We start from the raw sequence: 55,338 nt of genomic DNA, 5'->3' as shown, positions 1-55,338 counted from the left end.
AGGTCGGCGAGGTGGCCGAGGCCGTCATCGGCGCGACGGGTCAGAACCCCCGCAAGGGCGCCTCGCACACCTGGCAGGACGTCGAGTCCGAGCTGTGCGACGTGATCATCACGGCGATGGTGGCGCTGCGGACGCTGACACCGGACGCGCCCGACGTCTTCGCGGGTCATCTGCGGCGGGTGGCGGAACGGTCGCTGGAGGACCGGATGTGACGGAGCCGAGGAAGCCGGAAGGGGAACGGCCCCGCACCGTGGGGGTGCGAGGCCGTTCACAAGCCCTTGGGGGCAGACGAGTCGGGCTGTACGCCGGGTTCTGTACCCCGGGACCTCGCGGTCGTCGGGGCGACGGCCATCCATCTAGGGCCGGCGTTGCCACCGGCCTCGTGCGGTCTACCCGCGAACTCGGGCGGGCAGCCCTCGAGCGTTCGCGCAGAGCCGCCTGTCGCCAAGCGGCCCCTCTTGACCTTGCTCCGGGTGGGGTTTACCTAGCCGCCTGAGTCACCTCAGGCGCTGGTGGTCTCTTACACCACCGTTTCACCCTTACCGAGGACCGAGGTCCCCGGCGGTCTGTTTTCTGTGGCACTGTCCCGCGGGTCACCCCGGGTGGCCGTTAGCCACCACCCTGCCCTGTGGAGCCCGGACGTTCCTCGGGAGGATCCGAGGATCCCCACGCGGCCGCCCGCCCGGCTCGTCTGCCGTGCCGACCATGCTACCCGCCGTGCCGGGCGGGCTTGACCTTGTCGCAGCGTCAGGGTTTCTACTGGGCCCATGCGAATCGGCGAGCTCGCCGCCCTCGTCGGGGTCACCCCGCGGGCCGTGCGGCACTACCACCACCTCGGACTGCTTCCCGAGCCCGTACGGCGGGCCAACGGCTACCGCGAGTACGGCATCCGGGACGCCGTCCTGCTCGCCCGGATCCGGCGGCTGACCGAGCTCGGGCTGGGGCTCGACGAGGTACGGGACGTGCTCGCCGACGACGAGGGGCGGGAGCTCGTGGAGGTGCTGGAGGAACTGGACGCCGATCTCGGGCGGCAGGAGGCGCTGATCCGCGAGCGGCGGGCGCGTCTCGCCGAGCTGCTCGGGGAGGCGCGGGCCGGGCGGCTGACCGCCGAGGGGCCCGTGTCGGCGGAGCTGTCCGGGCTGTTCGCGGGTCTGGGCGAGGTCCCCGAGTCACCGATGGCCGCCGCCGACCGGGAGGTGCTCGTGCTGCTCGACACCGTGGCCCCGGACGAGGAGCGGGCGAAGCTCATGAGCGCGATGCGCACCATGACCGAGGATCCGCGGGCCGTCGCGCGCGCTCGCGACGTGTACGCCCGGCTCGACGCCCTCGCCGAGGCCGACCCGGACGACCCGCGGGTGGCGGAGGCGGCGCAGGCGCTCGCCGACTGTCTGCCGGACGCGGTCGTGGCGCAGCTCGGCGGGCAGGGCCTGCCGCAGGGGCGGCTCACCGAGGCGTTCTTCGGCGACTTCTCCCCCGCCCAGACCGCCGCCGTCCACCGCGCCCTGCTGCTGGTCCAGGAGCGTTCCCGGTGACCGCCGCGATCCGGCTTCTGCGCGGGCTCGCCTACGCCTTCCTCCCCGCCGAGGTCGTCCTCCTGATCTGTCTCGTCGCCGGCGTACGGATACCTCCGTACGCTCTCGCCGCCGCCGAGGCCGCCGGTCTGGTGCTGCTCTCCGTGAGCGGTGCCGTGTTCCTCGGGCTGCGGCGGCGCGGCCTCTCCGCGCGGCAGGCCGTCGGCGTACTCGTGCCCGGGCCCGTGCTGCGGCTCATGGGGCACGAGCTGCGGCTGATGGCGAGCCTGGCCCTCTGGGTCGCCCGGCGCCGCACCGGCGTGCGCCCCGGCGACCAGGCGTTCCCGCACGCCCGCGACCAGGCCGCGCTCATGTACGGCTTCGCCTTCGTCTGCCTCGTCGAGACCGTCGGGATGTCGTACCTGCTCGCCGACCTGCCCGTGGCGCACGCGGTGGTACTGGTCCTGGACGTGTACACGGTGCTGTTCGTGCTCGGGCTGCACGCCGCCTCCGTGACCCGGCCGCACGTCCTCGCGTCCGACGCGCTGCGTCTGCGGCAGGCCGCGCACGTCGACCTCCGCATCCCGCTCGACCGGATCGCCGCCGTCCGGCACGAGCTGCTCTTCACGCACGAGAAGCGGGAGGGGGAGCTCGACCTGGCGGTCGGTTCCCAGACCTCCCTGACCATCGAGCTGACCGAACCGGTCGACGCGCCCCGTCTGCTCGGCGCCCCGCGTCCCGTACGGACCGTGCGCTGTCACGCGGACGACGCCCGGGCCTTCGTACGCGCCCTCGACCAGGCCCTCACGCGGGCGCGAACAGCACCTTCGCCGTCCCCGGGTCCGCCTGGGTGAGCCGTACCCGCAGCCGCTCCCCGAGCGGCAGCGGCGCCCCGTCGGCCTCGACCCGGCCGATCACGGCAGGGTCCCGCAGGTGCACGGTCCCGACGTCCGGTTCCTGCTCCTTCACGTCGACCACGACCGAGTCGAAGGTCTCGCCGATCCGGTTGCTCAGCAAGGCAGCCTCGACGATGTCGACGCATGCGCGTTCGGCCTTGTTGGCGAGCCTCGACCCCCTCGCCATGTCCTCGGGCAGGCCCTCCAGCGCGCCCAGCACCCACTCGGGGGGCGCCTCGCCCGCGGCGGCCGCCAGGCACAGCTCGCCCGTGTACCGGTCGACGAGCCGGCGCAGCGGGGCCGTGCAGTGGGTGTACTCGTCGGCTACGGCGGCGTGGACCGAGGGCGTGGGGAGGACTCCGCCGGTGAAGGGCGTGTAGTCGGAGCCGCGCAGCAGCGTGGTGCAGTCCTGGAGGAAGGCGGCGTGCCGGCCGTCGCGCGGGTCGAGCGTGCGGATCAGCTCCGCGTACGAGACGTGGTGCGGCCACTCGATGCCGAGCGCCGTCGCCGAGCGGCGCAGACGGGCGACCGCGCCGTCCGGAGCGGTCGGCAGGGTCCGCAGGATGCCGGTCCCGGCGGCGAGCATGAGATCCGCCGCGGCCATGCCGGTGAGCAGGGAGATCTGGGCGTTCCAGCCGTCGGCGGGGAGCGGAGCCCGGTAGTGGAGGGAGTACGAGCCGTCGGTCTCTACGATCTCCTGCTCGGGAACGCTGAGGGAGACGCCGTCGCGTTCGATCTCCCGTGCCTCCAGGAGACGGCCGATGGGCTGGAGCAGGGCGAGCGGCTCCTCGGCGGTTCCGGCGTCGATCTGGGCCTGGACGCCCGCGTAGTCGAGCTTGGCGCGGCTGCGGACGAGGGCGCGCCGCACATCGGTGGCGACGCGTCGGCCCTCGGCGTCGAGGTCGATCCGCCACAGCAGGGCGGGGCGGGGATCGCCGGGCAGGAGGCTCGCGGCGCCCTCGGAGAGGACGGCGGGGTGCAGGGGCACCTTGCCGTCGGGGAAGTACAGGGTGAGGACGCGCCGGTGGGCCTCGGCGTCCAGGGCGGATCCGGGGGTGACGAAGGCGGCGACGTCGGCGATGGCGTAGTGCACGCGGTAGCCGCCGTCGGCGCGGCGGGCCAGGTGCATGGCCTGGTCGAGGTCCGTGGACGTCGGCGGGTCGATGGTGAAGAAGGGGATGTCGGTGGCGTCGTGGTCGGGGAGGCGGGGCGCCTTGGCCGCCGCCTCCGCCTCGGCGAGGACGGCGGGTGGGAAGGCGTCGGGGATCGCGAGCTCGGTACGGAGTGCGCGCAGGGCGGCCCTCAGTGGAGCCTGGGCTGCGCCGGTCACGTGGATGTGGCGGCGGGGCATGGACCGAGCGTAGGGCGAGGGGCGTCGCGCGGCACTTTGTAGGCTGAACGTTCTGGGGCCGCACCCCCAGCCCCGTACGTACGAAGGAGAACGACCGTGCTCGTGCTGTTGCCGCCGTCGGAGGGTAAGGCCGCATCGGGGCGTGGGACGCCGCTGAAGCCGGAGTCCCTGTCGCTGCCGGGCCTGGCCGAGGCGCGGGCGGCGGTCCTGGACGAGTTGGTGGAGCTGTGCGCCGCCGACGAGGAGAAGGCACGCGAGGTGCTCGGGCTGAGCGAGGGGCTGCGCGGCGAGATCGCCAAGAACGTGGAGCTGCGGACGGCGGGGGCGCGACCGGCCGGCGAGATCTACACGGGGGTGCTGTACGACGCGCTGGGTCTGGCCACGCTGGACGCGGCGGCGCGGAAGCGGGCGCGGGCCTCGCTCCTGGTGTTCTCGGGGCTGTGGGGCGCGGTGCGGGTGGACGACCGGATTCCGTCGTACCGCTGCTCGATGGGGGTGAAGCTGCCGGGACTCGGGGCGCTGGGTGCGCACTGGCGGAGCGCGATGGCGACTGTCATGCCGGAGGCCGCCGGGAACGGGCTCGTCCTGGATCTGCGGTCCTCGGCGTACGCCTCGGCGTGGAAGCCGAAGGGCGAGGTGGCGGCGCGGACGGCGACGGTACGGGTGCTGCACGCGCCGACCCGGAAGGTGGTCAGCCACTTCAACAAGGCGACGAAGGGGCGGATCGTACGGAGCCTGCTGGAGGCGGGCGCGGCGCCGAAGGATCCGGTGGAGCTGGTGGAGGCGCTGCGGGATCTGGGGTACGTGGTGGAGGAGGGCAAGGCCGGGGTGCTCGACGTCCTGGTGGACGAGATCCACTAGGCAGACGTCGCGCGTTGCACGCTGCGCAACGGTCGTTGCGTGGGGTGTCGCAGGCGGGCAGGATGTGGCCATGACCTCCGCGCTGCCCTCCGTCCTCGACCTCGCTCCCGTCGTCCCGGTCGTCGTCATCGAGGACGCCGCCGACGCCGTACCGCTCGCCCGCGCCCTGGTCGCGGGCGGACTGCCCGCGATCGAGGTGACCCTGCGGACCCCGGCGGCGCTCGACGCCATCCGCGCGATCGCCGCCGAGGTCCCCGACGCGGTCGTCGGCGCGGGCACCGTCATCTCGGCGGGCGGGGTCGCGGACGCGGTCGGGGCGGGAGCGCGCTTCCTGGTGAGCCCTGGGTGGACGGAGAGCCTGCTGGACGCCCTGCGCTCCTCGGGCCTGCCGTTCCTGCCGGGCGTCTCGACCACCTCGGAGGTCGTGGCGCTGCTCGAACGCGGGGTGAGCGAGATGAAGTTCTTCCCGGCGGAGGCGGCGGGTGGCGTCCCGTATCTGACGTCCCTCTCCGGGCCGCTCCCGCAGGCGCGGTTCTGCCCGACCGGTGGGATCTCCCTCGGCTCGGCCCCCTCGTACCTCTCCCTGCCGAACGTCGGCTGTGTCGGCGGTACGTGGATGCTGCCCGCCGACGCCCTCGCGGCCCGCGACTGGGCGCGGGTCGAGTCGCTGGCGCGCGAGGCGGCGCAGCTGCGGACCCGCTGACAGCCCCGGCCGGCCGTCAGGAGATCGTCAGGCCGACGTGGTCGGTCACCGGGCGGTACCCGAGCCGCTGGTACAGCGCGTTGCTGGTGGGGTTGGAGAGGTCCGTGAAGAGCAGGACCTGCTCCGCGCCCGCGTCCAGGGCGGCCCGGCTGACCGCGCCGGTGACGGCGCCCGCGTACCCGCGACCCCGGAGTTCGGGCGGCGTGTACACGGGCGAGACCCGGGCCTGGCCGGCCACGATCGGCGAGACGCTCGCCATCGACACCGGGCCGTCGTCGGTCTCCCAGAGGTGCAAGCGGCCGTCGGCGACGCGCGGCTCGATGTTCGGGGTGTAGTCGATGTCGCCGTCCTCCCCGATGTCACGGGCGAAGTCCCGCATCCACGCCACGGCGAGGGGGATGTCCTCGGCGGACGCCGTCCGCGCCCGGCCCGGTGGGGCGGGGTCCGGCGGGGTGAGCGCGCCGAGCCGGTACAGCCGCATCCGACGCGTCGTCGTCCACGCGCGACCGCCCGACCCCCCGCACAACTCCGCGGCGAACGCCTCCGCCGTCTCCCGCTCACCGCGCACGCCGGTCACCTCGGCCGCGTCCGGCAGTGCGCGGACGAGGGCGCGTGCCGCCTCCACGGGCATCGGCCCGAGCGCCGGCTCGTGGGGCAGCGTGAACAGGAAGGCACCGGTGACCTTGCCGCCCGGCTCGGTCCACCAGCCGTACCGCGCGGACTCGATCGGCCGTCGGCGGGCGCCCTCGCTGAGGGTGAGCAGCACGGTGTTGCGCGCGGGGTCGGCGGCGAAGTGGTCGTGGGCGGCGGCCCGGAAGGCACCGGCGTCCTCGGTGATGTGCCAGGTCATGGCACCGATCCTGCTACGGGAACGAGGGGCGGGGCCACGGATTTCCGTGACCCCGCCCCGTCGTGCCGTCTTCGGTCACCTCAGGTGCGAGGTGTCGTTCAGGAGCCGTACGGAGGCGTTGCCGTCCGCGTAGTACGCAACCGCCGACAGCGACGCCGCCGACAGCTCCATCCGGAACAGCGACTCCGGCGGGGCACCGAGGGCCAGCCGCACCAGGGTCTTGATGGGCGTGACGTGGGTGACGAGGAGGACGGTACGGCCGGCGTACGCGGCGGTCAGCCGGTCGCGGGTCGCGGAGACGCGGCGCGCGACGGTCGCGAAGCTCTCGCCGCCACCGCTCGGGGCCGCCTTGGGCGAGGCGAGCCAGGCGTCCAGGTCCTCGGCGTACCGCTCCCGTACCTCGGCGAAGGTCAGCCCTTCCCAGGCGCCGAAGTCCGCCTCGCGCAGCCCGTCCTCGACGCGCACGTCGAGGCCGAGGCCGGCGGCGACGGTCTCGGCGGTCTGGCGGCAGCGCTTGAGCGGCGAGCTGACGATCTCCTGGATCGTCCCGCGCGCGGCGAGCGCGGCGGCGACGGCCTCGGCCTGACGCATCCCGGCGGCGGACAGCTCGGGGTCGGTGCCCCCGCTTCCCGAGAACCGCTTCTCGGGCGTGAGCGCGGTCTCCCCATGCCGCAGCAGCACGAAGGTGGCGGGAACCCCCATGTCGGGTGCCCCCCAGCCGGGGGCGGTGGTACCGCTGGTGCGGGTCGCCCCTTCGGCACCGGGTGCGGCAGGGGCCGGAACCAGCACGTCCTGCGCGGCCTGTCCGGGTTCCGCGACCGGCGCACCGGCCGACGGCGCCTGCGGGGCGGCGAGGCCGGCCTCGGCCGGGTGGCCGTGCGCGGCACGGCCGGGGTCGCCGGAGCGCCCGGGGTGGCCGAGGACGCCCGCCTCGGCCTCGAAGTCACCGCTCGCCGCGGACTCGCGCTCGGCCGTGGAGGCCGCGGCCAGCGAGGCGCGGGCCTGGGCCGCGATCGCCTCGTCGGCGCCGAACAGACCGTCGTCGGGTCGTGAGCCCCCGGCGGCGGCCGAGCGCCCTGCGGCGACACCCCCACCCGTACCGGCTCCGGCGCTCGCACCGCCACCGGCACGCGCGCCGCCGGCGCCCGAGAGGGCCGCCCTCGCGCGGGCCGCGCCCGCCGTCGCGTCGCCGGGGGGACCTGACGGTCCCGTCGCCGCGTTGCGCGCGGCCGAGGCGTCCAGGGCCGCCGAGGAGGCCGAGGGCTCCCACTGCTTGCCCCGCTTGCCCGCGTCCATCGCCTCGTTCGCGAGGCGGTCCGCGTGCTTGTTCTTCTCGCGCGGGATCCACTCGTAGCGGACCTGGCTCGCCGGGAAGACCCGGGCCGCCTCCGCCGCCAGCGGCTTCATGTCCGGGTGCTTGATCTTCCAGCGGCCGGACATCTGCTCGACGACCAGCTTGGAGTCCATCCGAACGTGCACCCTGGCGTCCGGGAACAGCTCGCGCGCCGCCTTGAGACCGGCCACCAGGCCCTTGTACTCGGCGACGTTGTTCGTCGCCACGCCGATGTACTCGGCCCGCTCCGCGAGCGTCTCGCCGGTCACCGGGTCCAGGACGACCGCCCCGTACCCGGCGGGCCCCGGGTTGCCCCGGGAGCCTCCGTCAGCCTCGACGACGACTTCCCTCATGGCCGTCATTACAGGCCGGACTCCGACGTGCGGATGAGGATCCGGCGGCAGTTCTCGCACCGCAGCACCGCGTCCGCCGCGGCCGCCCGGACCTCGTTCACCTCGGTGATGTTGAGCTCGATGTGGCAGCCCTCGCACTTGCGCTGGTACAGCCGCGCCGCGCCGACCCCGCCCTGCTGCTCGCGCAGCTTCTCGTAGAGCTTCAGCAGGTCGGCCGGTACGGAGGCGGCCACCAGCTCGCGCTCCTTGCCGACCGAGGCGGCCTCCCGGTCGATCTCGGCCTCCGCTGCGTCGCGGCGCGCGGTGGCGTCGTCGGTCTTGGCCTGGACGGCGGAGGCCCGCTCGGTCAGCTCGGCCACCCGCTCCTGGGCGGACTCACGGCGCTCCATGACCTCCAGGACGATGTCCTCCAGGTCGCCCTGGCGCTTGGCGAGCGAGGTGATCTCCCGCTGGAGGCTCTCCAGGTCCTTCGGGGAGGAGACGGCACCGGAGTCCAGGCGCTGCTGGTCCCGTACGGCGCGCTGGCGCACCTGGTCGACGTCCTGCTCCGCCTTGGTCTGCTCGCGGGCGCAGTCGCTCTCCTCGGTCTGCGCGGCGACGAGCAGGTCGCGCAGCTGGGTGAGGTCCTTGGTCAGCGACTCGATCTCGCCGTGCTCGGGCAGGGACCTGCGCTTGTGGGCAAGCTGCTGGAGACGGACGTCCAGTGCCTGGACGTCGAGAAGTCGGATCTGGTCGGCGGGCGCGGCGTTCAGTTGGGGGCTCCAGGGGAGGTGTGATGGGAGGACCAAGGGTCGGTGACCGTCTTCGAGACGTGGACGCGCAGGCCCCAGCCGTGACGGTCGGAAATCTGGTCGAGCTGGGCGGCGGCCTGCTCGCACCAGGGCCATTCGGTGGCCCAGTGGGCGGCGTCGATCAGGCCGATCGGCGCGCGCTGGGTGGCTTCGGAGACCGGGTGGTGGCGCAGGTCGGCGGTGAGGAAGGCGTCCACGCCCGCGGCCCGCACGGCGTCGAAGAGGCTGTCGCCGGAGCCGCCGCTGACCGCGACCCGACGGACCGTCATCTCCGGGTCTCCGGCGACCCGGACGCCCTGCGCGGTGGCGGGCAGCCGCTTGGCGGCGCGGGCGGCGAACTCGGCCAGCGTCTCGGGACGGTCCAGCTCGCAGATCCGGCCGAGGTTGTTCTCGGGGACCAGAGGGCCGGTGACCCGGAGGTCGAGGGCGCCGGCGAGGGCGTCGGAGACACCGGGGTCGGCGGTGTCGGCGTTGGTGTGCGCCACGTGCAGGGCGATGTCGTGCTTGATCAGCGTGTGCACGACCCGGCCCTTGAAGTGGGAGGCCGCGACCGTCGTCGTACCGCGCAGATAGAGCGGGTGGTGGGCGACGATCAGGTCGGCGCCGAGCGCGATCGCCTCGTCGGCGATCTCCTGGACGGGGTCGACGGCGAACAGGACGCGGGTGACCTCGGCGTCGGGGTCGCCGCAGACCGTGCCGACGGCGTCCCACTGCTCGGCCCGCTCGGGCGGCCAGAGGGCGTCGAGTGAGGCGATGACTTCAGACAGACGGGGCACGGAGGAAAGGCTACCTGGCCTCCGTGCCCCGCAGTCCTGCCTGTGGGCAGGGAAGATTCCGCTTACCGGGTGTGACCGCGTGCTACTTCTTCACGAGGTCGGCGCGCAGGTCGTCGAGGACGCTGTCGGCCGCGGTCACACCGAGGCCGAGGTACCAGGTCTCGTCCGGGACGTCCTTGGCCTGGCCGGACGTGACCGCCTTGAGGTTCTTCCAGAGCGGATTGGCCTGGGCGGTGTCGCGCTTGGTGGCCTTCGGGTCGCCGTAGACGCCGGTGAAGATCCAGTCGGCGTCGGCCTGGTCGATCTTCTCGGGGCTGATCTCGGCGGCGAGCTCGTCGATCTGCTGGTTCTTCGGCCGGGGCAGGCCCGCGTCCTCGAGGATGGTGCCGATGAAGGACGCCTTGGCGTAGAGGCGGATCTTGCCCGGGAGGTAGCGGACCATGGAGATGGTCGGCTTGTTCGGTCCGATGTCCGCGCCGAGCTGCTTCGCCTTGGTCTCGTAGGCGGCGAGCTTCGACTTCGCGTCGGCGGTCTTGTCCAGGGCCGCGGCGTTGAGGAGGTAGTTCTCCTTCCAGGTGAAGCCGGGGCGGATGGAGAAGACGGTCGGGGCGATCTTCGAGAGCTCGTCGTACTTGTCCGCGGCGCGCAGCTGGCTGCCGAGGATCAGATCGGGCTCCAGGTTGGCGATCGCCTCGAGGTTGAGGTTGTTGATGGTGCCGACGGACTTGGGGCTGCCGGCGTCCTTCTTCAGGTACGTGGGGATGCCGTCGTCGCCCTCGGCGGGGGCGTAACCGACCGGCTCGATGCCGAGCGAGACCACGTTGTCGAGCTCGCCGACGTCGAGGACGACGACCCGCTTGGGCGCGGACGGGATCTCGGTCGTGCCGAGCGCGTGGGTGAGGGTGCGCGGGAACTGGCCTGCCTTGGCGTCCGTCCCCATGGCCGCGGTCTTGGCCGCCGCGTCGCCGAAGTCCTTGCCGCCGGCGGCGACGTCCTTCTTGGCGCCGCCCTCCTTCTTGTCCGGGCCGGCCGTTGCGCCGTCGCCGCTTCCGCAGGCCGCGAGGGAGACCGCGGCGGCGAGGGCGAGGGCTGCGGCGGTGGCGCGGCGACGGAGGGACATGAGGGGTCTCCTGTACAGGTATGGGGATGGCGGCTGGGCGACCGGCGGGAACGGGTCCCGTACCCGGAGTCACAACCTCCACTTAGGCTCGCCTTACCTTATGCCCCACCCTTCCCTCCAGCACAACCACCCTCCTCTCCTCAGCAGAATCGATTCATGGCCACCCTTATGTGTGAAGTGACCGGGCTCGTGTTGTTCGGCAGGAAGTGCGAAAACTAGCTTCGGTGGCCGGAGGTGACGAGTCGATGACAGCCTGTGCCATCGAGACAGCGGCGGATGACGGCGGCGTGGCGTGGCCGGCGCGGTTCACGATCACGGCGAACGGGGCGTACGCGGCGCGGCTCGCCGGCGTGGGGGACGCCCTGTACGCGGAGCGGTGGACCCTGGACGGGCCGGAGCCGTACGCCGTACCCCTTCCGCTCGGCCAGCCCGAGGAGCCCCACACGCAGTTGCTGCCGCTCGCGGACGGACGGGTGCTGACCGGGCGCCGGGTGGACGGCGACCGGCACACGTTCTCGCTGCTCTACCCGACGGGACCCGGCACGGGGGAACTGTCCCTGGGGTCCGTCGAGTCCGAGAACCTCACCCTGCTGCCCCCCTCGCCGGACGGCATCTGCGGCTACGCGATGTGCGTCGGCGCGGACACGACCACGATCTGGCTGGTGGCGGGCGGGGCGTTCGGCCCCGAGCAGGTCGCCGAGGTCAGGGGCCGCTGCACGGGCGGCGTCTGGCTGGACCGTACGGGACGGATGCTCGCCCTCGACCGGCAGTTGGACGGCGGCCCGGTCAAGGCGGTGGCGGTCGACCTGGAGCGCGGCGGGGAGGTGACACCGCTGCTGCAGATCACCGAGGCGAGCGACGACCGGCTGCTGATGGCCGACCCGGACAGTGGGCTGCTGCTGATCCGGTCGGACGCTCCGTCACCGGGGCACGAGCGGCTCGGCTGGGGGGTCCTCGGCAGTCTGCTGCCGATCCGGTTCCCCGACTGCCTGCGGTTGGACGACGCGGCGGTGACCCCGTTCGCCGTGCAGCCGGGGCAGGTGCTGCTGCCGGAGAACTGCGCAGTCGCGCTGCGGATCGACGCGGCGGCGGGGAGCTGGGTCGGGATGTGGCGCCCGGCCGGCCGCCGGATGCACCAACTCGCCGCGCCCGCAGGGTGGGTGGCCGGTTCCGGGGTCTGGACCGCGGAGGGCGTGCTGCGCCTCCCGTACACGACGGAGGAGACGCCCTGCGGCCTCGTCGGCCTGGAGGTCCCACCCGATCCGGAGCCGGTGGCGGTCACCGTCGCACCGCGCGTCTGCCGCCCGGTCCCGCTGCAGCAGGCACCCCTCGCCGACCGCAAAGTCGCTGGCTAGAATCTCGGCCGCACGACAACAGCGATCACTACGGGGTGAGTTCTACATGTCGGAAGCGCGTACGGACGGGACGGAGCCGCACGGCTCCGGAAGGCATCGCGGCGAGGCGGCGCCGTCGGAGGACTCCACGTCCTCTCCCCACGGCCGCCACCGCCGCGAAGCGGAGCAGTAGACCGCGACAGCAACCGAACGGTGATCGGGGGATGACCTCCCCGGACCACCGGTCGACCGCAGCCGCGGCGAGCAGGGAACGGCCCCGGCGGGAACCCCGCCGGGGCCGATGCGCGCCCTGGGCGGATGCGTACGGTGAGCCGATCCGCGCCGTGAGCCGAATCCGCGCCCTCGGCCGATGCGTCCCTCGGGTCGCCCCGCGCCGTGGGCCGATCCGCGCCCTCGGCCGATGCGGCCCGCCCTCCTCAGCCCTTCTTCAGGCCCAGGACCTCCGCCGCCGCGAACGTCTCCCCCGCCGGGCGCGACGCGTAGTGCGGGGACAGCAGCCCGTCCAGCTCCTCGTACGTGAACGCGTCCTTCGCCGTGTCGAACTTGGCGGACACCCTCGGGCGGTCCACGACCGCGACCATCCCCCCGTGGACGACCAGCAGCTGGCCGTTCACCGCCGCGGCGGCCGGTGAGGCCAGATAGCCCACCAGCGGCGCCACGTGCTCCGGCGACAGCGGGTCGAGGTCAGCGTCGGTCGCCGGTTCCTGGAAGCCGGCGAAGACGTCCTCCGTCATCCGGGTCCGCGCTCGCGGGCAGATCGCGTTCACCGTGACGCCGTACTTCGCCAGTGCCAGCGCCGTCGACGTCGTCAGGCCCACGATCCCGCCCTTCGCCGCCGCGTAGTTCGGCTGTCCGGCCGAGCCCGCGAGGAACGCCTCGGACGAGGTGTTGACGATCCGGCCGTACACACCGGACTCCCCCGCCTTCGCCCGGCCCCGCCAGTGCACCGCCGCGAAGTGGGTGGTGTTGAAGTGGCCCTTGAGGTGGACCCGGATCACCGAGTCCCACTCCTCCTCGCTCATCGAGAAGACCATCCGGTCCCGCAGGATGCCCGCGTTGTTGACCAGGACGTCCAGTTTCCCGAACTCGCGGACCGCCAGGTCGACCAGACCCCGCGCGGTATCGAAGTCGGCGACGTCGCCCAGGTGTGCCACCGCCCGGCCGCCCGCCGCGCGGATCTCGGCGGCGACCTCCTCGGCGGGGGCGGCCGACGCCTCGCCGGAGCCGTCCCGCCCGGGCTGCCCGTAGTCGTTGACGACGACGGACGCGCCCAGGCGGGCGAGTTCCCGCGCCTCGGCCCGGCCGAGGCCCCGACCGGCGCCGGTGACGATCGCGGACAGACCTTCAAGGGGGAGTGACATGGGTCGTGGTCCTCTCAGATCTCGATGCAGGTACGCAGCGCGACACCCGTACGCATCTGCTCGATGGCCTCGTTGATCCCGGAGAGCGGTACCCGGTGGGTGATCAGCGACTCCAGGTCGATCCGGCCCGCCCGCCAGAGCGCGATGGCCCGCTCGTACGAACGGAGCACGTCACCGCCCCCGTACATCGACGGCAGGATCCTCTTCTCGTCGAAGAACAGCTCGAACATGTTGAGCTGCAGGAAGTCGTCGAGCGCGCCGGCCCCGACCACGCAGAGCGTGCCGCCGCGCCGGGTCGTCTCGTACGCCACGCGCGCGGTGGCGGACTTGCCGACGACCTCGAAGACGTAGTCGAAGCCCTCGCCCGCGGTGATCCGCTGTTTGGCGTCGGCGAGCCCGTCGGGGGCGACGGCCTCCGTCGCGCCGAAGCGGAGGGCCGCCTCGCGCCGGGACTCGACGGGGTCGACGGCGACGATCTGGGCGGCGCCCTGGAGCTTGGCGCCCTGGATCGCGGAGATGCCGACTCCGCCGCAGCCGATGACGGCGACCGAGGAACCGGCCTCCACGCGCGCGGTGTTGATGGCCGCGCCGAGTCCGGTGGTGACGCCGCAGCCGATGAGGGCGGCGATGTCGAAGGGCACGTCGTCGGGGATCGGCACGGCGCAGCCGGCGTCGACGACGACCTCCTCGGTGAACGTGCCGGTCCCCGCGAAGCCGAAGACCTCCCCTCCGGGCCTGCGGAAGTTGGGGGTGCCGGCGTTCATGAGTCCGGCCAGGCACAGCTGGGTCTGGCCGCGCTTGCAGGCGGCGCAGGTCCCGCAGGCGGGCAGCCAGCAGATCAGGACCCGCTGTCCTTCGCTCAGCCCGGTGACGCCGTCGGCGACGTCGAGGATCTCGCCCGCGCCTTCGTGGCCGGGGATGAACGGAGCGGGCTGCGGGAGCACGCCGCTCATGGCGGAGACGTCGGAGTGGCAGAGTCCGGTCGCCCTGACCCGGATCCTCACCTTGCCGGGGCCGAAGCCCACCGCCTCGACGTCGTCGAGGACCTCCAGTTTGTCCTGGCCGATCTCGTGCAGTACGGCTGCGCGCATGGTGTGGCTCCCATCACGAATACTCGACGAGGGTGTCGGCGAGCACGGGAGCGTCCTCGCGCTCCACCGCCGTGACCGACACCTGGACGCGGCCGTCACCGGTCCACATCCGGATACGCAGGGTCTCGCCGGGGAAGACGATCCCGGCGAAACGGGTGCGGTAGGAGCGGACGCGGGTGACGTCTCCGCCGAGCACCGTGTCCACCACCGCCTTGAGGGTCATGCCGTACGTGCAGAGTCCGTGGAGGATCGGCCGGTCGAAGCCGGCGAGCTCGGCGAACTCCGGGTCGGCGTGGAGCGGGTTCCAGTCGCCGGAGAGCCGGTAGAGCAGCGCCTGGTCCGGGCGGACGGCCCGCTCGACGGTCTTGTCGGGCTCGCGGCCGGGGAGTTGCAGGCGCTCGGAGGGCCCGCGGTCGCCGCCCCAGCCGCCTTCGCCCCGTACGAAGATCTGGGCGTCGCTGGTCCACAGCGGGCCGTCGTCGTCGGCGACCTCGGAGCGCAGGACGAGGACGGCGGCCTTGCCCTTGTCGTGGACGGCGGCGACGCGGGAGGTGGCGACGGCCCTGCCCGTGACGGGGAGGGGGCGGTGAAGGGTGATCGACTGGCCGCCGTGCAGGACGGCGGCGAGGTTCACCTCGATGCCGGGCGCGGAGAGCCCGCCGACGACTCCCATGCCGGCGCCGGCGACGGTGGCGAAGCTGGGCAGCACGTGCAATCGGGATTCGAGGGTGTAGCGGAGCTCGTCGGGGTCGGTGGCGGGGGTGCCGGCGCCGAGGCCGAGGTGGTAGAGCTGAACGTCCTTGTGGTCCCAGGCGATCTCGGCGCTGCGGGGCTCGGCGGCCACGGCCTTGGCGGCGTCAATGGGCATCGGGAGGCTGCTCCTTGGAGATCCCGGAGGATCCTCGACGAGGGAAGACCTCGGTGCGACCGTCCGCACCGTCGGCCGCACCGAGGCCGTGCGGGACCGTCCCGTACGCGGCCGTTCTAGAACGCGTTCTAGGTCGGTGATCCTCATGTATAGCCGAGCAGCGATGAGTTGAGAACCCCTACGGAAGGCGTGTCCTGACGATACGTCAGTTGTGGGCGGTCGCGGTCAGGAGCTGCGCTCCGGCCTCGGCAGCCACACCAGCATCAGCGTCGCCCCGGCGACCAGCACCCCGGTCGCCGTACGGAAGGCGAGGGCATAGCCCTCGGTGAGCGCCTCGGGGCTCGTGACGCCGCCCGTCCGCGCCGCCGCGACGGTCGAGAGGACGGCCAGGCCCAGCGCGCCGCCCATCGTGCGGGAGGTGTTGAGGAGGCCCGAGACGAGGCCCGCGTCGGCGGGGGCGGCGCCCGAGGTGGCGAGGGTGGCCAGCGGGGTGGTGAGAAGGCCCATGCCGGCCATCATCAGGATGCCGGGGCCCAGGATGATGGTGAGGAACCTTCCGTCGGCGGTCATCGTGGACTGCCAGCCGAAGCCGGTCGCGGCGACGAGGGCGCCGATGACCGCGAGGTTGCGGGCGCCGGCCACCGGCATCAGACGGGGGGCCAGCTTGGAGCCGACGATGACGCTGACGGAGCTGGGCACCAGGGCGAGACCGGCCTGCAGCGGGGTGTAGCCGAGGACGTTCTGCGCGTACACCGTCATGAAGAACCACATGCCGAACGAGGTCGAGGCGCACACCAGGATCGCCACGTTGGCAGCCGAGACGGCCCGCGAGCGGAACACCTTCAGGGGCATCAGCGGGGCCGCCGTGCGCGCCTCGACGGCGACGAAGACCGCGAGGAGCACCAGGCCGCCGACCAGCGGAACCAGCGTCGCCGGGTCGCCCCAGCCCGCTTCCTCCGTCTGCACGATGCCGTACGCGACGGAGGCGAGGCCACCGGTGACGAGGACGGCGCCCGGCAGGTCGAGCCGGCGGCCGCCGTCGGTACGGCTCTCGCTCAGCCACAGCACGGCGCCCGTCAGGACCAGCACGCCGACGGGCACATTGATCAGGAGCACCCAGCGCCAGGAGAGCAGCTCCACGAGCACTCCTCCGACGAACCCGCCCCGCCGCGCCCCCGGCCGCGCCGACCGCCGTCCAGGTGCCGATGGCACGGGTCCGCGCGGGCCCGGCCGGGACGGCGGCGGTCACGATGGTGAGCGTCGCCGGAGCGAGCACCGCGGCGCCCAGCCCCTGCGCGGCGCGGGCCGCGATCAGCTGCCAGCCCTCCTGCGCGAGCCCGCCCGCGACGGAGGCGGCGGTGAAGAGCCCGAGCCCGAGCAGGAACATCCTCCCCCTAGCTTCGCTGGGGGGACCCCCACCGGCCGAAGAGATCGGCTGCCCGCCCACCGAGCAGCATGAACCCGGCGAACGCGATGGAGTAGGCGCTCAGGACCCACTGGAGCCCGGTGGCCGAGAGACCGAGGTCGGCCCGCATCGACGGCAGCGCGACGTTCACCACCGACACATCGAGGACCACCAGGAACTGCCCGGCACAGGCGGCGAGTACGACGAGCCAGGTGCGCGGCGTGGGACGTATGGAGGACGACTGGGCTGCGGCTGACGCGGTACGGACCATGTCCGTCATGGTCGCAGACGGCTCCTGCCCCGTACATCAGGCTGCGGGCCTCCCACGTGGGCCGCTGGTCCTACGACTTCCGGAGCATCGTCACGACCGCCGCGCCGCCGAGCCCGATGTTGTGCGCGAGGCCCACGCGGGCGCCCGCGACCTGGCGCGCGCCCGCCTCGCCGCGCAGCTGCCAGACCAGTTCGGCGGCCTGGGCGAGCCCCGTGGCACCCAGGGGGTGGCCCTTGGAGATCAGCCCGCCCGACGGGTTCACGACCCACCGCCCCCCGTACGTCGTCGCCCCCGACTCGACGAGCTTGCCGGACGCGCCCTCCTCGCACATGCCCAGGGCCTCGTACGTCAGGAGCTCGTTGATGGAGAAGCAGTCGTGCAGCTCGACCACGTCGACGTCCTCGATGCCGAGCCCGGACCGCTCGTAGACCTGCCGGGCGGCGGCGCGGGACATGGGGCGGCCGACCGCGTCGATGCAGGACCCGGAGGCGAAGGAGTCGGCGGTGTCCGTCGTCATGGCCTGGGCGGCGATCTCGACCGCCTTGTCGTGCAGCCCGTGCTCGACGACGAACCGCTCCGAGACGAGGACCGCCGCCGCCGACCCGTCGGAGGTCGGCGAGCACTGGAGCTTGGTCAGCGGCCGGTGGATCGTCTTGGCGGCGAGGATCTCCTCGACGGAGTAGACGTCCTGGAACTGGGCGTTGGGGTTGTCGGCCGAGTGCTGGTGGTTCTTGGCGCCGACGGCGGCGAGCTGCACCTCGGTCGTGCCGTACCGCTCCATGTGCTCACGGGCCGCGTTGCCGAAGATCTGCGCGGTGGGCGGGGACATCTCGAAGCCGTGTGCGGTGGCCATGATCCCGTAATGGCGGGCGACCGGCGAGGTCGCGAAGTCGTTACCGTCCGAACCGCCGCCGAGCGCGCCGCGCGCCATCTTCTCGAAGCCCAGCGCCAGGACGCAGTCGCTGACCCCACCCTCCACGAACTGCCGCGCCATCATCAGCGCCGTGGACGCCGTCGCACAGTTGTTGTTGACGTTGTAGACGGGGACACCGGTCAGGCCGAGTTCGTACGCGGCGCGCTGCCCGGCCGTCGACGCCTGGAAGCAGTAGCCGACGGGCACCTGCTCCACCTGCGCGTACGAGATCCCGGCGTCGGCGAGCGCCGCCGTTCCGGCCTCGCGGGCCATGTCCCAGTACTGCCAGTCGCGCGTCTCGGGCTTCTCGAACTTCGTCATCCCGACGCCGACGATGTACGCTTTCCCCATCTCCGGTTCCCCCTCAGTCTCTCGGCAGGCCGAGCAGGCGCTCGGCGACGACATTGAGCTGGACCTGCGTGGTGCCGCCCGCGATGGTCAGGCAGCGGGACATCAGCAGCCCGTGGACGGCCCGCTCCCCCGCTCCTTCCCGCACCGCGCCCTCGGGGCCGAGGAGTTCGAGCGTGAGCTCGGCGACCTTCTGCTGGTGGACGGTCTGCACGAGCTTGCGGACGGACGCGCCCGCGCCGGGTTCGAGCCCCGATACCTGGAGCATCGTGGTCCGCAGCCCGATACAGGCGAGCGCGTGGGCCTCGGCGGCGAGCGCCCCGATCCGTACGCGTACGGCGCTGTCGGCCTCGGCCGCCCGCTCGATCAGCGCCTCCAGGCCGGAGTCGAAGGCGACCTGGTCGGCCATGTGGACGCGTTCGTTGCCCAGGGTGTTGCGGGCGACCGTCCAGCCGTCGTTCACCTCGCCGACGACGGCGTCGGGAGGCAGGAGGACGTCGTCGAAGTACACCTCGTTGAAGAGCGAGTCGCCGGTGATCTCCTTCAGTGGCCGAATGTCGATCCCCCGGCCCCCGTGGGTGTCCACAGCCTTCATGTCGACGAGGAAGTACGTGAGCCCGCGGTGCTTGGGGGCGTCCGGGTCGGTCCGGGCCAGCAGGATGCCGTGGTCGGCCCATTGGGCGGCGCTCGTCCACACCTTCTGTCCGTTGATCCGCCAGCCGCCGTCCTCGGTGCGTTCCGCCCGGGTGCGCAGGGAGGCGAGGTCGGACCCGGCGCCGGGCTCGGAGAACAGCTGGCACCACAGCAGCTCGCCGCGCAGGGTGGGACCGAGGTAGCGCTCCTGCTGCTCCGGGGTCCCGTGGGCGAGGAGGGACGGGACGACCCAGGTGGCGATCCCCAGCCCGCTGAGCGTGACGCCCGCGTCGGCCAGTTCCCGCTGTACGGCGAGCTGCTGGAGGGGGCCCGCGCCGAGGCCGTGGGGCGGTGGCAGGTGCGGGGCGGCGTAGCCGGTGGGGGCGAGGGTACGGCGGGCGGCGCCCGGGTCGAGCCCGACGGCGGGGGCGATCGCGTCCCGTGCCGCCCGACGGAACGCGTCGGCCTCGGGAGGCAGTTCGAGGCGCAGCGTGCGCCGGGCGCCGTCGGCCGCCAGGCGGACGGCGTGCGCGCGGTGGGTGTCGCCCGCGCCGAGGAGCTGGCGGGCGACGAGGGTGCGGCGCAGGGTGAGATGGGCGTCGTGCTCCCAGGTGAAGCCGATGCCGCCGAGGATCTGGATGCAGTCCTTGGCGCAGCCGTAGGCGGCGTCGAGGGCGGTGGCGGCGGCGAGCGCGGCGGTCAGGGAGCGCGATTCCTCGTGGGTGGACCGTGCGGCGTCCCAGGTGAGGGCGCGGGCCTGTTCGAGCCGTACGAGCATGTCGGCGCAGAGGTGCTTGACCCCCTGGAACTGCCCGATGGGCCGTCCGAACTGCTCGCGCACCGTGGCGTACTGCGTGGCTGTCTCCAGGGCCCGGGCGGCGTTCCCGCAGGCGTCGGCGGCGAACAGGACGGCGGCGAGATCCGTGACGAGTGCCGGGTCGACGGCCAGGATCCGGTGCGCGGGGACCCGCGCACCGGTCGCGGTGACCTCGGCGGTGGGCCGGGTGGGATCGGCGCTCTCGTGCGGACGCACGGCGAGGGTGTCGGCGTCCACGGCGGCCCAGACGGTGCCGTGCGCGGTGGTCGCCGCGAGGAGGAGCAGGTCGGCGTGGGCGGCGCCGAGGACGGGCGGCGCGGCGCCGTCGAGGAGCAGCCCGCCCTCGGTCTCGACGGCGGTCAGCCCGCCGGGTGCGAGGGCGACGGCCCCGATGCGCTCGCCGGCGGCGAGGGCGGCGGCCAAGTCCCCCTGCCCGGCGCGCCCCAGGATCTCGGCGGCGAGCACGGAGGCCAGATACGGGCCGGGCAGCAGCGCCCTCGCGGCCTCCTCCAGCACGACGGCCAGGTCGACGAGATCGCCGCCCCCTCCCCCGTACTCCTCGCCCAGATGGATCCCGAGGAGCCCCTGCTCGGCGAGACCGTCCCAGTGGGCGGGGCGGCCGGTGACGGTCTCGGCCGGCGCGTCGAGCAGCTTGCGCACCTCCTCCGCCGGCACGGCCCGGCCGAACCATCCGCGCACGGCCCGGGCCAACTCCCGCTGCTCTTGCGTGATTCCGATGCCCATGCGCGGCAGACTAGAACAGGTTCCAATCTGACGGAAGGTCAGAACACGAAATGCCGCGCGGCCGGCGGGAGGTGGCCACTACTGTCCCGTCGCATGACGAATCCCTCCCGCACCCGCCCCGCCTACGACGCCGACGAGCGCACACAGTTGATCGAGTGGCTCGACATGCACCGGGCCATCATCCGGTGGAAATGCGAGGGCCTGTCCGCCGAGGACGCCCACCGGAGCGTGATTCCGACCTCGCCGTTGATGACCGTCGCCGGCCTGGTGTCGCACATGCGCTGGGTCGAGCACTGCTGGTTCGAGGTCATGCTCCTGGGCCGCCCCGCCACAGGGCCCCAGTTCGACGACGGGCCCGAGGACGCCGACATGCGGGTCGACGGGGTGCCGCTGGAGCAGTTGCTGCGGGAGTACGCGGAGCAGTGCGCCGTCTCGGACGAGATCATCGCCGCCCACGCGCTGGACGACGTCGGCCGCCAGAAGGAGTTCAGGGCCGGGGCGGCGACCCTGCGCTGGACGATGCACCACATGATCGAGGAGACCGCCCGCCATGCCGGTCACCTCGACATCATCCGCGAACTCCTGGACAGCTCGAAGGGCTACTACTGACCGTCCGCCGGTGGCCGTGTCGTTCGCGTGGGAGGCGTAGGGCACCATGGCTCCCCGTACGTGCGTACCGACCAGTAGGAGCATCCATGCCCGCGCCCGAGATCCTCGCCGCCTTCGAGGCCGCCAAGGGCTTCATGCCCCTCGACGAGGGGCGTGCGCTGTACGACGCCGCCGCCGAGGCCGCGAAGCTCGAGCTGCCGCTGCTCGAGGTCGGCACGTACTGCGGGCGCTCCACGATCCTGCTCGCGGACGCGGCCCGGGAGGCCGGGACGGTCGCGGTGACGGTGGACCACCACCGGGGCAGCGAGGAGCAGCAGCCGGGGTGGGAGTACCACGACCCGACCGTCGTGGACCCCGAGGTCGGCCTGATGGACACCCTGCCCACCTTCCGGCGGACGCTCCGCAGGGCGGGGCTGGAGGAGCACGTCATCGCGGTCGTCGGGCGGTCCCCGCAGGTGGCGAAGGTGTGGGCCGGCGAGCTCGGCCTCGTCTTCATCGACGGCGGCCACACCGACGAGCACGCCACGGCGGACTACGAGGGGTGGGCCCCGAAGGTCGCCGTGGGTGGCCTCCTCGTCATCCACGACGTCTTCCCGAACCCGGAGGACGGCGGCCAGGCTCCGTACCGCATCTACCGTCGGGCGCTGGAGTCCGGCACCTTCGAGGAGCTCTCGGTGACGAACTCCCTCCGCGTCCTGAGGCGCACGGCCGGGGCGGTCTGAGCGGGCCGCGCTATCCGGCCGCCGGCTTCACGAAACGCCACAGCTGGTTGAGACCGGGTTCGCGGCCGGCTCCCAGCTGCGCCTGGACCACCGGAGCGGCGTGGTCCCGGCTCGCGTGCGCGACGTCCAGCACCATCCCGGTGTGGTCCGCGACGATCGCGGCGCTGTTGGCGACGTGGGGCACACGGCCGATGGGGCCGTCCACCAGCGGCGCCCTTCCCGCCGCGGGTGCGAACCACCACACCTGATTGCTTCCGCCCGAGCAGTGCGCCTGCACCACCGGGGCGCCGTGCTTCCGGTTGGCGTGGGCGACGTCCAGGCACATGTTGGAGTGCCTGGCCTGGATCTTGAAGTTGCGGCCGTCGCCCTGCGGCACGAGGCGCCATTGCTGGTTGTGGCCTCCCCAGCAGCGGGCCTGCACGACCGGGGCGGCGTGCTCCTGACTGGCGTGGGCGACGTCCAGGCACATGTTGGAGTGCCTGGCCTTGATGAGGAAGAAACCCCGGTCGACAGGAACCGTCGGCGTCGCCGCCCCGACTGTTCCCCCCAGCCCTGACAGGACACAGGCGGCCGCGAAACCACAGCAGGCCGCGGCCCGCGACATCCTTCGCACGGTGTGGGACATGGCGCTTCACCTTCAGGCGGTCGGCGCCCGCCGCACCCGCCCGCCATGGTGAGGGACGAGGGCCGACGAGCACTCAAGCGTGAACGGTTGAATGGGGTACGGCCTTTCCGCGGAGCCCTGACCGGACTCGGGTACGGCCGCCTGGGCCCGGTGCGGCCCCGTACTCGCCGGGGCCGTGAGCGCAGCGCGTGCACTTCTCAGGCTAGGCCGGGCACGGGGCCGGCGCGAGTTCGCTAGAAGCCGTACCCGGACGTCACGTACAGGCAGTTCGTGTAGCTGTAGCCCGGTTCTATCGTGGCCGTGCTCGCCTTGTCCCCGGCGGAGGCGGTGATCGTACGGTCCCGCTTCTGGAGGAAGTGGTAGTCGCCCGCGGGCAGCAGGAGCGTCGCCTTCGGGTACTTCGACGAGGGGCCGGTGCACGCCTTGATCTTCGGGGCGTTGCGGGCGAGGCTGCCCTGGTACGGCTTGCAGGTCCCGCACGCCTTGAGCGTGACGCGGCCGGTGACCGGTCCGGTGTAGAGGAGTTCGACCTCTCCCGGGCCGTCGTTGCTGACGACCATGACCATCCGGGAGCCGCCGGGGGCCTCGGCCGGGGGCAGTTGCTTCCCGGCGGCCGGGGACTCCTGGGCGATCTCGGCGGCGATCGCTATGTTCCGCGCGTGTCCGGCCTGCGGACTGTCCGGGTGGTCCTTGGCGTACTGCGTCATCGTCTCGACGGCGCGCGTGTACTCCTTGTCCTTGAACTGGTCGACCCCGCAGGCGAAGTCGCCCTTGCGCACCGCCTCGCCGTGCTGGCGCGAGACGCCCGCGAAGGTCTCGCGGGGCAGCAGAGCCACCGTGGTGCCGTAGCGCCGCAGTTCGGTGACCGCGTCGCACGGGTCGGTGGTGCCGCCCGCGATCGCGGCGGAGCGGGTCCTGATGCCCTCCGCGACCTTGGGTTCGACCTGGCGCGCGTACGACGACTCGGGGAAGGTCGACAGGAGCGCGTTCAGATGCTCACCGGCCGTCGTCTCGACGCCCGCGACGCCGAGCCCGGCCGTTCCGCACTCGTACCAGGAGTGGGCGAGCGGATCGTCCGCCTTGCCGGGCAGCTCGCCGAGCAGACGGCGGTCCACCGACTCGTGCAGCGCCCTCAGATGCTTGAGGGCCGGAACGGCCTCGCAGAACTTCTTCTGCCCGTACGGCGCGGAGACCGCCGTGTAGTAGTCCTCGATCCGGTCGGGGACGAGCCGTCCGGCCCGCGAGCCGGCGTGCTTCGTGCCGAGGTCCTGGTAGACGGCGAGGGCCTTGCGGTAGGTGTGCTCGGATCCGCCGAAGCTCTGGCCCGCCACGGACTTCACCTGCGTGTCGGCCGCGGCGAGGCGGTCCAGGAGGGACTGTTCCACGGCCTCGTCGCGTGCCACGCCGTAGGCCACGGAGCCGCCCACCGGCACGACGAGCAGCACCAGTGCCAGGGCGAGCGGGAGGACGAGGCGCCGGGGCGCGGTGCCCGGCCCGGCACCGAGGGCGAGCGGGGCGCGCAGCCCGCGCCGGGCGCCGTCGGCGGCCACGGCCAGCAGGAACACTCCGTACCCGGCGAGGAGGCCGGTGGGTACGCCGTCCACGTCGGCGGGCAGCGCGACCAGCAGCAGGACGGCCGTGGCGACCCAACAGACGGCGGCGAGGACCCACTGCTTGAGCAGCACGTACCCCAGCCCCAGGCAGGACAGGTTGAGCAGCCCGACCAGGACGGCCTGCGCGGGGTTCGACTCGGGCGGTGGCGCGGGCGGTCCGGAATCCGCCGCCGGCGCCCCAGGAACCCCGGGCATCCCGGGTGGCTGCGCGGGCGGTGGCGGTATCGCCGCCCCCGACCAGGCCCCCGACGCCCCAGGCGTCCCCGACACTCCCGGCGTTCCCGGCGCCCCGTACGCCCAGGGCGTCTCCGAGACCCCCGGCCGCGTCGCCTCCCCCGGCCTACCCGGCGCACTCGGCTCACCCGGCCCACCCGGCTCACCCGGCTCACCCGATGGACGTGCGTCGTTCGGCTCTTCCCCCGCCATAGTTCCCCCCACAGTTCCCATGGTTCCCCGATGATCCGCGCGCGGTTCCCCTCACCGGCACACTCCTCTTCCCCATACCCGCCACAGACCCTTCACAGTCACCCCGCGCCTGGGGACTGTTCGGCGGCGCCTCCCGTTAGAGTCGCAAGGTGCCGTACGACCACCGGAAGATCCTCGCCCTCGCGAGCGCCCTCACCGCCTGCGCCCCCCTCGCCGGGTGCGGTGGGCCGTCACAGGCCCCCCAGGCCGCCGACGCCAAGGCCACCGAGGCCAGAGCGACGGGCATCCCCACCACCACCCCCGCCCCCACCGCCGAGCCGACGCGAAACGCCTCCCGGGCCCGCCCGCTGGCCGGACGTACCATCGCCATCGACCCCGGTCACAACCCCGGCAATTTCCGTCACTCCCGGGAAATCAACCAAAAGGTTGACATCGGGACGGGCCGCAAGGAATGCGACACCACCGGCACCACCACGAACGCCGGCTACACCGAGGCCGCGTTCACCCTCGACGTCTCCCGTCGCCTGCGCGATCTCCTCACCGCCCAGGGCGCGAAGGTCGTCCTCACCCACGACGCCGAGCGCCCCTACGGCCCCTGCATCGACGAGCGCGCGCGGACCGGCAACGAGGCCCGCGCCGACGCCGTCGTCTCCGTGCACGCCGACGGTTCCGCCACCGGCCACCGAGGGTTCCACGTGATCCTGCCCGCCCGCGTCAGCTCCGGCGCCGCCGACACCACGAAGATCGTCGGCCCCTCCCGTACGCTCGGCGAGGCCATCGCCCGCCACTTCGCCCGCGCGACCGGCACCGCGCCCGCCAACTACCTGGGTGCCGGAACGGGGTTGGACGTGCGCGCGGATCTCGGCGGACTCAATCTCTCAACCGTTCCCAAGGTCTTCGTCGAATGCGGCAATATGCGTGATCCGAAGGATGCCGCACTCCTCACCGATGTGGCATGGCGCCAGAAAGCGGCGCAGGGAATCGCGGACGGCATCGGGACCTACCTCAAGGGGTAGAACCGGCGGGCGATAGATTCGCTCCGTACGATGGGGCCGCCCCCGTGCTTCGCGCCACCCCGACGAGACGACCCGAGAAGGACTCTTACGTGAATATCCGCTCCCTCACTCGAGGCGATGGCGTGGTGATCGGTGCAGCGGTGGTGCTGTTCATCGCCTCGTTCCTCGGCTACGCCAGCTGTGACGGCAGTTACTGCGACAAGGTCGACTCCCCGTTCTCATGGGAGTTCTCCCCCCTGGGCTGGGGCGCCTTCCTCCTCGGCATCGTGGGCGCCGCCCTGGTCGTCCTCTCCCGCGCGATGCCGCAGCCCCGCAAGGTCGCCGGCCTGGAGCCGGGTCAGATCGGCGTCGCGTTCACCGTGGCCGCCGCCTGGACCATCCTGATGTGGATCTTCGAGTCGGAGAACGCCGGCGCGGGCCTGATCCTCGGCCTGATCGCCTCTCTGGTCCTCGCGGGCGCGGCCATCGCCGGTCCGCTGGTCCCGGCCCTGAAGGCCCCGCTCCTCGGCGCCCCGAGGCCGCAGACCCCGCAGCCGTACGGTGTCCAGCCGGGTCAGCCCGGTCAGCCGGGCGTCCCCGGCGGCTACGGCTACCCGGGCGCCCAGCAGCAGCCGTACGGCGGGCAGCCCCAGCCGTACCCCGGCCAGCAGCAGCCCGAGCCGCACGCCGCCGCCCCGGCCCCGCAGCCGGCCCAGGCCCAGGCTCAGGTTCAGCAGCCCGCCGCCGACTTCGCGCCGTTCTGGTTCGCGGTCCCGGTGGCCCGCCCGCTGTACGCGGAGGACGGCTCGCCGACCCCGATCGCCGAGCTGGCCCCCGGCACCTGGTACCTGGCGGTCGAGCAGCGCGGCCCCGGCCTGATCGCCCAGACCCAGGACGGTCGCCGCGGCGTTCTCCAGGACACGACCGGCATCCAGCGCGGCTGAGCGTTCCACCCCAGCGGCCCCTCGCCCTTCCGGGCGGGGGGCCGTTGTCGTACAGTCCCCGGGAACAGATCTGACGGTACGTCAGGAAGGCATCGTGCCATGCGTCTCGGACTCGCCCTCGGCTACTGGGGACGCGGCCCCTCGCCCGCCGCGCTCGACCTGGCCCGCGAGGCCGAGCGGCTCGGCTACGACTCCGTGTGGACCGCCGAGGCCTGGGGCTCCGACGCGTTCACCGCGCTGACCTGGATCGCCGCGCACACCTCGCGCATCAGGCTCGGGACCGCCGTCGCGCAGATGGCCGCCCGGACACCCACCGCCACCGCCATGCACGCGCTGACGCTCGACCACCTCTCCGGCGGCCGGATGATGCTCGGGCTCGGCCTCTCCGGCCCGCAGGTCGTCGAGGGCTGGTACGGACGGCCGTTCCCGCGCAGTCCGCTGACCGCGACCCGGGAGTACGTGGACGTGATCCGCCAGGTCCTGCGCCGCGAGGGGCCCGTCGCGCTCGACGGGCGGTTCCACTCCCATCCGTACGCCGGCGCCGACGGCACCGGACTCGGGAAGGCCCTCAAGCCGATCACCCACCCGCTGCGGGCCGATCTGCCCGTGCTGCTCGGGGCCGAGGGGCCCAAGAACATCGCGCAGACCCTGCGGATCGCCGACGGCTGGCTGCCGCTCTACTGGTCGCCGTCGCGGTACGCCGAGGTCTACGCGCTTCCGGACCGGCTCCCGGAGACGTTCCTGGTCGCTCCCATGGTCCGCGCCCAGCTCTGCGACGACCCGGCCGAGGGACTGCTGCCCGTCAAGGCGATGCTCGGCTTCTACATCGGCGGCATGGGGCATGCCGCCCGCAACTTCCACGCCGATCTCATGGCGCGCATGGGGTACGGGTCCGAGGCCCGGCACATCCAGGAGCTGTTCGCGGCCGGGCGCCGCGAGGAGGCCGTGCTCGCCGTGCCGGACGCCTTCGCGGACGAGATCTCGCTCGTCGGGCCCAGGGAACGGATCGCCGAACGGCTGGAGGTCTGGCGGAAGGGCCCGGTCACGGACCTGTTGGTCACGTCGCCCGACCTCGCCACCCTGCGGCTGCTCGCGGAGCTCAACGCGTGACGACGAGGTGCCGGATCAGCCGCCGAGCTGGGAGGTGCTCGGCACCTTGTCGGTCACCTCGGCGCCCGCGCTCTTCCCCGCGTCCTTGACGTTCTTGATGACATCCTCGAACGCGCCGACGTCGGCCTCGCTCGCCTCGCCCTTCCTCAGCTTCGTCCCGAGGTCCTTCAGCGAGTCGATGCCCGCCGTCAGCGGCGCCACCGCCTTCGAGAGCAGCGCGTCGCCCTTGGCGTTGTTCACCGCCGCCTTGAGCCGGTTGTACGCGAACGTGCCCGCGAGGCCCGCCTTCACCAGGGCGAAGGTCCGGCCGTCGGCGCCCTTCTTGAACTTGCCCTCGCGGTACGGCTTGACGATCCACTGGTACGTGGCGCCGGCCGCGAGGCCGGCGTTGGCCACGAACCGGGTCTTGGCGAGCCGCTGCTGCTCGAACGAGGCCGTGCTCGTCGGTGTCGCGCTCCCGCTCGCGCTCGGCTCGTCGTCACCCCCGCACGCGGTCGTGGTCGCGAGCAGCGCGCAGGACAGGAACAGGGCCACGACGGCGCGGCGCAGTCGTATCGGGGCGGATGTGGGCACGGCAGGGACCTCCCTGGGGGCTTTGGCGTCAGCCTCGCCCCCGGCCCGGCGTTCCACCACCCGGGCGACTCCGAACGGGTTTCGAACGGCAACGCGCGGTAACACGGACCGCATGACTTCCGGACGGAGTAACACCACGCAGGCGGCGAGGGTGATCAGCGTCGTCGCCGATGTCATGGCCGCGATCATCGGCCTCTGGATCCTGATGTACCTGCTGGACGCCAACCGGGCCAACGGATTCGTGGAGTTCATCCGCGACCTGGCGAGCTGGCTGGCGGGCTGGTCCCACGACCTGTTCACCTTCGACGAGGCATGGGCGCGGGTCGTGGCGGGCTACGGTCTCGCCGCCGTGGTGTACCTCGTCGTCGGGCACATGGTGGCGGGCCGCCTGCTGCGCCGCCACTGACGGCGACCGACGGCGCCCGGCGTCGACGTACGGCACCCGACTCGACAGAGTCAGGTGCCGTCAGGCTGCCGGTCAGGTGACGTCAGGCGCCGCAGCAGTCCGGCTCCAGGCCGTTGGGCAGCCGTTCCCCGCCGAAGACCGCCACCGTCGCCTCGTCGCCGCCGAGCGCCGCCACGGCGAGCAGCAGGGAACCGGCGGTCCAGCTCGTGAGCTCCTCGGGCCACATGGCCTTGTTGCCCTCGAAGACGTACCCGGTCCAGTACATGCCGCCCTCGGCACGCAGGTGCTGGATGGACTGGAGGATCTCCAGGGCCCGGTCGGACTCCCCCATCGCCCAGAGAGTGAGGGCGAGTTCGCAGCTCTCGCCGCCGGTGACCCACGGATTGGGCAGCACGCACCGCACACCGAGCCCGGGGACCACGAACTCGTCCCAGTGCGCGTCGATGCGGGCCTGCGCCGCCGCGCCCGTCAGCGCGCCGCCGAGGACCGGGTAGTACCAGTCCATCGAGTAGCGGGACTTGTCGAGGAAGCGCTCGGGGTGGTTGCGGATCGCGTGGCCGAGCGCGCCGGCCGCCAGCTCCCAGTCGGGCTGGGGTTCCTCGCGGACCTCGGCGATGGCGAGCGCGCAGCGCAGGGCCTGGTGGATGGAGGAGCTCCCGGTGAGGAGCGCGTCGTTCACGGCCGTACCGTCCTCCTCGCGCTTCCAGCCGATCTGCCCGCCGGGCTGCTGGAGGGTGAGGACGAACTCGACGGCGGCGTAGACGACCGGCCACATCCGGTCGAGGAAGGCGTCGTCGCCGGTCGCGAGGTAGTGGTGCCAGACGCCGACGGCGACGTACGCGACGAAGTTGGTCTCGCGGCCCCGGTCGGTGATGTGCGCGGGGTCGCCGTCGTGGTAGGCCGCGTACCAGGAGCCGTCGGAGTTCTGGTGCCGTGCCAGCCACTCGTACGCCCGGGTCGCCGCCGCGTGTTCGCCGGCCGTGTCCAGGGCCATGGCGGCCTCGGTGTGGTCCCACGGGTCGAGGTGGTGGCCCCGGAACCACGGGATCGCGCCGTCCTCGCGCTGGACGGCGAGTATCCCGGCGACGGTCTCGGCGGCCTGTTCGGCGGTGAGGACCCCGGGCAGGAGCAGGTGCTCCGCGATCTGCTCGGGAGAGGTCACTTGGCGGCGTCCTCGGTGGCGCCGGAGCCGGCCGCACCGGCCGCGTCAGCCGCGTCGGCCGCCTCGGCCTTCGGCAGGTGGGGCTTGGTCGCGTACGCCACGAAGCTCTTGCCGACGACCGGGTTGAGCAGCTGCTCGGCGACCCGGGTCAGGGCGGGCTTCTTCATGATGTCCCAGACCAGGAGCTTGTGGTACGCCCGCACCGGCAGCGCCTTGTCGTTGTCCACGCCGAACGCGCACTTCAGCCACCAGTACGGCGAGTGCAGCGCGTGCGCGTGGTGGGTGCCGTACGGCTTGAGGCCGGCCTGGCGGATCTTGGCGAGGAGCTCGTCCGCCTTGTAGATGCGGATGTGGCCGCCCTCGACCTCGTGGTACGCGTCGGAGAGGGCCCAGCAGATCTTCTCGGGACCGTAGCGCGGGACGGTGATGGCGATCCGGCCGCCCGGCTTCAGGACGCGGACCATCTCCGCGAGCACACCCTTGTCGTCCGGGATGTGCTCCATGACCTCGGAGATGATGACGACGTCGAAGGACTCGTCGGGGAAGGGGAGGTTGAGCGCGTCGCCCTCCATGGCGGTGGCCGTCGCGCCCGCCGGGGCCTCGCCGGCCTCCTTCATCGCCGCGAACCACGTGGCGACCTCGCGGATCTCCTCGCCGTTCTGGTCGAGGGCCACGACCTGGGCGCCGCGCCGGTAGCACTCGAAGGCATGCCGGCCCGCACCGCAGCCCAGGTCGAGCACGCGGTCGCCGGGGGCGAGCGGGAAGCGGGTGAAGTCGACGGTCAGCACGGGGTCTGCCCTTCCGGAGGGGTGGCGGTGCGGGGGTGGGGACGGTGGAGCCGGGGTGCGGTCACCCGCGGGCTCTCCGGCGGGCGGCGCTCCCCCGCGAGGCGATCGCCTCGCGGTAGAGGTCCGCGGTGCCCTGGGCCGCCCTGGCCCAGGTGAAGTTGGCCAGAACCCGTGCGCGTCCCGCGGCGCCCAGGCGGGCCCGCAGGTCCGCGTCGCCGAGCAGCCGGGCGAGGGCGGCCGCCAGGGCGCCCGCGTCGCCGGGGGGCACGGCCAGGCAGGTCTCGCCGTCGGGGCCGGCGACCTCGGGGATCGCGCCGCCGGTGGTGGCGACGAGCGGGGTCCCGGTGGCCATGGCCTCGGCGGCCGGCAGCGAGAACCCTTCGTACAGCGAGGGCACGCAGGCGATCTGGGCGGAGCGCACGAGGTCCACGAGCTCGGCGTCCGTGATCCCCTTGACGAACTCGACGGCGTCCTGGAGTCCGTACCGCTCGATGGCCTGCGCGACCGGCCCGTCCTCGGCGCGCCTGCCGACGACGACGAGGTGCGCGGCCGGGTTCTCGGTGCGGAGCTTGGCGAGGGCCTCGACGAGGTGGATCAGGCCCTTGAGCGGGACGTCGGCGCTGGAGGTGGTGACGATCCGGCCGGGGACCTCGGCGACGGACGGGTCGGGCGACCAGAGGTCGGTGTCGGCGCCGATGTGGACGACCCGGATGCGGTCGTCGCGTACGCCGAGGTGGTCGACGATCTCCTGCCGTGAGGAGCCGGAGACGGTCAGCACGGACGGCAGCCGGCGGGCGACCCGCTTCTGCATCCGGGTGAAGGCGTACCAGCGGCGGACCGAGGCGCGGCGCTTCCAGTCGGCGGCGGCGTCGAGTTCGAGCTGCCGGTCGACGGTGATGGGGTGGTGGATCGTGGTGACGAGCGGGGCGCCGATCGCGCCGGGGCCGCCGAGGAGTCCGTATCCGAGCGTCTGGTTGTCGTGGACGACGTCGAAGTCGCCGCGGCGGGCGGCGAGCATCCGCCGGGCGCGCAGGGAGAAGGTGAGGGGCTCGGGGAAGCCGCCGGTCCACATGGTGGCGACCTCGAGGGCGTCGATCCAGTCGCGGTACTCGTCCCGCTTCGGCGTGCGGAAGGGGTCCGGCGAGCGGTAGAGGTCGAGGCTGGCGATCTCGGTGAGCGGGACGCCTTCGTCGAGGGTGGGGTACGGCTGCGAGCCGATGACCTCGACGTGGTGGCCGAGGCGGGCGAGCTCGCGGGAGAGGTGCCGGACGTAGACGCCCTGGCCGCCGCAGAACGGGTTTCCCTTGTACGTGAGGAGAGCGATCCGCAACGGACCGTCACCGTCGGCGGGGGCACCCGGGGAGGCGCCCCGGCGGGGGCCAGCCTCTATGGCCTCAGCGGTCACTCGCGGCCCCCTTCGAGCTTGCGTTTCGCGGGAGCGTAACCGCTCGCGCTAATCTAGAACAAGTTTCAGACTTGATCGTTCTTGATCGTTCAAGGAGCACAGAATCTACCGGCAGGTAGCCCCGCGGTGAGAGCCGGAACAGGTGATTCGCGCCACGGCCGGAGCCCCGCCATACTGTCGCTCCCCCACCGCACGGAACGGGACCTCATGACGTCGGAAGACAGACCCGCCTCGCCGCCCCTGACAGAGCGCCAGGAGGCGCGTCGCCGCCGCATCCTGCACGCCAGCGCGCAGCTCGCCGGGCGGGGCGGTTTCGACGCCGTACAGATGCGTGAGGTCGCGGAGGCGGCCGGGGTGGCGCTCGGGACGCTGTACCGCTACTTCCCGTCCAAGATCCATCTGCTGGTCGCGACGATGCAGGACCAGCTCCAGCACATGCACACGACGCTGCGGAAGCGTCCCCCGGCGGCCGAGAACGCGGCGGAGCGGGTGGCGGAGACGCTGATGCGGGCGTTCCGGGCGTTGCAGCGGGAGCCGCAGCTGGCGGACGCGATGGTGCGGGCGCTGACGTTCGCGGACCGGAGCGTGAGCCCCGAGGTGGACACGGTCTCGCGGCTGACGACGGCGATCATCCTGGACGCGATGGGCCTGGAGCACCCGACGCCGCAGCAGCTCTCGGCGGTGCGGGTGATCGAGCACACCTGGCACTCGGCCCTGATCACCTGGCTGTCGGGGCGGGCCTCGATCGCACAGGTGAAGATCGACATCGAGACGGTCTGCCGGCTGATCGACCTGACCGCGCCGGACGGGACGACCGCACCGGGCGGGACGACCGCGCCCGCGCCCGCGGCCGCCGAGGGCCGCGGGGCGGTCTGAACGGGCCGTTACGGCTTCTTGTTCTTCTCCAGGTCGGCCTTGAACAGGGCCTCGCACTGCGGGGTGTTGTCCGTGCCGATGAACATCACGATCGAGAATCCGGTGGCGCCGTGGTTGCTGGCCTTGAGCGACCAGGTGCCCTTGTTCAGCGTCTTGATCGTGGACCCGGCCTGCTCCGTGCCCGGGCCGCCCTCCGTCCAGCCGCCGCCGGACAGCGTCTTGACCGTGGCGTCGTAGGACTTCTTGGGGTCGGCCGCCTTCTCCGCGTCGGCCGTCCAGGACACCATGCAGGTCTTCAGCCCCTCCGGGACGCCCTTGCCCGAGGAGTCCTGGACGAAGCCCGCCGCGGTGGCCGCGGCCTCGATCTCCTTCTCCACGGCGGCGGCGTCCGGGCTGTCGCCGCCACCCGCCTCGGAACCGCCGGTCGTGGAACCGGTCGCGGACTCCGACGACGAGCCACCCTTGTTCTTGCCCGAGCCACCCTCGCCGCCGCAGCCCGCGACCAGCAGCACCACACCGGCGGCCGCGGCCACCCACTTCGCCTTGCGCACAACTCTCCCAATTCCCGGCACACGAAGGCTCATTGCCCCCGCGATCAAGGGAGTAGTTTTGCACGAGTGAACAACCCCTTCGGCCGGAGCGTGGGCCGGGACGGTCAGCCGAGCGGGCCCGCGCCCGTGCCGCCGCCGGCCTGCTTGACACAGGCGTCCTCGCCGGCCGCCAGGTTGATGTACCCCTCATCGGGAAAGCTCCGGAACTCCGCCACCAAGGACCAGCCGCGCTTCTTGAAGACCCACAGGACTTCACCGACCGTCCCGTCGCTGGTCTTCCGCTCCCTCCGCTCACCGGACTGCTGCCAACCACGCTCGCGCAGTTCGTCCACCACCGCCTCGTACCGACGGAGGTGGACCGGCTCGGTCTCCGTGCCGAAGCCGCGGTAGGAAACCCCGCATGCCCCCAACGAGCCGGGCTTGGCGCGCGTGTCCATCGCCCTCCAGTCCGGGTCGGCGGGCGGTGCCCCGGCGTCCGCGGCCGACGTGTCGAGCTCCGCCCGCACCCGGTCCTTCGTGAGCGGTCCGGAGTCCTCGGGCCGGGCCGAGGCCGAGGGAGCCGCGGACGCACCGCCGCCCTCCCCCGCGCCGCAGCCCGCGGCACCGAGTACGACGGCCACGGCCGCGGCGGTCACGGCGGCCCTCCTTATCGCCGTCCTGCGCATGTTCGTTCCCCACCCCTGTTCGACGACTGCCGGGCTCGGTTCGCCCGGAGGTGCCGCAGGAGTGTTCCACAGGGCGCCTACTCCTCAGGAGGGAATATCGGCTCCCCGCCGTCCAGGAGCGTGATCGAGATGGCCTCCACCGGGCACCCCTCCGCCGCCGCGAGCACCTTCTCGTTCGCGTCCGACTCCGGTTCGCGCGGGTGGGACTGGCGGGCCGAGTCGAGGCGGAAGCCGTCCGGTGCGTGGTTCACGCACATGGCGGAGCCGATGCACACCCCGCGGTCGACCTCCACGTGCCAGCGGTCGCCCATCAGGCGCCCCCCGGCCCCTCGTACCCGGCCGGCAGGTGGATCATCTTGTGCTCCAGGTACTCCCCGAAGCCCTCCGGGCCGAACTCCCGCCCCAGACCGGAGTTCTTGTAGCCGCCGAACGGCCCCAGCATGTCCAGGCTGAAGGTGTTCACGTTGAACGTGCCCGTCCGCACCTGCCGGGCGAAGTCGATGCCGTGCTCCACGTCCTCGGTCCAGACGCTGCCGCTGAGCCCGTAGTCGGAGTCGTTGGCGATCCGGAGCGCCTCGCTCTCCTCCCCGTACGGAAGGAGGCAGACGACCGGGCCGAAGATCTCCTCGCGGGCGATCCGCATCGTGTTGTCGACGCCGCCGAAGAGGGTCGGTTCGACGTACCAGCCGCGCTCCAGGCCGGCCGGACGGCCGCCGCCCGAGAGGATCTTGGCGCCTTCCTCCTGGCCGATGCCGATGTAGTCGAGGGAGCGCTGCTGCTGCCGCTTCGCCACCAGCGGCCCGACCTGGGTCGCCGGGTCGAGCGGGTCGCCGACCACCAGGGCGCCCGCGGCCGCGGCGAACGCCTCGGCGATCTCGTCGTACCGGCCGCGCGGGGCGAGGATGCGGGTCTGGGCGACGCACGCCTGGCCGTTGTTCATCCAGGCGGCCGGGACGATGCCGGCCACGGCCGTGGCCACATCGGCGTCGGGCAGGATGACCGCCGCGGACTTGCCGCCGAGTTCGAGCGTGACGCGGGTGAGGTTGCGGGAGGCCACCTCCATCACGCGCTTCCCGGCCGCGACCGATCCGGTGAAGGAGACCTTGTCGACGCCCGGGTGCCCGACCAGGTACTCGCTGACCTCACGGTCGGCGGGCAGGATGGACAGGACGCCCTCGGGCAGCCCGGCCTCCGTCGCGATCTCCGCGAGAATGTACGAGTCGAGCGGGGACTCGGGGGACGGCTTGAGGACCACCGTGCAGCCGGCGAGGAGCGCGGGGCCGAGCTTGGCGGCGGCGGTGAACTGCGGGACGTTCCACGGCACGACCGCCGCGACGACGCCCACCGGCTCGCGCCGCACCAGGATCGGCCCGAGGACGCCGGCGCGCTGCCTCTCGTACGGGAAATCGCGCGCGACGGTGATCGCCGCGTCCCAGACCATCATCGCGCCGAGCGCCTGGGCGAGGACGCTCCAGGAGTACGGGGAGCCGTTCTGCGCGCTGATCGAGCGGGCGATCTCCTCGTGGCGTACCGCGACGGCGTCCTTGATCCGGGTGACGACCTCGATCCGCTCCTCGACGGTCATCCGGGGCCAGGGTCCGTGGTCGAAGGCCTCACGCGCGGCGGCGACGGCCCGGTCGACGTCGGCCTCGGAGGCGTGCGGCACGCGGCCGATGACCTCTTCGGTGTGGGGCGAGATCACCTCGATGACGTCCGTCCCGAGCGGATCGGTCAACTCCCCGCCGATGTACAGCTTTCCGTGCTCCACAAGCTCGGTCATGACCGACTGCCTCCAGGAACCCGTGACGTTTTCTGACTGTGTCTCAGAACTGATACCAGTTCTAGTTATAGTGGGCAATGGCCGAGCAGGCGTCGCCGCACCGTCCCGGGGAGATCCGGAGAGATGAGGTCCCATGCGTCAGGTGACCGAACACGGCGGAGGCGTCTGGTCGATCCAGGTCCCCATCCCCGACAACCCGCTCGGGCACACCCTGGTCCACGTCCTCGACACCGACCGCGGCCCCGTCCTGATCGACACCGGCTGGGACGACCCCGCCTCCTGGACCGAACTGTCGGACGGGCTCGCCGCGCTGGGCACCTCCGTACGGGACGTCCACGGCGTCGTCATCACCCACCATCACCCCGACCACCACGGCCTGTCGGGGAAGGTCCGCGAGGAGTCCGGCGCGTGGATCGCGATGCACGCCGCCGACACCGCCGTCGTCCGCCGCACCCGCGAGTCCGAGCCCGGCACCTGGCTCGACTACCTCGCCCGCAAACTGGCCACGGTCGGCGCACCCGAGGAGCACATCGCCCCGCTCCTCGCCGCCCGGTCGGGCGGCCGGACCCGCACCCTGCCCGGGCTCCGCTCGGCCCTCCCCGACCGCGAGATCGTCCCCGGCGAACTCCTCGACCTCGCCGGGCGGCGGCTGCGCGCGATCTGGACCCCCGGCCACACCCCCGGCCACGTCTGCCTCCACCTGGAGGAGGAGCACCCCGCGCGGCTGCCCGGCCACGGCCGGCTGTTCTCCGGCGACCATCTGCTGCCCGGGATCTCCCCGCACATCGGCCTCTACGAGGACCCGGACGACGCCACCGTCACCGACCCCCTCGGCGACTACCTGGACTCCCTGGAGCGGATCGGGAGGCTCGGCGTCGCCGAGGTGCTCCCCGCCCACCAGTACGCGTTCGCGGACGCGGCCGGCCGGGTGCGGGAGCTGCTCGACCACCACGAGGAGCGGCTGACCGGCCTCCTCGGCCTGCTGGCGACCCCGCTCACGCCGTGGCAGCTCGCCGAGCGCATGGAGTGGAACCGGCCCTGGGAGCAGATCCCGTACGGCTCCCGGAACATCGCGGTCAGCGAGGCCGAGGCCCATGTGCGGAGGCTGGTGAAGCTGGGGCGCGCGGAAGCGGCGGAGGGCACGGACCCGGTGGCGTACGTGGCGGTGTGAGCCTCTCCGGGGCGTCGGCGCGGGCGGGCGGAGCCTGCGTGTGAGGCGCCTCGCACCCACCGTTCGCAGGCGCTACGGGCCGGTAGAGTGTGCGAGTCGTCATCACACCCGTACGGGGGGAAGCCGGTGCAATTCCGGCGCTGACCCGCAACCGTGAGCCACCGTCGTGTGGCGAGTCGGAATGCCCCGTCCGGGACGTGACCGCCGGCACCGTCGAGGAATACGGAGCCGAGCCTGGTGCCTTGAGCGTGCCGGTGCCCGGCCGCAGGAGAGGCCAGCACGCATGACCACCGGGCCAGCACGCATGACCACCGTCCGCCGCGGCGCCGCCGCGTTCGCCGCCGCCGCGGTGCTCTGCACCGCCATGGCCCCCGCCGCGATCGCCGCGCCCTCCCCCACACCCACCCCCGCACCCGTGATCCCCGCCGGCCTCTACGGCACGAAGGACCCGACGTACGACGGTGTCTGGCGCCAGTCGCTCGCCTTCATCGCCCAGCGCACCCAGGGGGTGCAGCCCGCCGCGCAGGCGGTGGCGTGGCTGAGCGGCCAGCAGTGCGAGAGCGGCGCCTTCGCCTCGTACCGCCCGGACCCGGCCAAGCCCTGCGACCCGGCGACGATGCTGGACACCAACGCCACCGCCGTCGCCGTCCAGGCGCTCGCCGCGGTCAAGCCCGGCAGCACGGACCGCGCGGCTCAGGAGAAGCTCGGTAAGGCCGTCGACGCCGCCGCGGGCTGGCTGAAGGGTGTCCAGAACAAGGACGGCGGCTGGGGCTACAACCCCGGCAGCCCGAGCGACGCCAACTCCACCTCGATCGTGATCGGCGCCCTCGCCGCGCTGGGCCAGAAGCCGGGCGAGGTGAAGTCCGCCGAGGGCAGGACGCCGTACGACGCGCTGCTCTCCTTCGCCATCCCCTGCGCGACGAAGGACGGGGCGGGCGCCTTCGCGTACCAGCCCGACAAGAACGGCAAGCTCCTCGCGAACGCCGACGCCACCGCGGCCGCCGCGCTCGCCGGAATCGGCAAGAGCATCGCGGCCCGCTCCGTCACGCCCGCCCAGGCCCCCACCTGCACCGACCTGGCCGAGCCGACCGTCGAGCGGGCCGCCCGCAACGGCGCCTCCTACCTGGCCGGCGCGCTCGCCGGGACCGGTCACCTGAACACGCCGCCGATGCCCGGCGCCACCGACCCCACCCCGCTGCCCGACCACGGCAACACCGCCGACGCCGTCGTCGCGCTCGCCGCGAGCGGTGCCACGAAGGAGGCGGAGGGGGCGTTCGCCTGGCTGCGGCAGAACTCCGCCGCGTGGGCGAAGGAGAACGGGCCCGCCGCCTACGCCCAGCTGGTCCTCGCCGCGAACGCGATGCGTACCGACCCGCGTGCCTTCGGCTCCGTCGACCTCGTCAAGGAGCTGAACGCCACCGGCCCCGCGCCTCAGGCCGTGCCGTCCGCGACCCCGTCGGCGAGCGAGGGCGCCGGGGACTCCGGCTCCTTCGACGTGTGGTGGATCATCGGCATCGGCATGGTCGTCGGCGTCGGGATCGGCTTCCTGGTGAGCGGGCGCAAGAAGTGAGGACCGCCCGCCTGATCGGAGCGGCGGCCGGCATCGTCCTCACGCTGGCCGCCGCCGCTCCGGCGGAGGCCGCCGGGTACCGCTACTGGTCGTTCTGGCAGAGCGACGGCGGCGGGACCTGGGCGTACGCGACGCAGGGTCCGGCGACCGCCCGGCCCGCGGACGGGGACGCGATCGGCTTCCGCTTCGCGGTCAGCGAGGACACCGGGGACGCCTCCCGGCCCTCCGCAGGCCCCGACTTCTCGGCGATCTGCTCGGGCGTCGAGAAGAAGGCGGGCACCAAGCGGGTCGCGGTCGTCGTCGACTTCGGCTCGCCCGCGGACGCCCCCCGGGGCGAGACGCCGCCCGCACCGGCGCTGAGGACCGGCTGCGCGCGGGTCCGCGAGGACGCGACGGGCGCGGAGGCGCTGGCCGCGGTGGTGAAGCCGCTGCGGTACGACAGCGCGGCCCTGCTCTGCGGGATCGCCGGGTATCCGGCGAAGGGCTGCGGTGAGCAGGTGGCGGAGACCAACCCATGGACCACTGAGGGAATGCCCACCGGGAATCCCACGGCGACGGTCACCAAGCCGGCGGACGGTGACGGCGGCCCCTCCGCCGGGATCGTCGTCGGCGGGGCGGCCGTCCTCGCGCTCGGTGGCGCCGCGGTCTGGAAGGCGCGCCACCGCGCATGATCCGTGCCCCCGAGGCGATCCGTGCCCCCGAGGCGAACCGCTCCAACGCCTTGCACGCCGGCGCCTGGTGGCTGTGGGCGCTCGGACTGGCCGTGGCCGCCTCCCGTACCACCAACCCGCTGCTGCTCGGCCTGATCGTCGGGGTCGCGGGCTATGTCGTCGCGGCCCGCCGCACGGACGCGCCCTGGGCGCGCTCGTACGGGGCGTTCGTGAAGCTGGGTCTGTTCGTGGTGTTCCTGCGGGTGGTCTTCTCGGTCGTCCTCGGCTCGTCGATCCCGGGCACGCACGTGCTGTTCGCGCTGCCCGAGGTGCCGCTGCCCGCGTGGGCACAGGGTGTACGGATCGGGGGCCGGGTGCACGCCGAGCAGGTGGTCTTCGCGGTGTACGACGGGGCCAAGCTGGCGACCCTGCTGATCTGTGTGGGCGCGGCGAACGCGCTCGCCAACCCGGCGCGGCTGCTCAAGTCGCTGCCGGGCGCGCTGTACGAGGTGGGGGTCGCCGTCGTCGTGGCGATGACCTTCGCGCCGAACATGGTCGCGGACGTGGTGCGGCTGCGGACGGCCCGGCGGCTGCGGGGGCGGCCGACGGGCGGCGTCCGGGCGGTGCTCCAGATCGGGCTGCCCGTCCTGGAGGGCGCGCTGGAGCGGTCGATCGCGGTGGCGGCGTCGATGGACGCGCGGGGTTACGGGCGGACGGCGCAGGTGCCGGCGGCGGTGCGGCGCACGACGAACGTCCTCACCCTGGGCGGGCTGCTCGGGGTGTGCGCGGGGTCGTACGGACTGCTGGCGGCGCAGGGCGCGGGGTACGGGCTGCCGCTGGTCGTCGCCGGTCTCGTCGCGGCGCTGGCCGGGCTCCGGCTCGGCGGGCGCCGGGCGGTACGGACGCGGTACCGGCCCGACCGGTGGGGGGTGCGGGCGTGGCTGGTCGCCGGCTCGGGGGTGGCGGTGGCCGCGCTGATGATCTGGGCGAACGGCTACGCGTACGAGGCGCTGCATCCCGGGGTCGTCCCCCTGGTGGCGCCGGAACTGCCGGTGTGGCCCGCGCTGTCGTTGCTGGTGGGCCTGGTGCCCGCGTTCGTCGCCCCTGTACCCGAGGAGTGTTCGTGATCCGGTTCGAGAACGTCTCGGTGACGTACGGGGACGCCGGCGAGCCCACCCTGAGGGACCTGAGCCTGACGGTCCCCGAGGGCGAACTCGTCCTGCTGGTCGGCCCGTCGGGGGTCGGCAAGTCGACACTGCTCGGCGCGGTGTCGGGGCTCGTCCCGCACTTCACGGGTGGCACGCTGAGCGGCCGGGTCACGGTCGCGGGCCGGGACACCCGGACGCACAAGCCGCGCGAACTGGCGGACGTGGTCGGCACGGTGGGCCAGGACCCGCTCGCGCACTTCGTCACGGACACGGTCGAGGACGAGCTGGCGTACGGGATGGAGTCCCTGGGCCTCGCGCCGGCGGTGATGCGGCGCCGGGTGGAGGAGACCCTGGACCTGCTGGGCCTCGCGGAGCTGCGCGACCGGCCGATCGCCACGCTCTCCGGCGGCCAGCAGCAGCGGGTGGCGATCGGCTCGGTGCTGACCCCGCACCCCAAGGTCCTGGTCCTCGACGAGCCGACGTCCGCACTGGACCCGGCGGCGGCGGAGGACGTCCTGGCGGTGCTGCAGCGCCTGGTGCACGACCTGGGCACGACGGTCCTGATGGCCGAGCACCGCCTGGAGCGGGTGGTGCAGTACGCGGACCAGGTGCTGCTGCTCCCGGAGGGGGTCATGGGCCCGCCGGCCGACGTCATGGCGATCTCACCGGTCCACCCCCCGGTGGTCGCGCTGGGCCGCCTGGCGGGCTGGACCCCGCTCCCCCTGACCATCCGCGACGCCCGCCGCCGCGCAACCCCTCTGCGCACCCGCCTGAAGGACCGCACCCCGCAGCCGCCCGGGGCGCTCAGCCCCCAGCCAGGTACCGGCCTGCCGGGATCCGGCGGGGCGGAGGGGCGGGCGGCAGCTCCCGGAGGTCAACCACCCTCCAGCCCCCGGCAGGGTTTCGGGAAGGGGTGGGGTGCGGGACTCTCCCTCTTCCGGCGCCGCACCACCGGCACCCACGCCCCCGCACCCACCCTCCTCCTCGACGTCCGCGCCCTCGGCGTCCGCCGCGGCCGCGTCGAGGCTCTCCGTCACATCGACATCCACGTCGCCCCCGGAGAGACCGTCGCGCTCATGGGCCGTAACGGCGCCGGCAAGTCCACGCTGCTCAACACGCTCGTCGGCATGATCCCGCCCACCTCCGGCACCGCCCTCGTCGGCGGCCGCGTCCCGCACCGGACCGATCCGCGCGAGCTGATCCGCCAGGTGGGACTCGTACCGCAGGAGCCCCGCGATCTCCTCTACGCGGACACGGTCGCCGCCGAATGCTCCGCCGCCGACACCGACGCCGACGCCCCGCCCGGGACCTGCCGGTCCCTGGTGTCCGAGCTGCTTCCGGGCGTGGCGGACGACACCCACCCCCGTGACCTGTCCGAGGGCCAGCGCCTCGCGCTCGCCCTGGCCGTCGTCCTCACCGGGCGCCCCCCGCTCCTGCTCCTCGACGAGCCGACCCGCGGTCTTGACTACGCGGCCAAGGCCCGTCTCGTCGCGCATCTGCGCGAGCTGGCCGCCGCCGGTCATGCCATCGTGCTCGCCACCCACGACGTGGAGCTGGCCGCCGAGCTGGCGCACCGGGTGGTGATCCTCGCGGGCGGCGAGGTCGTGGCGGACGGTCCGACGTCCGAGGTCGTCGTCTCCTCCCCCGCCTTCTCCCCTCAGGTCGCGAAGATCCTCGCCCCGGAGCCGTGGCTCACGGTCGAGCAGGTCAGGAAGGCGCTGTGAAGACAGCCGTGAACGGAGGCTCGGCCCCGGGACGCCCGCGGAAGGCCGGCGCCCCCGCCAGAGGACCCGTCCGGCTCGGTCCCCGCTCCGTCGCGGCGCTCGTCCTGGTCTCCCTCACCGGGCTGATCGCCATCGGCTGGCCCCTCTTCGCGGACGCCTCCTCCGCCGTCACCACGCACGCCGCCGACGCCCCCTGGTTCTTCGCCGCCCTGCTGCCCCTGCTCATCGCGGTCGTGGTCGCCACCATCGCCGACTGCGGGATGGACGCGAAGGCGGTCGCGATGCTGGGCGTGCTGGCCGCCGTGGGGGCGGCGCTGCGGCCGCTCGGGGCGGGGACGGCGGGCCTGGAGCCGATGTTCTTCCTCATGGTGCTGAGCGGCCGGGTCCTCGGGCCGGGGTTCGGTTTCGTCCTCGGGGCGGTGACGATGTTCGCGTCCGCCCTGCTCACGGGCGGTGTGGGCCCGTGGATGCCGGTCCAGATGCTGGCGATGGGCTGGTTCACGATGGGCGCGGGTCTGTTGCCGGGACCCGTACGGCTCCGTGGCCGGGCCGAGCTGCTGATGCTGTCGGCGTACGGGTTCCTGGCGGCGTTCGCGTACGGCACCGTCACCAATCTGTACGGCTGGGTCACGGTGGGGGGCCTCGGGACCGGGATCTCCTTCGCCCCCGGCGACCCCGTCCACGAGAACCTGGTCCGTTTCCTCGCCTACGTCCTCGCCACCTCCCTCGGCTGGGACCTCGGCCGGGCCGCTCTCACCGTCGTCCTCACCCTGACGGTCGGCGGGACGCTCCTCAAGGCACTCCGGCGGGCCACGCGGCGGGCGAACTTCGAGGCCCAGGTCACATTCGGGGCCCCGGAAGAGCCCCCTCCGGGTGAGGCGCCCCACAGGACCTACGTCACGTACGAAGCGAAATAGGAGCGGGTCATACCCAGGCAAATTACCCCATAGCCGGGCGTGACCTGCGAAAACGCCCGACTCTCGACATCCGCCTTCTGCTGTACCTCCGAATCCGCGTCGTACAGGGGGTCATTGCATCGGCGTTCCAGCCCTGCTTGTCTGGTGGACGTCGCCAGGCAGCAGCGCTCAGCGCAGCGCCTCGGACAGGCCGATTCCCCCCAGGATCCGGATTCCCCGGGCTCTGGTTCCGGCTTGCCGAAAACGCCCGGCGCACCCCATGTCCCCGACGTTAGGTCGCTTCGTGTTCCGCTCGCTCTCCACTCGTGTCTCGTCCCGCAAGAAGACCTTCGCCGCCTCGGCAGCCGTGCTGCTCGGCGCCTCGGGTGCGGTGCTCGGCACGACGTCCACGGCCTCGGCCGCGACTCCGCAGGAGCTTGCCAAGCAGATCGTCCCGGCTTCGCAGTACCAGTCGTTCAGCAAGATCGTCGCCCACGAGTCCGGCTGGAACCCCTCCGCCACCAACTCGTCCAGCGGCGCCTACGGCCTGGTCCAGGCCCTGCCGGCCTCCAAGATGGCCTCGGCCGGTTCCGACTGGAAGACCAACCCGGCCACCCAGATCAAGTGGGGCCTCAACTACATGAACGAGCGCTACGGCAGCCCGAACGCCGCCTGGGCGTTCTGGCAGGCCAACGGCTGGTACTAAGAGTCCCCGCCGGCAGCCGCGCTCCCGCAAGGCCCCGCCCTCCTTACCGGAGGGGCGGGGCCTGCCGCGTTTCTCGGCCCGCGTTTCTCGGACCGCGTTTCTCGGCCGGCGGTTCTCGGGCCGCGTTTCTGTGACCCCGGGCGCGGACTACAGCCGCTGGATGATGGTCCCGGTGGCCAGCGCCCCGCCCGCGCACATCGTGATCAGCGCGAACTCCTTGTCCGTACGCTCCAGTTCGTGCAGGGCGGTGGTGATCAGGCGCGCCCCGGTGGCCCCCACCGGGTGACCGAGCGCGATGGCACCGCCGTTGACGTTGACCTTCTCAAGACCGTCCAGGTCCCGGTCGAATTCCTGCGCCCAGCTCAGCACCACCGACGCGAAGGCCTCGTTGATCTCGACGAGGTCGATGTCCTTGAGCGACATGCCGGCCTTGCCGAGGACGGCGCGGGTGGCGTCGATCGGTCCGTCGAGGTGGAAGTGCGGGTCGGAGCCGACCAGGGCCTGGGCGACGATCCGGGCGCGGGGCCTGAGCTTGAGGGCACGGGCCATGCGCTTGGAGGCCCACATCAGCGCGCAGGCGCCGTCGGAGATCTGGGAGGAGTTGCCGGCGGTGTGCACGGCGGTCGGCATGACCGGCTTGAGCCGGGCGAGCGCCTCCATGCTGGTGTCGCGCAGCCCCTCGTCCCGGTCCACGAGCCGCCACATGCCCTGTCCCGCGGCCTGCTCCTCCTCGGTGGTCGGCACCTGGACGGCGAAGGTCTCGCGCTTGAAGCGCTCCTCGGCCCAGGCGTTCGCGGCCCGTTCCTGGGAGAGCAGGCCGAGCGAGTCGACCCGTTCGCGGGTGAGGCCGCGGCGCCGGGCGATGCGCTCGGCGGCCTCGAACTGGTTGGGCAGGTCGACGTTCCACTCGTCGGGCCACGGCTTCCCGGGCCCGTGCTTGGAGCCGGAGCCCAGCGGGACACGCGACATGGCCTCCACTCCGCAGCTGATGCCGACGTCGATGACCCCGGCGGAGATCATGTTGGCGACCATGTGGCTCGCCTGCTGCGAGGAGCCGCACTGACAGTCGACCGTGGTGGCGGCCGTCTCGTAGGGAAGCCCCATGGTGAGCCAGGCGTTGCGCGCCGGGTTCATGGACTGCTCGCCGGCGTGGGTGACGGTGCCGCCGACGATCTGCTCGACGCAGTCGGCGTGGATGCCGGTGCGCCCGAGGAGTTCGCGATAGGTCTCGCCCAGGAGGTAGGCGGGGTGCAGATTGGCGAGCGCGCCCCCGCGCTTGCCGATGGGGGTGCGTACTGCTTCGACGATGACGGGTTCCGCGGCCATGAGCTCGTCCTCTCCTCGCCCGGGCGGGGTGTCCCGGCACTCCGCGACGGGGGCGGTACGGGGAACTGGTACGCGTTCTAGTTCTGACTGAAGTCTTATGACTGCTACCGCCGGTACGCAAGGGTTGTGCACGCACCCGCGTGCACCGATCACCGGCAACAGTTCCCGTCGCATGCCTTGCGACTTGTAGAACCCGTTACTACCTTGCGGGCATCTTCTGATGGGCCGTCAGACATCCGGCGGACAAGTGCCTCAGACATGGAGTGTGTTGCCGATGCCCTGCCCTCACCTCCCCGAAGGGTTCGACGCCACCGACCCCGATCTGCTCCAGAGCCGCATCCCCCTGCCGGAGTTCGCCCGGCTGCGGCAGACGGCGCCCGTCTGGTGGTGCCCCCAGCCGCGCGGCATCACCGGCTTCGACGACGAGGGCTACTGGGCCGTCACCCGGCACGCGGACGTCAAGTACGTCTCCACACACCCCGAACTCTTCTCCTCCACGGAGAACACGGCCATCATCCGCTTCAACGAGCACATCACCCGGGACCAGATCGAGGTCCAGAAACTGATCATGATCAACATGGACCCACCCGAGCACACGAGGGTCCGCCAGATCGTCCAGCGCGGCTTCACCCCCCGCGCCATCCGAGCCCTGCAGACGGCCCTGTGCGAGCGCGCCCGCGCGATCGTCGAGGAGGCGAAGCGGAACGCCGCCGCCGACGGGTCCTTCGACTTCGTCAGCCAGGTCGCGGTCGAGCTGCCGCTCCAGGCGATCGCCGAGCTCATCGGCGTACCGCAGGAGGACCGCGCCCGGATCTTCGACTGGTCGAACAAGATGATCGCGTACGACGATCCGGAATACGCCATCACCGAGGAGATCGGCGCCGAGGCCGCCATGGAGCTCATCGGCTACTCGATGAACCTGGCGGCCGAGCGCAAGAAGTGCCCCGCCCAGGACATCGTCACCCAGCTCGTCGCCGCGGAGGGCCAGGGCAACCTCTCCTCCGACGAGTTCGGCTTCTTCGTGCTGCTGCTCGCGGTGGCCGGGAACGAGACCACCCGCAACGCCATCAGCCACGGCATGCACGCCTTCCTCACCCACCCCGAGGAGTGGGAACTCTTCAAGCGGGAACGGCCGGCGACCGCCGCCGAGGAGATCGTGCGCTGGGCGACCCCGGTGGTCTCCTTCCAGCGCACGGCGACGCAGGACACCGAGATCGGCGGCCAGAAGGTCCGCAGGGGCGACCGGATCGGACTCTTCTACTCCTCCGCCAACAACGACCCCGAGGTCTTCGAGAACCCCGAGGTCTTCGACATCACACGCGACCCGAACCCGCACCTCGGCTTCGGCGGCGGAGGCCCGCACTTCTGCCTCGGCAAGTCCCTCGCCATCAACGAGATCGAGCTGATCTTCAACGCGCTCGCGGACGAGCTGCCCGATCTCGGCCTCGTGGGCGAGCCGCGCCGGCTGCGCGCGGCCTGGCTGAACGGGATCAAGGAGTTGAGGGTCCGGGTCGGCTCCTGACGGACCGGGCGGCGGGAGCTCACCCCCTACGCCTGGGACTCCCGCCCCCGCCTCCTCCCATCAGGCTCCAGCCGCGGAACCGGATCTTGGTGCTCCGCGTCTGAGGGGGCATGCGGGGGACACACAGACTTCTGACCATGCTCGTCGCGCTGCTCGCGCTCCAGCTCGGCTCACTCGTCGCACCGGCGTACGCGTGCGGCTGCGGAGCCATGATCCCGGACCGGAACCATCGCATCGGCGTCGACCGGGAGACCTCCGCCGTGCGCTGGGACGGCCGGACGGAACAGATCGTCATGCGCTTCACCGTGCGCGGCGACGCCGAGCGGGCCGCCTGGATCATGCCCGTACCCGGCCGGGCCGACGTCACGCTGGGCGACCCGGAGCTCTTCGACGAACTCGAGGAGCTCACCCGGCCCGAGCACAGGAAGCGGCACTACTTCTGGCCGCGCGCGAAGGACTGGCCCTTCGCCGGCGGCGCCGGGGACGGTGCGGCCGCCGCGCCGCCCGGCGACGGCGCGGTCGGCGTCGTCGGCCGCGAGCGGCTCGGCCCCTTCGACGTGGCACGGCTCACCGCCACCGACCCGAAGGCGCTCAGTGGCTGGCTGGAGAAGAACGGCTTCGAGCTCTCCGACGGGCTCGCGGCCGAGCTCCGGCCGTACGTCGCGCAGAAGTGGGAGTACGTCGCGGTGCGCCTCGCGCCCGACGCGGACGGCGCGGCGCTCCAGGGTGAGCTCGACCCGCTGCGGATCAGTTTCGCCAGCGAGCGGCTGATCTATCCCATGCGGCTCTCCCGCCTGGCGAAGACCCCGCAGTCCCTCGGCCTGTACGTCCTCGCCGACCACCGTATGGAGCCGCGCGACGACATCGGCGGGCGGGCACCCGAGGTGACCTTCGCCGGCGCGATCGAGCCCGAGGGCGCGGTGGCCGCGCTCACCGGCGGAAGCCCGGTCCATCTGACCGCCCTGGACCAGGAGTTCCCCGATCCCTCGCTGATCGACGGCGACCACGAGCTGAGGACCGTCGCCGACACCCCGTACCGGGAAGTGATCTACCACGACCGGCTGCTCACGATCGGCGGCGTCCCGGTCTGGCTCCTCACCGTGGGGGTCGTGCTGGTGGCGGCCGGGGCGATCGTGGCGGTACGCGTCCGGCAGCGGCGCCCTGCGGTACGTTCGGCCGCATGACCAACGATCAGTGGATCACCGTCGACCGCTACTTCACCGATCTGCTCACCCCGGCGGACGACGCGCTCGCCGCCGCCCTCGCCGACTCCACGGCCGCCGGGCTCCCCGAGATCGCCGTCGCCCCCAACCAGGGCAAGCTGCTGAACCTGCTGGTCGCGATGCAGGGCGCGCGCACGGTCCTGGAGATCGGCACGCTCGGCGGCTACAGCACGATCTGGATGGCCAGGGCGCTGCCGGCCGACGGCCGGCTGATCACCCTGGAGTACGACCCGGCCCGCGCGGACGTGGCCCGCGCCAACATCGCCCGGGCCGGCCTCGACTCGATCGTCGAGGTCCGGACGGGCGCGGCCCTGGACACCCTGCCGGCCCTGGAGTCGGAGGGCGCGGGCCCCTTCGACCTCGTCTTCATCGACGCCGACAAGGTGAACAACCCGCACTACGTGGAGTGGGCCCTGAAGCTCTCCCGCCCCGGCACGGTCGTCATCGTCGACAACGTGGTGCGTGGCGGGAGGATCGCCGACGAGCACTCCGACGACCCGGCGATCACCGGCACCCGCGCGATGTTCGAACTGATCGCGCGCGAGCCCCGGTTGGACGCGACGGCGTTCCAGACGGTGGGCCTGAAGGGTTACGACGGGCTGCTGCTCGCCCGCGTGGTGGCGTAGCGGGGCACACTCGACTGCCGGCCGGCGAAGAGCGGCACCTCGCCGGAGCCGTCGAGCACGACCACCCCGAAGGGCCGGTCGAAGGCGACCCGCGCGATCAGTTCGTGGCGGGGCGGAGCGCCGCCGCGGGTCATCGCGACGACGGTGACGGCGGCGGCCTCCACGCCCTCCTCCGCGACCTGGACGACGGCCTCCTGGACGGCGGCGGAGATCCACAGCGGCCGCTCGGCCGCGAGCCCCGTGAAGTCGGCCTCCGCCCGGGTCGCGAGGCCGGCCCCCAGGGCCCCGAGCCGCGCGTGCACATCGGTCTTCGTCCGCAGCGAGAAGCGGGGCAGCGCGAGATCGACGGCCTCGGCGGCGAGCGGCCTCCGCCGCGCGGCCGGCGCCCAGGCCGCGGGCAGCACCTCGGCGACGCCCGCGCCCTCGGGGCCGAGAACGAACCGGACCAGCGGCCCGGGCTCTCCCTCGCACGGCAGCTCCACGACGATCACCCCGTCCACGGTCCACACCCGGCGCGCGGACACCAGCTGACGCATCGTCGGTACGGAGACGGTGTCGCCGTTCGCGTCCGTGAAGGGCTCGTCCCGGGTCAGGGACGCCCTGAACGCAGCGCGCCAGGACGCCTTGAGGGCCAGCGCGTTGACGAGGACGAGCGCCTCGGAGCCGTCCAGCGCGAGCGGCAGCCGCTCGATCCGGCCGCCGGTGGACTCCCGTACCCACGCGTCGAGCCGCACCTGCGCGTCCCGGTCGAGCGCCCCGCACCCGGCGTCCGGCAGCGCCTTCACATACGCGGGGAGCAGCGGAATCCGGCTCCACACCCCGGTCGCCACATCCAGCGCACCGGTCCGCCCCAGCTCGCGCGCCACGACCGTCACCGCCTCGGCCGCCTCCTCGCCCGCGACCCCGAGCAGCGCCCGCAGTTCCTCGGCGGTCTCCCCGCGCGCCCCGGCGGCGACAGCGCCGAGCGCCAGCCACAGCCCGGCGGGCGAGCAGACGAAGTCCTCCTCGCCGGCCTCCCCGGCGAGGAGCGGCAGCCAGCGTTCCGCGAGGGCGCGGACGGCCTCCGCGCGCGTGATCAGTTCCGTACCACCCATATCCTGCCCCTCATGAGCATCGTGAAGATCAACGTCCTGACCGTCCCGGCCGAACAGCGCGAGGTCCTCGAGCAGCGTTTCGCGTCCCGTGCCGGGGCCGTGGAGGGCTCCGACGGCTTCGAGTGGTTCGAGCTGCTGCGTCCGGTGGAGGGTACGGACCAGTACCTGGTGTACACCCGCTGGCGCAGTGAGGAGGACTTCCAGAACTGGATGAGCGGTTCCATGAAGGCCGCCCACGGGGGCGGAGGCGGCGGATCCGCCGAGGAGCGCCCGAAGCCGGCCGCGAGCGGCTCCACGCTCTGGTCGTTCGAGGTCGTGCAGCAGGCGTCCCCCAAGTAATCGCGCGACGGGTACGGGTCATGCCCGGCACACTGACGCGCATGACCTGGACCTTCTCTCCCGAGCACGTCGGCACCCCGGACGCCACCGCCCTGCGCCGCGACTACTACGACGACGTGGCGAGCCGTTACTGGCGGCGGCCCGCGACGGCGGCGGAGATCGACGAGGGCCTGACGAACGACGGGGTGGAGCTGCTGACCCCGCCGACCGGCCAGTTCCTGGTCGGCCGGTACGAGGGGAAGCCGGCCGCCTGCGGCGGTGTGCTGCTCCTCGACGAGGAACGCGCCGAGCTGACCCGGGTCTTCCTGCGCCACGCGTTTCGGGGCACGGGCGGCGCCGGGGCGCTGATGGGGCGGTTGGAGGACGCCGCCCGCGCGCTCGGAGCGCGCCGGATGGTCCTCAACACGCGCCTGGACCTGAGAGAGGCGCGCGCGCTCTACACGCGCCACGGGTACGTCGAGATCCCCGCGTACTGCGAGGGTCCGTACATGGACATCTGGTACGGCAAGGAGCTGTAGACGTCACGCGTGATGGTCGCGGGGCGGCTCGGGCAGGTGGGGGCGCTCCGCGTCCGAGCCGCTCAGCTCGGAGGTCAGCTCCTCCACCAGCTTCACCAGGTCGGTGGGCCGGTCCGGACCCCACCAGTCCCCCAACAGCTCGGCGAGCGACTCCTCGCGCGCCCTCGCCAGCTTGACCGCCGCCTCGACGCCCTCGTCGGTGAGCATCAGCTGCAGCCCCTCCCGGCGGGCGAGGCGGCGCTCCTCCACCTGGCGGGACGCCTCGGTGATGGCCCGCAGCGGTACGGGGGTGGTCTCGGCGAGCCGGGCCGGTTCCACGGTGCCGTGGCGGCGGATCCGCAGCAGCAGCCAGCTCGCGGCGGGCAGCAGATCGAGCCCGGCCTTCGCCGTGATCTTCTCGTAGATCGCCTTGCGTCCCTCGCGTGAACCGAGCACGGACAGGGCGCGGGCGCACTCGTCGTACGAGGACCGCTCCACCGGGTTGGAGGCCAGGGTCTGGCTGGTGTCGGGGGCGGTGACCGAGCCGCGCAGCTTGTCCTCCTTGAGGAACCAGGCGACCACGAAGGCGATGAGGACCACGGGCGCCGCGTAGAGGAAGACATCGGTGATCGAGGTCGCGTACGCGTGCAGGACCGACGGCCTCAGCTCGGGCGGCAGCGCGGCGATGGCGCGCGGGTCGGCCGCGATCCGCTCGGGTCCGGTCCCCGGTGGCAGCGGCCGGCCGGCGAGCGCGTCGTCGAGCTTGGTGGTGAGCCGGTTGGTGAAGATCGTCCCGAAGACGGCCACGCCGAAGGAGGCTCCGATGGACCGGAAGAAGGTCGCGCCGGAGGTGGCGACACCGAGGTCCTGGTACGAGACGGCGTTCTGCACGACGAGGACCAGGACCTGCATGACCAGGCCGAGTCCCACGCCGAAGACGAAGAAGTAGACGCTCATCTCCCAGGTGGAGCTGGTCTCCTTCAGTTCGTTGAGCAGCAGCAGCCCGAGGCCGGTGAGGGCGGTGCCCGTGATCGGGAAGACCTTCCAGCGGCCGGTGCGGGAGACGATCTGGCCGGAGGCGGTCGAGGTGAGGAGCATGCCGAGGACCATGGGCAGCATGTGGACGCCGGACATGGTCGGGGTGACGCCCTGGACGACCTGGAGGAAGGTCGGCAGATAGGTCATCGCGCCGAACATCGCGAAGCCCACGACAAAGCTGATGACCGAGACGAGCGTGAAGGTCCGGATCCGGAAGAGCTTCAGCGGCAGGACGGGTTCGGCGGCGCGCTTCTCGACGTACACGAACCACACCAGGAGCACGGCGCCGAGCACGGCGAGCCCGATGATCTGCGGGGATCCCCAGTCCCAGGTGGTGCCGCCGAGGGAGGCCACGAGGACGAGGCAGGTGGCCACCGAGGCGATGAGGAAGGTGCCGAGGTAGTCGATGGTGTGCCGGGTGCCGCGTACCGGGATGTGCAGCACGGCGGCGATCACGAAGAGGGCGACGACGCCGATGGGCAGGTTGATGTAGAACACCCAGCGCCAGGAGAGGTGCTCGGTGAACAGTCCGCCGAGCAGCGGTCCGAGGACGCTGGTGGCGCCGAAGACGGCGCCGAAGAGCCCTTGGTACTTTCCGCGTTCCCGGGGCGAGACGAGGTCGCCGACGATGGCCATCGACAGGACCATGAGACCGCCGCCGCCCAGGCCCTGGATGCCGCGGAAGGCGATGAGCTGCGGCATGTTCTGCGCGATGCCGCAGAGGGCCGAGCCGATGAGGAAGATGACGATGGCGGCCTGGAAGAGTTTTTTACGGCCGTACTGGTCGCCGAGCTTGCCCCACAGCGGGGTCGCCGCCGTCGAGGCGAGCATGTAGGCGGTGACGACCCAGGAGAGGTGCTCCATGCCGCCGAGCTCGCTGACGATGGTCGGCAGAGCGGTGGAGACGATGGTCTGGTCGAGTGCGGCGAGCAGCATGCCGAGCAGCAGCGCACCGATGGCGACGACGACGCTTCGGTGACTCCGCCCCTCCCCCGGCGCGGGGTCGCCGCCGACGTCCGGCGTGCGTACTTCCTGGGCCATGGGCATCTCCGGAGGGTGTCCTCGGGGGCAGTACCTCTCCATCCTGATTGTTATGTCCGCTTATGGCCTGCCGAGGGGGGCCGCGGTTCGTCCGACCGACGGGAGCGGCCTGCATAATCGCTCGCAGTTGGATTGGGGAGGGGACCCTCGATGGTCGGACAGGTCTGTCCTGAATGTGGTGTGGAGAGAAGACCGGGCTGCGCCTGTGTCCAGGCGGAGATCGCCGCGGCGGAGGACTTCGATCCGCTGCGGATCCGGCCGTACGTGACGCTGGACGCGCCGGAGCCGGGCACGTACGAGGCGCCGGAGGCTCCCCCCGTACCGCCGCCTGTGCGGACGCCGGCGCCCGTGGCGGCGCCGCCGGTGGCGCAGCCGGCCGGGGATGCCGCCGAGACCATGCCGCTGCTGCTGCCCGGCGTCGGCAACGGCGTCGACCAGGACGAGGCGTACGACGGGGGCGACGCGTACGGCGGGGACGGATACCGCGGGTACGACGAGCCGGAGCCGCGGCCTGCCACACGCCGGCGCGGCGCGCTCGTGGCGCTCGCGGCGGCGGTCGCGGTGGCCGTCATCGGCACCGCGGCCGTCGCGACCGGGCTGCTGGACGACGACGGCGGGACGGACGACCGGGCGGCCGTCCCCACGGTCACCACGAGCGCGTCGGAGAACGTGGCCGTCTCCGAGGAGCCGTCCACCACGCCCTCCACCTCGGCCTCGGCCTCGGCCTCCGCCTCCGCCTCCCCTTCGACCTCGCCCTCAGGGTCCGCCTCGGCGTCCTCCTCGCCCTCCGCCGTCCGGACCACGCGGGCCACCACCGCGCCCGCCGCCCCGCCGCCCCCCTCGGCCACGCGGACCACCTCCTCCCCCACGCCGACACCCACCCCGGACACACCCGGCCCCACCCTCCGCTACGGGGACTCCGGGGCCGAGGTCGAGGAGCTGCAGCGGCGGCTGACCCACGTGCGGGCCTACGACGGCCCGATCGACGGCTCGTACTCCCGGCAGGTGCGCCGCGCGGTCGAGAGGTTCCAGTCGTGGCAGTACATCCAGGAGGACGAGAAGGGCGTGTACGGGCCGGAGACCCGCCGGGCCCTGGAGGCACAGACCCCGGACTGAGCCGCCGGGGTCCGCGATGCGGGACGGATTGGCGGAGACCGCCCCGCGTTTTGTATCGTGGAGAAACAAAGTGGCCCCGCCCGTACTCCCTGACCGGCGGGCGGGACCGCTCTGTTTCTCCTCCCACCCCTCTGGAGACCGTCGATGCCCGCCATCACCCCGGCAACGCTCACGACCCGCGCCCTCCTCCTGGACATGGACGGCACCCTCGTCAACTCGGACGCCGTCGTCGAGCGCTGCTGGCGCCGCTGGGCCGTCCGGCACGGACTGGACCCCGAGCAGGCGCTCAAGGTGGTCCACGGCCGCCAGGGGTACGCGACGATGGCCGTCCTCCTCCCGGACCGGCCCATGGAGCAGAACCACGCGGACAACCGGGTGATGCTGGCGGAGGAGACCGCCGACCTCGACGGCGTCGTGCCCGTCCCGGGCGCCCCGGCCTTCATGACCGCCATAGCGGGCCTCCCGCACGCCCTGGTGACCTCGGCGGACGAGGCCCTCGCCCAGGCGCGGATGGGCGCGGCGGGGCTGCGGATGCCGGAGACCCGGGTCACGGCGGAGCGGGTCGGCGCGAGCAAGCCGGACCCGGAGGGCTTCCTCAAGGGCGCGGCGGAACTGGGCTTCGACCCGGCCGACTGCGTGGTCTTCGAGGACTCCGAGGCGGGCATACAGGCGGGGCGCTCGGCGGGGATGCGCGTGATCGGCGTGGGCCCGAGGGCGGCGGCCTTCGCCCCGGACGTCCACGTCATGGACCTCACGGCGCTGGAGGTCGAACCCGTCGCGGAGGGCATCCGCCTCACCTTCCCGGCCTGACGCCACCGACCGGCAGCCGGAACACAACCCGACGGAACCGGCTCCCTCGCCCCCGGGCCGCAGCCGGGACACAACGCGACGGGGGCCAGGGCCGGAGCGTGGGGGGTGTGCGGACGTAAGGCGTCGGAACTCGCGCGGAGCGCGGTGAGACGCAGTCCGCACACCTCCCACCGGAGGCCCCGGACCCCGGACCCACCCGCGGGTGAGACCAGGCCCCCGGGACCCGGCACCTCACAGGCGCCCGGCCACCCGCCCCCGGTCACCCGCCACGCGTCAACGCGCCCCTCGCCACCAGCTCCAGCACCGCCGCCACCGCCACCGCCTGGACCACCAGCAGCGCCACCAGCACGAACAGCTGCACCGCTCCCGCCTCCCACGGTGACGCCCCGCCCAGCAGCATCCCCACGAACGCGCCCGGCAGCGTGACGAGCCCCACCGTCCGCGTCTGGTCGAGGCCCGGCAGCAGGGCGTCCGACGCCGCCCGCCGCGCCACCTCCAGCCGCGCCTCCCGCTCGACAAGACCGAGGGCGAGCCCCGCCTCGACCTCGCCCCGCCGCGTCTCCAGCTCGTCCAGCGCGCGCCGCCCGCCCAGCACGGTGGCCGTCAGCGCGCCGCCGATGAGGATGCCGGTCACCGGGATGAGCGCCACGCCCCGCACCGGTACGAGCCCGGCGAGCACGAGCGTCCCGACGACCGGCACCACGCCCGCCGCGATCGGCACGCCGGCCCACCACCAGCCGCGCCCCGGAGACGGCACCACCCGCCGCCCGGCGGTCCACACGGCCACCCCGTACATCAGCAGCAGGAACCCCAGCAGCAGCGGCAGGTGCCGTATCACCCAGCCGATCACGAGCGACACCGCGATCAGCTGGACCGCCGCACGGCCGCCCGCGATCAGGGTGTCGCGGGCGCGTCCGAGCCGGGCGAGCGCGACGACGCCCGCGGCCACGCCGAGCAGAACGGCGAGAACCACCGCGAAGGTGACGTTCACTTCCAGAAGCACACGCCAACCGTAGGGCCGGGAAACGGAACTGTCGTTCCGTCATACCGTTCCTAGAGACTGAGCGGGAGTGAGTCCTGTTGCCAGGACTCATGCTCAGCCGAACGCCCCGAACGGTTTTGGGCGTTCTGGTTGCCCGCTTTCCCTCCGCGTCCGGGCGGCGCGCATCGTGTGCGTGGTCCGGGGATGCGGGGGCGGGTTTCCTCACGCCCGAGGGTGCCCGATGGGGCCTGGGCGGTC

Annotated in this window: 52 protein-coding genes, 1 other RNA gene, 2 pseudogenes and 1 riboswitch (1 of these 56 only partly in view); of the genes and pseudogenes, 27 read left to right on the top strand and 28 right to left on the bottom strand. The window is 72.8% G+C overall.

Annotated features, from left to right (window positions below):
* Positions 1-212, top strand: the 3' portion of a protein-coding gene (locus ACFYV5_RS32800) for a MazG-like family protein (protein WP_389174688.1). The gene continues 109 nt to the left of window position 1, outside the view; only the last 212 of its 321 coding nucleotides appear in the window; its start codon lies beyond the left edge, outside the window; it ends in the stop codon at positions 210-212.
* Between the two features lie 73 nt (positions 213-285).
* On the opposite strand, the gene rnpB is transcribed toward ACFYV5_RS32800, so the two are convergent.
* Positions 286-690: RNase P RNA component class A (gene rnpB, locus ACFYV5_RS32795), an RNA gene on the bottom strand.
* A 77-nt stretch (positions 691-767) separates the two neighbouring features.
* Between rnpB and ACFYV5_RS32790 the strand changes: the two genes are divergently transcribed.
* The gene (locus ACFYV5_RS32790; RefSeq protein ID WP_389174685.1) at positions 768-1,532 is read left to right on the top strand and encodes a MerR family transcriptional regulator; all 765 of its coding nucleotides are present in this window, start codon (positions 768-770) and stop codon (positions 1,530-1,532) included.
* Positions 1,529-2,365, top strand: coding sequence for a hypothetical protein (locus ACFYV5_RS32785; protein ID WP_389174683.1), 837 nt, complete (start codon positions 1,529-1,531; stop codon positions 2,363-2,365). The genes ACFYV5_RS32790 and ACFYV5_RS32785 overlap by 4 nt, the downstream gene beginning before the upstream one ends.
* On the opposite strand, the gene ACFYV5_RS32780 is transcribed toward ACFYV5_RS32785, so the two are convergent.
* Positions 2,316-3,758 carry an RNB domain-containing ribonuclease gene (locus tag ACFYV5_RS32780; protein ID WP_389174680.1) on the bottom strand — a complete coding sequence of 481 codons (1,443 nt, stop codon included), beginning with the start codon at positions 3,756-3,758 and terminating at the stop codon, positions 2,316-2,318. The two genes, ACFYV5_RS32785 and ACFYV5_RS32780, sit on opposite strands and share 50 nt — an antisense overlap.
* Before the next feature lie 96 nt (positions 3,759-3,854).
* Here ACFYV5_RS32780 and yaaA point away from each other — a divergent pair, with 96 nt between their 5' ends.
* Together yaaA and ACFYV5_RS32770 are read left to right on the top strand one after the other, a co-directional pair.
* Positions 3,855-4,619 (top strand): peroxide stress protein YaaA, encoded by a 765-nt coding sequence (yaaA, locus tag ACFYV5_RS32775; RefSeq protein ID WP_389174677.1) that lies wholly within the window; start codon positions 3,855-3,857, stop codon positions 4,617-4,619.
* 70 nt (positions 4,620-4,689) lie between these two features.
* Complete coding sequence (locus tag ACFYV5_RS32770) at positions 4,690-5,322, top strand: bifunctional 4-hydroxy-2-oxoglutarate aldolase/2-dehydro-3-deoxy-phosphogluconate aldolase (RefSeq protein WP_389174674.1); 633 nt, start codon at positions 4,690-4,692, stop codon at positions 5,320-5,322.
* 16 nt (positions 5,323-5,338) lie between these two features.
* On the opposite strand, the gene ACFYV5_RS32765 is transcribed toward ACFYV5_RS32770, so the two are convergent.
* The 5 genes from ACFYV5_RS32765 to ACFYV5_RS32745 form a co-directional block, all read right to left on the bottom strand.
* The gene (locus ACFYV5_RS32765) at positions 5,339-6,172 is read right to left on the bottom strand and encodes a GNAT family N-acetyltransferase (protein ID WP_389174671.1); all 834 of its coding nucleotides are present in this window, start codon (positions 6,170-6,172) and stop codon (positions 5,339-5,341) included.
* A gap of 75 nt (positions 6,173-6,247) precedes the next feature.
* On the bottom strand, positions 6,248-7,858 hold the full coding sequence (locus tag ACFYV5_RS32760) for a bifunctional RNase H/acid phosphatase (RefSeq protein ID WP_389174668.1): 1,611 nt from the start codon (positions 7,856-7,858) through the stop codon (positions 6,248-6,250).
* An 8-nt stretch (positions 7,859-7,866) separates the two neighbouring features.
* Complete coding sequence (locus ACFYV5_RS32755) at positions 7,867-8,610, bottom strand: C4-type zinc ribbon domain-containing protein (RefSeq protein WP_355109259.1); 744 nt, start codon at positions 8,608-8,610, stop codon at positions 7,867-7,869.
* Positions 8,607-9,425 (bottom strand): Nif3-like dinuclear metal center hexameric protein, encoded by an 819-nt coding sequence (locus ACFYV5_RS32750; protein ID WP_389174666.1) that lies wholly within the window; start codon positions 9,423-9,425, stop codon positions 8,607-8,609. The genes ACFYV5_RS32755 and ACFYV5_RS32750 overlap by 4 nt, the downstream gene beginning before the upstream one ends.
* Positions 9,426-9,507: 82 nt before the next feature.
* Positions 9,508-10,545 (bottom strand): ABC transporter substrate-binding protein, encoded by a 1,038-nt coding sequence (locus ACFYV5_RS32745; protein ID WP_389174664.1) that lies wholly within the window; start codon positions 10,543-10,545, stop codon positions 9,508-9,510.
* Positions 10,546-10,790: 245 nt separating this feature from the next.
* Between ACFYV5_RS32745 and ACFYV5_RS32740 the strand changes: the two genes are divergently transcribed.
* Positions 10,791-11,900: a hypothetical protein gene (locus tag ACFYV5_RS32740; protein ID WP_389174662.1), complete on the top strand. Its 1,110-nt coding sequence runs from the start codon at positions 10,791-10,793 to the stop codon at positions 11,898-11,900.
* A gap of 416 nt (positions 11,901-12,316) precedes the next feature.
* Here the strand turns inward: ACFYV5_RS32740 and ACFYV5_RS32735 are convergent, their stop codons facing one another.
* The 6 genes and pseudogenes from ACFYV5_RS32735 to ACFYV5_RS32710 all read right to left on the bottom strand — a co-directional run bounded on the left by ACFYV5_RS32735 (position 12,317) and on the right by ACFYV5_RS32710 (position 20,351).
* Positions 12,317-13,261: a 3-oxoacyl-ACP reductase gene (locus tag ACFYV5_RS32735; RefSeq protein ID WP_389174660.1), complete on the bottom strand. Its 945-nt coding sequence runs from the start codon at positions 13,259-13,261 to the stop codon at positions 12,317-12,319.
* A gap of 14 nt (positions 13,262-13,275) precedes the next feature.
* Positions 13,276-14,352, bottom strand: coding sequence for a Zn-dependent alcohol dehydrogenase (locus ACFYV5_RS32730; RefSeq protein ID WP_389174657.1), 1,077 nt, complete (start codon positions 14,350-14,352; stop codon positions 13,276-13,278).
* 13 nt (positions 14,353-14,365) lie between these two features.
* Complete coding sequence (locus ACFYV5_RS32725) at positions 14,366-15,220, bottom strand: MaoC/PaaZ C-terminal domain-containing protein (protein ID WP_389174654.1); 855 nt, start codon at positions 15,218-15,220, stop codon at positions 14,366-14,368.
* Positions 15,221-15,445: 225 nt separating this feature from the next.
* Positions 15,446-16,905: pseudogene (locus ACFYV5_RS32720) on the bottom strand (MFS transporter).
* 61 nt (positions 16,906-16,966) lie between these two features.
* Complete coding sequence (locus tag ACFYV5_RS32715) at positions 16,967-18,160, bottom strand: lipid-transfer protein (RefSeq protein WP_389174652.1); 1,194 nt, start codon at positions 18,158-18,160, stop codon at positions 16,967-16,969.
* Between the two features lie 13 nt (positions 18,161-18,173).
* Positions 18,174-20,351 (bottom strand): acyl-CoA dehydrogenase, encoded by a 2,178-nt coding sequence (locus ACFYV5_RS32710; protein WP_389174649.1) that lies wholly within the window; start codon positions 20,349-20,351, stop codon positions 18,174-18,176.
* 93 nt (positions 20,352-20,444) lie between these two features.
* Between ACFYV5_RS32710 and ACFYV5_RS32705 the strand changes: the two genes are divergently transcribed.
* The gene (locus ACFYV5_RS32705) at positions 20,445-20,960 is read left to right on the top strand and encodes a DinB family protein (RefSeq protein ID WP_389174646.1); all 516 of its coding nucleotides are present in this window, start codon (positions 20,445-20,447) and stop codon (positions 20,958-20,960) included.
* Positions 20,961-21,046: 86 nt separating this feature from the next.
* Positions 21,047-21,682 (top strand): class I SAM-dependent methyltransferase, encoded by a 636-nt coding sequence (locus tag ACFYV5_RS32700; RefSeq protein WP_389174643.1) that lies wholly within the window; start codon positions 21,047-21,049, stop codon positions 21,680-21,682.
* A 10-nt stretch (positions 21,683-21,692) separates the two neighbouring features.
* Here the strand turns inward: ACFYV5_RS32700 and ACFYV5_RS32695 are convergent, their stop codons facing one another.
* Entirely contained in the window at positions 21,693-22,307 is a 615-nt protein-coding gene (locus tag ACFYV5_RS32695; RefSeq protein WP_389174640.1) for an RICIN domain-containing protein, read from the bottom strand.
* 233 nt (positions 22,308-22,540) lie between these two features.
* A complete protein-coding gene (locus tag ACFYV5_RS32690; RefSeq protein WP_389174637.1) occupies positions 22,541-24,115 on the bottom strand; it encodes a hypothetical protein in 1,575 nt (524 codons plus the stop codon).
* 380 nt (positions 24,116-24,495) lie between these two features.
* Between ACFYV5_RS32690 and ACFYV5_RS32685 the strand changes: the two genes are divergently transcribed.
* The 3 genes from ACFYV5_RS32685 to ACFYV5_RS32675 all read left to right on the top strand — a co-directional run bounded on the left by ACFYV5_RS32685 (position 24,496) and on the right by ACFYV5_RS32675 (position 27,395).
* Positions 24,496-25,362: an N-acetylmuramoyl-L-alanine amidase gene (locus tag ACFYV5_RS32685; RefSeq protein ID WP_389174634.1), complete on the top strand. Its 867-nt coding sequence runs from the start codon at positions 24,496-24,498 to the stop codon at positions 25,360-25,362.
* Between the two features lie 89 nt (positions 25,363-25,451).
* On the top strand, positions 25,452-26,285 hold the full coding sequence (locus ACFYV5_RS32680; RefSeq protein ID WP_389174631.1) for a DUF5336 domain-containing protein: 834 nt from the start codon (positions 25,452-25,454) through the stop codon (positions 26,283-26,285).
* Positions 26,286-26,384: 99 nt separating this feature from the next.
* Positions 26,385-27,395 (top strand): LLM class F420-dependent oxidoreductase, encoded by a 1,011-nt coding sequence (locus ACFYV5_RS32675; RefSeq protein ID WP_389174628.1) that lies wholly within the window; start codon positions 26,385-26,387, stop codon positions 27,393-27,395.
* 15 nt (positions 27,396-27,410) lie between these two features.
* On the opposite strand, the gene ACFYV5_RS32670 is transcribed toward ACFYV5_RS32675, so the two are convergent.
* Entirely contained in the window at positions 27,411-27,968 is a 558-nt protein-coding gene (locus ACFYV5_RS32670) for a hypothetical protein (protein WP_355108687.1), read from the bottom strand.
* 112 nt (positions 27,969-28,080) lie between these two features.
* Between ACFYV5_RS32670 and ACFYV5_RS32665 the strand changes: the two genes are divergently transcribed.
* The gene (locus ACFYV5_RS32665; RefSeq protein ID WP_215072232.1) at positions 28,081-28,374 is read left to right on the top strand and encodes a hypothetical protein; all 294 of its coding nucleotides are present in this window, start codon (positions 28,081-28,083) and stop codon (positions 28,372-28,374) included.
* Positions 28,375-28,456: 82 nt separating this feature from the next.
* Here ACFYV5_RS32665 and ACFYV5_RS32660 read toward each other — a convergent pair whose 3' ends face one another.
* The 3 genes from ACFYV5_RS32660 to ACFYV5_RS32650 form a co-directional block, all read right to left on the bottom strand.
* On the bottom strand, positions 28,457-29,536 hold the full coding sequence (locus ACFYV5_RS32660) for a prenyltransferase (protein ID WP_389174623.1): 1,080 nt from the start codon (positions 29,534-29,536) through the stop codon (positions 28,457-28,459).
* Positions 29,533-30,324 (bottom strand): class I SAM-dependent methyltransferase, encoded by a 792-nt coding sequence (locus tag ACFYV5_RS32655; RefSeq protein ID WP_389174620.1) that lies wholly within the window; start codon positions 30,322-30,324, stop codon positions 29,533-29,535. Before ACFYV5_RS32655 ends, ACFYV5_RS32660 begins: the two co-directional genes overlap by 4 nt.
* Positions 30,325-30,385: 61 nt before the next feature.
* Positions 30,386-31,729, bottom strand: coding sequence for a glycosyltransferase family 4 protein (locus tag ACFYV5_RS32650; RefSeq protein ID WP_389174617.1), 1,344 nt, complete (start codon positions 31,727-31,729; stop codon positions 30,386-30,388).
* 207 nt (positions 31,730-31,936) lie between these two features.
* Here ACFYV5_RS32650 and ACFYV5_RS32645 point away from each other — a divergent pair, with 207 nt between their 5' ends.
* Complete coding sequence (locus ACFYV5_RS32645) at positions 31,937-32,605, top strand: TetR family transcriptional regulator (protein WP_389174614.1); 669 nt, start codon at positions 31,937-31,939, stop codon at positions 32,603-32,605.
* A gap of 8 nt (positions 32,606-32,613) precedes the next feature.
* On the opposite strand, the gene ACFYV5_RS32640 is transcribed toward ACFYV5_RS32645, so the two are convergent.
* The 4 genes from ACFYV5_RS32640 to ACFYV5_RS32625 form a co-directional block, all read right to left on the bottom strand.
* Positions 32,614-33,156, bottom strand: coding sequence for a hypothetical protein (locus tag ACFYV5_RS32640; protein ID WP_389174611.1), 543 nt, complete (start codon positions 33,154-33,156; stop codon positions 32,614-32,616).
* Between the two features lie 104 nt (positions 33,157-33,260).
* A complete protein-coding gene (locus tag ACFYV5_RS32635; RefSeq protein WP_389174608.1) occupies positions 33,261-33,791 on the bottom strand; it encodes a hypothetical protein in 531 nt (176 codons plus the stop codon).
* A 107-nt stretch (positions 33,792-33,898) separates the two neighbouring features.
* A complete protein-coding gene (locus ACFYV5_RS32630) occupies positions 33,899-34,132 on the bottom strand; it encodes a ferredoxin (RefSeq protein WP_389174605.1) in 234 nt (77 codons plus the stop codon).
* Positions 34,132-35,601 (bottom strand): aldehyde dehydrogenase, encoded by a 1,470-nt coding sequence (locus ACFYV5_RS32625; RefSeq protein ID WP_389174602.1) that lies wholly within the window; start codon positions 35,599-35,601, stop codon positions 34,132-34,134. Before ACFYV5_RS32625 ends, ACFYV5_RS32630 begins: the two co-directional genes overlap by 1 nt.
* Before the next feature lie 133 nt (positions 35,602-35,734).
* Here ACFYV5_RS32625 and ACFYV5_RS32620 point away from each other — a divergent pair, with 133 nt between their 5' ends.
* From ACFYV5_RS32620 to ACFYV5_RS32590, 7 genes are all read left to right on the top strand, one after another.
* On the top strand, positions 35,735-36,772 hold the full coding sequence (locus ACFYV5_RS32620) for an MBL fold metallo-hydrolase (RefSeq protein WP_389174599.1): 1,038 nt from the start codon (positions 35,735-35,737) through the stop codon (positions 36,770-36,772).
* Positions 36,773-36,888: 116 nt separating this feature from the next.
* Positions 36,889-36,959, top strand: a riboswitch (cobalamin riboswitch).
* 117 nt (positions 36,960-37,076) lie between these two features.
* Positions 37,077-38,342, top strand: coding sequence for a prenyltransferase/squalene oxidase repeat-containing protein (locus ACFYV5_RS32615; RefSeq protein WP_389174877.1), 1,266 nt, complete (start codon positions 37,077-37,079; stop codon positions 38,340-38,342).
* Positions 38,339-39,013 (top strand): SCO2322 family protein, encoded by a 675-nt coding sequence (locus tag ACFYV5_RS32610; RefSeq protein ID WP_389174596.1) that lies wholly within the window; start codon positions 38,339-38,341, stop codon positions 39,011-39,013. The genes ACFYV5_RS32615 and ACFYV5_RS32610 overlap by 4 nt, the downstream gene beginning before the upstream one ends.
* A complete protein-coding gene (locus ACFYV5_RS32605) occupies positions 39,010-40,119 on the top strand; it encodes an energy-coupling factor transporter transmembrane component T (protein ID WP_389174594.1) in 1,110 nt (369 codons plus the stop codon). The genes ACFYV5_RS32610 and ACFYV5_RS32605 overlap by 4 nt, the downstream gene beginning before the upstream one ends.
* Positions 40,116-41,864 carry an ABC transporter ATP-binding protein gene (locus ACFYV5_RS32600; protein WP_389174591.1) on the top strand — a complete coding sequence of 583 codons (1,749 nt, stop codon included), beginning with the start codon at positions 40,116-40,118 and terminating at the stop codon, positions 41,862-41,864. The genes ACFYV5_RS32605 and ACFYV5_RS32600 overlap by 4 nt, the downstream gene beginning before the upstream one ends.
* Positions 41,865-41,872: 8 nt before the next feature.
* Positions 41,873-42,781, top strand: a complete 909-nt coding sequence (locus ACFYV5_RS32595; protein WP_389174874.1) for an ECF transporter S component — start codon at positions 41,873-41,875, stop codon at positions 42,779-42,781.
* A 283-nt stretch (positions 42,782-43,064) separates the two neighbouring features.
* Entirely contained in the window at positions 43,065-43,466 is a 402-nt protein-coding gene (locus tag ACFYV5_RS32590) for a transglycosylase SLT domain-containing protein (protein WP_355108657.1), read from the top strand.
* A 147-nt stretch (positions 43,467-43,613) separates the two neighbouring features.
* On the opposite strand, the gene ACFYV5_RS32585 is transcribed toward ACFYV5_RS32590, so the two are convergent.
* Positions 43,614-44,792, bottom strand: a complete 1,179-nt coding sequence (locus tag ACFYV5_RS32585; protein ID WP_355108655.1) for a steroid 3-ketoacyl-CoA thiolase — start codon at positions 44,790-44,792, stop codon at positions 43,614-43,616.
* A 274-nt stretch (positions 44,793-45,066) separates the two neighbouring features.
* Between ACFYV5_RS32585 and ACFYV5_RS32580 the strand changes: the two genes are divergently transcribed.
* The 3 genes from ACFYV5_RS32580 to ACFYV5_RS32570 all read left to right on the top strand — a co-directional run bounded on the left by ACFYV5_RS32580 (position 45,067) and on the right by ACFYV5_RS32570 (position 48,163).
* Positions 45,067-46,314 (top strand): cytochrome P450, encoded by a 1,248-nt coding sequence (locus ACFYV5_RS32580; RefSeq protein WP_389174586.1) that lies wholly within the window; start codon positions 45,067-45,069, stop codon positions 46,312-46,314.
* 137 nt (positions 46,315-46,451) lie between these two features.
* A complete protein-coding gene (locus ACFYV5_RS32575; RefSeq protein WP_389174583.1) occupies positions 46,452-47,498 on the top strand; it encodes a DUF2330 domain-containing protein in 1,047 nt (348 codons plus the stop codon).
* Positions 47,495-48,163 carry an O-methyltransferase gene (locus tag ACFYV5_RS32570; RefSeq protein ID WP_355108649.1) on the top strand — a complete coding sequence of 223 codons (669 nt, stop codon included), beginning with the start codon at positions 47,495-47,497 and terminating at the stop codon, positions 48,161-48,163. Before ACFYV5_RS32575 ends, ACFYV5_RS32570 begins: the two co-directional genes overlap by 4 nt.
* Here the strand turns inward: ACFYV5_RS32570 and ACFYV5_RS32565 are convergent.
* Positions 48,127-49,257 carry a serpin family protein gene (locus tag ACFYV5_RS32565; protein WP_389174580.1) on the bottom strand — a complete coding sequence of 377 codons (1,131 nt, stop codon included), beginning with the start codon at positions 49,255-49,257 and terminating at the stop codon, positions 48,127-48,129. The two genes, ACFYV5_RS32570 and ACFYV5_RS32565, sit on opposite strands and share 37 nt — an antisense overlap.
* 12 nt (positions 49,258-49,269) lie before the next feature.
* On the opposite strand from ACFYV5_RS32565, the gene ACFYV5_RS32560 reads away from it, so the two are divergent.
* Both ACFYV5_RS32560 and ACFYV5_RS32555 read left to right on the top strand, forming a co-directional pair.
* Complete coding sequence (locus ACFYV5_RS32560; RefSeq protein ID WP_355108645.1) at positions 49,270-49,596, top strand: antibiotic biosynthesis monooxygenase; 327 nt, start codon at positions 49,270-49,272, stop codon at positions 49,594-49,596.
* A gap of 41 nt (positions 49,597-49,637) precedes the next feature.
* The gene (locus tag ACFYV5_RS32555; RefSeq protein WP_389174575.1) at positions 49,638-50,114 is read left to right on the top strand and encodes a GNAT family N-acetyltransferase; all 477 of its coding nucleotides are present in this window, start codon (positions 49,638-49,640) and stop codon (positions 50,112-50,114) included.
* A gap of 3 nt (positions 50,115-50,117) precedes the next feature.
* Here ACFYV5_RS32555 and ACFYV5_RS32550 read toward each other — a convergent pair whose 3' ends face one another.
* Positions 50,118-52,172: a DHA2 family efflux MFS transporter permease subunit gene (locus ACFYV5_RS32550; protein ID WP_389174573.1), complete on the bottom strand. Its 2,055-nt coding sequence runs from the start codon at positions 52,170-52,172 to the stop codon at positions 50,118-50,120.
* Between the two features lie 180 nt (positions 52,173-52,352).
* On the opposite strand from ACFYV5_RS32550, the gene ACFYV5_RS32545 reads away from it, so the two are divergent.
* Positions 52,353-53,288 carry a peptidoglycan-binding protein gene (locus ACFYV5_RS32545; RefSeq protein WP_389174570.1) on the top strand — a complete coding sequence of 312 codons (936 nt, stop codon included), beginning with the start codon at positions 52,353-52,355 and terminating at the stop codon, positions 53,286-53,288.
* A gap of 144 nt (positions 53,289-53,432) precedes the next feature.
* The gene (locus ACFYV5_RS32540) at positions 53,433-54,098 is read left to right on the top strand and encodes an HAD-IA family hydrolase (RefSeq protein ID WP_389174567.1); all 666 of its coding nucleotides are present in this window, start codon (positions 53,433-53,435) and stop codon (positions 54,096-54,098) included.
* A 259-nt stretch (positions 54,099-54,357) separates the two neighbouring features.
* Here the strand turns inward: ACFYV5_RS32540 and ACFYV5_RS32535 are convergent, their stop codons facing one another.
* Both ACFYV5_RS32535 and ACFYV5_RS32530 read right to left on the bottom strand, forming a co-directional pair.
* Complete coding sequence (locus ACFYV5_RS32535; protein ID WP_389174564.1) at positions 54,358-55,101, bottom strand: ABC transporter permease; 744 nt, start codon at positions 55,099-55,101, stop codon at positions 54,358-54,360.
* Positions 55,102-55,151: 50 nt separating this feature from the next.
* Positions 55,152-55,338 (bottom strand): annotated as a pseudogene (locus ACFYV5_RS32530) (IS200/IS605 family accessory protein TnpB-related protein); the annotation flags it as partial.

Origin of the sequence: Streptomyces sp. NPDC003035, from assembly GCF_042888285.1 — a bacterium.
Lineage (GTDB): Bacteria > Actinomycetota > Actinomycetes > Streptomycetales > Streptomycetaceae > Streptomyces.
This window is presented reverse-complemented; position numbering and strand designations above follow the sequence as displayed.

Coding starts and splice junctions, on each gene's coding strand:
- ACFYV5_RS32625 (WP_389174602.1), bottom strand. CDS start 35,601: ATGACCGAGCTTGTGGAGCACGGAAAGCTGTACATCGGCGGGGAGTTG.
- ACFYV5_RS32550 (WP_389174573.1), bottom strand. CDS start 52,172: ATGGCCCAGGAAGTACGCACGCCGGACGTCGGCGGCGACCCCGCGCCG.
- ACFYV5_RS32605 (WP_389174594.1), top strand. CDS start 39,010: ATGATCCGTGCCCCCGAGGCGATCCGTGCCCCCGAGGCGAACCGCTCC.
- ACFYV5_RS32740 (WP_389174662.1), top strand. CDS start 10,791: ATGACAGCCTGTGCCATCGAGACAGCGGCGGATGACGGCGGCGTGGCG.
- ACFYV5_RS32555 (WP_389174575.1), top strand. CDS start 49,638: ATGACCTGGACCTTCTCTCCCGAGCACGTCGGCACCCCGGACGCCACC.
- ACFYV5_RS32690 (WP_389174637.1), bottom strand. CDS start 24,115: ATGCCCGGGGTTCCTGGGGCGCCGGCGGCGGATTCCGGACCGCCCGCG.
- ACFYV5_RS32710 (WP_389174649.1), bottom strand. CDS start 20,351: ATGGGCATCGGAATCACGCAAGAGCAGCGGGAGTTGGCCCGGGCCGTG.
- ACFYV5_RS32675 (WP_389174628.1), top strand. CDS start 26,385: ATGCGTCTCGGACTCGCCCTCGGCTACTGGGGACGCGGCCCCTCGCCC.
- ACFYV5_RS32615 (WP_389174877.1), top strand. CDS start 37,077: ATGACCACCGTCCGCCGCGGCGCCGCCGCGTTCGCCGCCGCCGCGGTG.
- ACFYV5_RS32560 (WP_355108645.1), top strand. CDS start 49,270: ATGAGCATCGTGAAGATCAACGTCCTGACCGTCCCGGCCGAACAGCGC.
- ACFYV5_RS32645 (WP_389174614.1), top strand. CDS start 31,937: ATGACGTCGGAAGACAGACCCGCCTCGCCGCCCCTGACAGAGCGCCAG.
- ACFYV5_RS32705 (WP_389174646.1), top strand. CDS start 20,445: ATGACGAATCCCTCCCGCACCCGCCCCGCCTACGACGCCGACGAGCGC.
- ACFYV5_RS32695 (WP_389174640.1), bottom strand. CDS start 22,307: ATGTCCCACACCGTGCGAAGGATGTCGCGGGCCGCGGCCTGCTGTGGT.
- ACFYV5_RS32735 (WP_389174660.1), bottom strand. CDS start 13,261: ATGTCACTCCCCCTTGAAGGTCTGTCCGCGATCGTCACCGGCGCCGGT.
- ACFYV5_RS32665 (WP_215072232.1), top strand. CDS start 28,081: ATGACTTCCGGACGGAGTAACACCACGCAGGCGGCGAGGGTGATCAGC.
- ACFYV5_RS32765 (WP_389174671.1), bottom strand. CDS start 6,172: ATGACCTGGCACATCACCGAGGACGCCGGTGCCTTCCGGGCCGCCGCC.
- ACFYV5_RS32790 (WP_389174685.1), top strand. CDS start 768: ATGCGAATCGGCGAGCTCGCCGCCCTCGTCGGGGTCACCCCGCGGGCC.
- ACFYV5_RS32620 (WP_389174599.1), top strand. CDS start 35,735: ATGCGTCAGGTGACCGAACACGGCGGAGGCGTCTGGTCGATCCAGGTC.
- ACFYV5_RS32540 (WP_389174567.1), top strand. CDS start 53,433: ATGCCCGCCATCACCCCGGCAACGCTCACGACCCGCGCCCTCCTCCTG.
- ACFYV5_RS32730 (WP_389174657.1), bottom strand. CDS start 14,352: ATGCGCGCAGCCGTACTGCACGAGATCGGCCAGGACAAACTGGAGGTC.
- ACFYV5_RS32745 (WP_389174664.1), bottom strand. CDS start 10,545: ATGTCCCTCCGTCGCCGCGCCACCGCCGCAGCCCTCGCCCTCGCCGCC.
- ACFYV5_RS32565 (WP_389174580.1), bottom strand. CDS start 49,257: ATGGGTGGTACGGAACTGATCACGCGCGCGGAGGCCGTCCGCGCCCTC.
- ACFYV5_RS32570 (WP_355108649.1), top strand. CDS start 47,495: ATGACCAACGATCAGTGGATCACCGTCGACCGCTACTTCACCGATCTG.
- ACFYV5_RS32715 (WP_389174652.1), bottom strand. CDS start 18,160: ATGGGGAAAGCGTACATCGTCGGCGTCGGGATGACGAAGTTCGAGAAG.
- ACFYV5_RS32630 (WP_389174605.1), bottom strand. CDS start 34,132: ATGGGCGACCGCTGGCACGTGGAGGTCGACCGCGGGGTGTGCATCGGC.
- ACFYV5_RS32770 (WP_389174674.1), top strand. CDS start 4,690: ATGACCTCCGCGCTGCCCTCCGTCCTCGACCTCGCTCCCGTCGTCCCG.
- ACFYV5_RS32760 (WP_389174668.1), bottom strand. CDS start 7,858: ATGAGGGAAGTCGTCGTCGAGGCTGACGGAGGCTCCCGGGGCAACCCG.
- ACFYV5_RS32700 (WP_389174643.1), top strand. CDS start 21,047: ATGCCCGCGCCCGAGATCCTCGCCGCCTTCGAGGCCGCCAAGGGCTTC.
- ACFYV5_RS32580 (WP_389174586.1), top strand. CDS start 45,067: ATGCCCTGCCCTCACCTCCCCGAAGGGTTCGACGCCACCGACCCCGAT.
- ACFYV5_RS32585 (WP_355108655.1), bottom strand. CDS start 44,792: ATGGCCGCGGAACCCGTCATCGTCGAAGCAGTACGCACCCCCATCGGC.
- ACFYV5_RS32780 (WP_389174680.1), bottom strand. CDS start 3,758: ATGCCCCGCCGCCACATCCACGTGACCGGCGCAGCCCAGGCTCCACTG.
- ACFYV5_RS32575 (WP_389174583.1), top strand. CDS start 46,452: ATGCTCGTCGCGCTGCTCGCGCTCCAGCTCGGCTCACTCGTCGCACCG.
- ACFYV5_RS32725 (WP_389174654.1), bottom strand. CDS start 15,220: ATGCCCATTGACGCCGCCAAGGCCGTGGCCGCCGAGCCCCGCAGCGCC.